This is a genomic window from Candidatus Pelagibacter sp. HIMB1587, assembly GCF_052047775.1.
Classification (GTDB): domain Bacteria; phylum Pseudomonadota; class Alphaproteobacteria; order Pelagibacterales; family Pelagibacteraceae; genus Pelagibacter.
In genome coordinates, this window is record NZ_JBNAJJ010000001.1 from 228,032 (window position 1) to 285,702 (window position 57,671).

General features: G+C 28.2%; 61 protein-coding genes and 3 tRNA genes (2 of these 64 running past the window's edge). 45 read left to right on the plus strand and 19 right to left on the minus strand.

Annotated elements, in window-relative coordinates:
• On the plus strand, positions 1-424 hold the 3' portion of the coding sequence (gene lpxI / locus ACTTBE_RS01260) for a UDP-2,3-diacylglucosamine diphosphatase LpxI domain-containing protein (protein WP_440676835.1). The gene continues 362 nt to the left of window position 1, outside the view; only the last 424 of its 786 coding nucleotides appear in the window; the start codon falls outside the window, past its left edge; its stop codon occupies positions 422-424.
• Complete coding sequence (gene lpxB / locus ACTTBE_RS01265) at positions 421-1,554, plus strand: lipid-A-disaccharide synthase (RefSeq protein WP_440676836.1); 1,134 nt, start codon at positions 421-423, stop codon at positions 1,552-1,554. Before lpxI ends, lpxB begins: the two co-directional genes overlap by 4 nt.
• Here lpxB and gltX read toward each other — a convergent pair.
• From gltX to ACTTBE_RS01300, 7 genes are all read right to left on the minus strand, one after another.
• Positions 1,534-2,931, minus strand: coding sequence for a glutamate--tRNA ligase (gene gltX, locus ACTTBE_RS01270; protein WP_440676837.1), 1,398 nt, complete (start codon positions 2,929-2,931; stop codon positions 1,534-1,536). The two genes, lpxB and gltX, sit on opposite strands and share 21 nt — an antisense overlap.
• A gap of 22 nt (positions 2,932-2,953) precedes the next feature.
• Positions 2,954-3,631 carry a transcriptional repressor LexA gene (gene lexA / locus ACTTBE_RS01275; RefSeq protein ID WP_440676839.1) on the minus strand — a complete coding sequence of 226 codons (678 nt, stop codon included), beginning with the start codon at positions 3,629-3,631 and terminating at the stop codon, positions 2,954-2,956.
• Between the two features lie 89 nt (positions 3,632-3,720).
• The gene (locus tag ACTTBE_RS01280; protein WP_440676840.1) at positions 3,721-4,512 is read right to left on the minus strand and encodes an indole-3-glycerol phosphate synthase TrpC; all 792 of its coding nucleotides are present in this window, start codon (positions 4,510-4,512) and stop codon (positions 3,721-3,723) included.
• Positions 4,505-5,497, minus strand: a complete 993-nt coding sequence (gene trpD, locus ACTTBE_RS01285; protein WP_440676841.1) for an anthranilate phosphoribosyltransferase — start codon at positions 5,495-5,497, stop codon at positions 4,505-4,507. Before trpD ends, ACTTBE_RS01280 begins: the two co-directional genes overlap by 8 nt.
• 4 nt (positions 5,498-5,501) lie before the next feature.
• Positions 5,502-6,068, minus strand: a complete 567-nt coding sequence (locus ACTTBE_RS01290; protein WP_440676842.1) for an anthranilate synthase component II — start codon at positions 6,066-6,068, stop codon at positions 5,502-5,504.
• On the minus strand, positions 6,068-7,525 hold the full coding sequence (gene trpE, locus ACTTBE_RS01295) for an anthranilate synthase component I (protein ID WP_440677336.1): 1,458 nt from the start codon (positions 7,523-7,525) through the stop codon (positions 6,068-6,070). Before trpE ends, ACTTBE_RS01290 begins: the two co-directional genes overlap by 1 nt.
• A complete protein-coding gene (locus ACTTBE_RS01300; RefSeq protein WP_440676843.1) occupies positions 7,525-8,946 on the minus strand; it encodes a SurA N-terminal domain-containing protein in 1,422 nt (473 codons plus the stop codon). Before ACTTBE_RS01300 ends, trpE begins: the two co-directional genes overlap by 1 nt.
• Positions 8,947-9,002: 56 nt before the next feature.
• Here ACTTBE_RS01300 and tpiA point away from each other — a divergent pair, with 56 nt between their 5' ends.
• Genes tpiA through ACTTBE_RS01340 form a run of 8 tightly spaced genes read left to right on the plus strand, consistent with a single transcriptional unit; the run spans position 9,003 to position 15,430 of the window.
• Positions 9,003-9,743: a triose-phosphate isomerase gene (gene tpiA, locus ACTTBE_RS01305; RefSeq protein ID WP_440676844.1), complete on the plus strand. Its 741-nt coding sequence runs from the start codon at positions 9,003-9,005 to the stop codon at positions 9,741-9,743.
• A 6-nt stretch (positions 9,744-9,749) separates the two neighbouring features.
• Positions 9,750-10,049 carry a preprotein translocase subunit SecG gene (gene secG / locus ACTTBE_RS01310; RefSeq protein ID WP_440676845.1) on the plus strand — a complete coding sequence of 100 codons (300 nt, stop codon included), beginning with the start codon at positions 9,750-9,752 and terminating at the stop codon, positions 10,047-10,049.
• A gap of 44 nt (positions 10,050-10,093) precedes the next feature.
• The gene (locus tag ACTTBE_RS01315; protein WP_262589268.1) at positions 10,094-11,710 is read left to right on the plus strand and encodes a CTP synthase; all 1,617 of its coding nucleotides are present in this window, start codon (positions 10,094-10,096) and stop codon (positions 11,708-11,710) included.
• On the plus strand, positions 11,707-12,528 hold the full coding sequence (kdsA, locus tag ACTTBE_RS01320; RefSeq protein WP_440676846.1) for a 3-deoxy-8-phosphooctulonate synthase: 822 nt from the start codon (positions 11,707-11,709) through the stop codon (positions 12,526-12,528). The genes ACTTBE_RS01315 and kdsA overlap by 4 nt, the downstream gene beginning before the upstream one ends.
• A complete protein-coding gene (gene eno, locus ACTTBE_RS01325; RefSeq protein WP_440676847.1) occupies positions 12,525-13,781 on the plus strand; it encodes a phosphopyruvate hydratase in 1,257 nt (418 codons plus the stop codon). Before kdsA ends, eno begins: the two co-directional genes overlap by 4 nt.
• Entirely contained in the window at positions 13,781-14,083 is a 303-nt protein-coding gene (locus ACTTBE_RS01330; protein WP_440676848.1) for an FtsB family cell division protein, read from the plus strand. The genes eno and ACTTBE_RS01330 overlap by 1 nt, the downstream gene beginning before the upstream one ends.
• The gene (gene lipA / locus ACTTBE_RS01335; protein WP_440676849.1) at positions 14,073-14,993 is read left to right on the plus strand and encodes a lipoyl synthase; all 921 of its coding nucleotides are present in this window, start codon (positions 14,073-14,075) and stop codon (positions 14,991-14,993) included. Before ACTTBE_RS01330 ends, lipA begins: the two co-directional genes overlap by 11 nt.
• Positions 14,993-15,430 (plus strand): type II toxin-antitoxin system RatA family toxin, encoded by a 438-nt coding sequence (locus tag ACTTBE_RS01340; RefSeq protein ID WP_440676850.1) that lies wholly within the window; start codon positions 14,993-14,995, stop codon positions 15,428-15,430. Before lipA ends, ACTTBE_RS01340 begins: the two co-directional genes overlap by 1 nt.
• Here ACTTBE_RS01340 and ACTTBE_RS01345 read toward each other — a convergent pair.
• Genes ACTTBE_RS01345 through ispF form a run of 3 tightly spaced genes read right to left on the minus strand, consistent with a single transcriptional unit; the run spans position 15,427 to position 17,482 of the window.
• A complete protein-coding gene (locus ACTTBE_RS01345; protein ID WP_440676851.1) occupies positions 15,427-15,894 on the minus strand; it encodes a CinA family protein in 468 nt (155 codons plus the stop codon). The two genes, ACTTBE_RS01340 and ACTTBE_RS01345, sit on opposite strands and share 4 nt — an antisense overlap.
• Positions 15,894-16,385 carry a phosphatidylglycerophosphatase A family protein gene (locus ACTTBE_RS01350; RefSeq protein WP_440676852.1) on the minus strand — a complete coding sequence of 164 codons (492 nt, stop codon included), beginning with the start codon at positions 16,383-16,385 and terminating at the stop codon, positions 15,894-15,896. Before ACTTBE_RS01350 ends, ACTTBE_RS01345 begins: the two co-directional genes overlap by 1 nt.
• The gene (ispF, locus tag ACTTBE_RS01355) at positions 16,382-17,482 is read right to left on the minus strand and encodes a 2-C-methyl-D-erythritol 2,4-cyclodiphosphate synthase (RefSeq protein ID WP_440676853.1); all 1,101 of its coding nucleotides are present in this window, start codon (positions 17,480-17,482) and stop codon (positions 16,382-16,384) included. The genes ACTTBE_RS01350 and ispF overlap by 4 nt, the downstream gene beginning before the upstream one ends.
• 23 nt (positions 17,483-17,505) lie before the next feature.
• Between ispF and ACTTBE_RS01360 the strand changes: the two genes are divergently transcribed.
• From ACTTBE_RS01360 to ACTTBE_RS01405, 10 genes are all read left to right on the plus strand, one after another.
• The gene (locus ACTTBE_RS01360; protein ID WP_440676854.1) at positions 17,506-19,287 is read left to right on the plus strand and encodes an ATP-binding protein; all 1,782 of its coding nucleotides are present in this window, start codon (positions 17,506-17,508) and stop codon (positions 19,285-19,287) included.
• Between the two features lies 1 nt (position 19,288).
• Positions 19,289-20,644: a sigma-54-dependent transcriptional regulator gene (locus tag ACTTBE_RS01365; RefSeq protein WP_440676855.1), complete on the plus strand. Its 1,356-nt coding sequence runs from the start codon at positions 19,289-19,291 to the stop codon at positions 20,642-20,644.
• Positions 20,645-22,036 (plus strand): Trk system potassium transporter TrkA, encoded by a 1,392-nt coding sequence (gene trkA / locus ACTTBE_RS01370; protein ID WP_440676856.1) that lies wholly within the window; start codon positions 20,645-20,647, stop codon positions 22,034-22,036. It abuts the gene before it with no gap.
• A gap of 238 nt (positions 22,037-22,274) precedes the next feature.
• Positions 22,275-23,444: a TrkH family potassium uptake protein gene (locus tag ACTTBE_RS01375; RefSeq protein ID WP_440676857.1), complete on the plus strand. Its 1,170-nt coding sequence runs from the start codon at positions 22,275-22,277 to the stop codon at positions 23,442-23,444.
• Between the two features lie 29 nt (positions 23,445-23,473).
• A tRNA-Arg gene (locus tag ACTTBE_RS01380) sits at positions 23,474-23,550 on the plus strand.
• A gap of 124 nt (positions 23,551-23,674) precedes the next feature.
• Complete coding sequence (locus tag ACTTBE_RS01385; RefSeq protein ID WP_075506690.1) at positions 23,675-24,715, plus strand: amino acid ABC transporter substrate-binding protein; 1,041 nt, start codon at positions 23,675-23,677, stop codon at positions 24,713-24,715.
• A 63-nt stretch (positions 24,716-24,778) separates the two neighbouring features.
• Positions 24,779-25,930 (plus strand): amino acid ABC transporter permease, encoded by a 1,152-nt coding sequence (locus ACTTBE_RS01390; protein ID WP_440676858.1) that lies wholly within the window; start codon positions 24,779-24,781, stop codon positions 25,928-25,930.
• A complete protein-coding gene (locus ACTTBE_RS01395; protein ID WP_440676859.1) occupies positions 25,931-27,373 on the plus strand; it encodes an amino acid ABC transporter permease in 1,443 nt (480 codons plus the stop codon).
• Positions 27,374-27,375: 2 nt separating this feature from the next.
• Positions 27,376-28,110 carry an amino acid ABC transporter ATP-binding protein gene (locus tag ACTTBE_RS01400; protein WP_440676860.1) on the plus strand — a complete coding sequence of 245 codons (735 nt, stop codon included), beginning with the start codon at positions 27,376-27,378 and terminating at the stop codon, positions 28,108-28,110.
• Between the two features lie 146 nt (positions 28,111-28,256).
• Positions 28,257-28,628: a helix-turn-helix domain-containing protein gene (locus tag ACTTBE_RS01405; RefSeq protein WP_262589252.1), complete on the plus strand. Its 372-nt coding sequence runs from the start codon at positions 28,257-28,259 to the stop codon at positions 28,626-28,628.
• Between the two features lie 66 nt (positions 28,629-28,694).
• On the opposite strand, the gene ACTTBE_RS01410 is transcribed toward ACTTBE_RS01405, so the two are convergent.
• Positions 28,695-28,770: transfer RNA gene (locus ACTTBE_RS01410), tRNA-Asn, on the minus strand.
• A 50-nt stretch (positions 28,771-28,820) separates the two neighbouring features.
• Positions 28,821-28,894: transfer RNA gene (locus ACTTBE_RS01415), tRNA-Cys, on the minus strand.
• Positions 28,895-29,016: 122 nt separating this feature from the next.
• Between ACTTBE_RS01415 and ACTTBE_RS01420 the strand changes: the two genes are divergently transcribed.
• The 10 genes from ACTTBE_RS01420 to phoB all read left to right on the plus strand — a co-directional run bounded on the left by ACTTBE_RS01420 (position 29,017) and on the right by phoB (position 41,768).
• Positions 29,017-31,644: a valine--tRNA ligase gene (locus ACTTBE_RS01420; RefSeq protein ID WP_440676861.1), complete on the plus strand. Its 2,628-nt coding sequence runs from the start codon at positions 29,017-29,019 to the stop codon at positions 31,642-31,644.
• Positions 31,644-33,362, plus strand: coding sequence for a dihydroxy-acid dehydratase (gene ilvD / locus ACTTBE_RS01425; RefSeq protein ID WP_440676862.1), 1,719 nt, complete (start codon positions 31,644-31,646; stop codon positions 33,360-33,362). Before ACTTBE_RS01420 ends, ilvD begins: the two co-directional genes overlap by 1 nt.
• Positions 33,362-34,567 carry a sugar phosphate nucleotidyltransferase gene (locus ACTTBE_RS01430; protein ID WP_440676863.1) on the plus strand — a complete coding sequence of 402 codons (1,206 nt, stop codon included), beginning with the start codon at positions 33,362-33,364 and terminating at the stop codon, positions 34,565-34,567. Before ilvD ends, ACTTBE_RS01430 begins: the two co-directional genes overlap by 1 nt.
• Positions 34,567-35,724 (plus strand): ATP-binding protein, encoded by a 1,158-nt coding sequence (locus tag ACTTBE_RS01435; RefSeq protein WP_440676864.1) that lies wholly within the window; start codon positions 34,567-34,569, stop codon positions 35,722-35,724. The genes ACTTBE_RS01430 and ACTTBE_RS01435 overlap by 1 nt, the downstream gene beginning before the upstream one ends.
• A 106-nt stretch (positions 35,725-35,830) precedes the next feature.
• The gene (locus tag ACTTBE_RS01440; protein ID WP_440648454.1) at positions 35,831-36,859 is read left to right on the plus strand and encodes a substrate-binding domain-containing protein; all 1,029 of its coding nucleotides are present in this window, start codon (positions 35,831-35,833) and stop codon (positions 36,857-36,859) included.
• 110 nt (positions 36,860-36,969) lie between these two features.
• Positions 36,970-38,373, plus strand: coding sequence for a phosphate ABC transporter permease subunit PstC (pstC, locus tag ACTTBE_RS01445; RefSeq protein WP_440648452.1), 1,404 nt, complete (start codon positions 36,970-36,972; stop codon positions 38,371-38,373).
• Positions 38,366-39,628 carry a phosphate ABC transporter permease PstA gene (gene pstA / locus ACTTBE_RS01450; protein WP_440676865.1) on the plus strand — a complete coding sequence of 421 codons (1,263 nt, stop codon included), beginning with the start codon at positions 38,366-38,368 and terminating at the stop codon, positions 39,626-39,628. Before pstC ends, pstA begins: the two co-directional genes overlap by 8 nt.
• Positions 39,628-40,389, plus strand: coding sequence for a phosphate ABC transporter ATP-binding protein PstB (gene pstB, locus ACTTBE_RS01455; protein WP_440614405.1), 762 nt, complete (start codon positions 39,628-39,630; stop codon positions 40,387-40,389). Before pstA ends, pstB begins: the two co-directional genes overlap by 1 nt.
• A 3-nt stretch (positions 40,390-40,392) precedes the next feature.
• Positions 40,393-41,085, plus strand: a complete 693-nt coding sequence (phoU, locus tag ACTTBE_RS01460) for a phosphate signaling complex protein PhoU (RefSeq protein ID WP_262589241.1) — start codon at positions 40,393-40,395, stop codon at positions 41,083-41,085.
• A 2-nt stretch (positions 41,086-41,087) separates the two neighbouring features.
• Positions 41,088-41,768 carry a phosphate regulon transcriptional regulator PhoB gene (phoB, locus tag ACTTBE_RS01465; RefSeq protein WP_440676866.1) on the plus strand — a complete coding sequence of 227 codons (681 nt, stop codon included), beginning with the start codon at positions 41,088-41,090 and terminating at the stop codon, positions 41,766-41,768.
• Here phoB and ACTTBE_RS01470 read toward each other — a convergent pair.
• The 5 genes from ACTTBE_RS01470 to ACTTBE_RS01490 form a co-directional block, all read right to left on the minus strand.
• Positions 41,757-42,413 (minus strand): aquaporin, encoded by a 657-nt coding sequence (locus tag ACTTBE_RS01470; RefSeq protein ID WP_440676867.1) that lies wholly within the window; start codon positions 42,411-42,413, stop codon positions 41,757-41,759. The two genes, phoB and ACTTBE_RS01470, sit on opposite strands and share 12 nt — an antisense overlap.
• Positions 42,403-42,834 carry an arsenate reductase ArsC gene (locus ACTTBE_RS01475; protein WP_440676868.1) on the minus strand — a complete coding sequence of 144 codons (432 nt, stop codon included), beginning with the start codon at positions 42,832-42,834 and terminating at the stop codon, positions 42,403-42,405. Before ACTTBE_RS01475 ends, ACTTBE_RS01470 begins: the two co-directional genes overlap by 11 nt.
• On the minus strand, positions 42,834-43,058 hold the full coding sequence (locus ACTTBE_RS01480) for a DUF6552 family protein (protein WP_440618451.1): 225 nt from the start codon (positions 43,056-43,058) through the stop codon (positions 42,834-42,836). Before ACTTBE_RS01480 ends, ACTTBE_RS01475 begins: the two co-directional genes overlap by 1 nt.
• A 51-nt stretch (positions 43,059-43,109) precedes the next feature.
• Positions 43,110-43,991, minus strand: coding sequence for a phytanoyl-CoA dioxygenase family protein (locus ACTTBE_RS01485; RefSeq protein WP_440676869.1), 882 nt, complete (start codon positions 43,989-43,991; stop codon positions 43,110-43,112).
• A 132-nt stretch (positions 43,992-44,123) separates the two neighbouring features.
• Positions 44,124-45,182 carry a zinc ABC transporter substrate-binding protein gene (locus tag ACTTBE_RS01490; RefSeq protein WP_440676870.1) on the minus strand — a complete coding sequence of 353 codons (1,059 nt, stop codon included), beginning with the start codon at positions 45,180-45,182 and terminating at the stop codon, positions 44,124-44,126.
• Positions 45,183-45,252: 70 nt separating this feature from the next.
• Between ACTTBE_RS01490 and ACTTBE_RS01495 the strand changes: the two genes are divergently transcribed.
• Genes ACTTBE_RS01495 through ACTTBE_RS01510 form a run of 4 tightly spaced genes read left to right on the plus strand, consistent with a single transcriptional unit; the run spans position 45,253 to position 48,225 of the window.
• On the plus strand, positions 45,253-45,999 hold the full coding sequence (locus ACTTBE_RS01495) for an ATP-binding cassette domain-containing protein (protein WP_440676871.1): 747 nt from the start codon (positions 45,253-45,255) through the stop codon (positions 45,997-45,999).
• Position 46,000: 1 nt separating this feature from the next.
• Positions 46,001-46,804 carry a metal ABC transporter permease gene (locus tag ACTTBE_RS01500; RefSeq protein WP_440676872.1) on the plus strand — a complete coding sequence of 268 codons (804 nt, stop codon included), beginning with the start codon at positions 46,001-46,003 and terminating at the stop codon, positions 46,802-46,804.
• A 24-nt stretch (positions 46,805-46,828) separates the two neighbouring features.
• On the plus strand, positions 46,829-47,227 hold the full coding sequence (locus tag ACTTBE_RS01505) for a Fur family transcriptional regulator (protein WP_440614396.1): 399 nt from the start codon (positions 46,829-46,831) through the stop codon (positions 47,225-47,227).
• Positions 47,227-48,225: an Ldh family oxidoreductase gene (locus ACTTBE_RS01510; protein ID WP_440676873.1), complete on the plus strand. Its 999-nt coding sequence runs from the start codon at positions 47,227-47,229 to the stop codon at positions 48,223-48,225. Before ACTTBE_RS01505 ends, ACTTBE_RS01510 begins: the two co-directional genes overlap by 1 nt.
• Here ACTTBE_RS01510 and xth read toward each other — a convergent pair.
• On the minus strand, positions 48,217-48,993 hold the full coding sequence (xth, locus tag ACTTBE_RS01515; protein ID WP_440676874.1) for an exodeoxyribonuclease III: 777 nt from the start codon (positions 48,991-48,993) through the stop codon (positions 48,217-48,219). The two genes, ACTTBE_RS01510 and xth, sit on opposite strands and share 9 nt — an antisense overlap.
• A complete protein-coding gene (locus ACTTBE_RS01520; RefSeq protein ID WP_262589230.1) occupies positions 48,993-49,310 on the minus strand; it encodes a HesB/IscA family protein in 318 nt (105 codons plus the stop codon). The genes xth and ACTTBE_RS01520 overlap by 1 nt, the downstream gene beginning before the upstream one ends.
• A gap of 50 nt (positions 49,311-49,360) precedes the next feature.
• On the opposite strand from ACTTBE_RS01520, the gene ACTTBE_RS01525 reads away from it, so the two are divergent.
• The 11 genes in view from ACTTBE_RS01525 to yajC are tightly spaced (at most 53 nt apart) and all read left to right on the plus strand, a layout consistent with a single transcriptional unit that may run on beyond the window.
• Entirely contained in the window at positions 49,361-50,479 is a 1,119-nt protein-coding gene (locus tag ACTTBE_RS01525; protein ID WP_440676875.1) for a deoxyguanosinetriphosphate triphosphohydrolase, read from the plus strand.
• Positions 50,476-52,209, plus strand: coding sequence for an arginine--tRNA ligase (gene argS / locus ACTTBE_RS01530; RefSeq protein WP_440676876.1), 1,734 nt, complete (start codon positions 50,476-50,478; stop codon positions 52,207-52,209). The genes ACTTBE_RS01525 and argS overlap by 4 nt, the downstream gene beginning before the upstream one ends.
• A complete protein-coding gene (locus ACTTBE_RS01535; RefSeq protein WP_262589227.1) occupies positions 52,209-52,472 on the plus strand; it encodes a hypothetical protein in 264 nt (87 codons plus the stop codon). The genes argS and ACTTBE_RS01535 overlap by 1 nt, the downstream gene beginning before the upstream one ends.
• On the plus strand, positions 52,462-53,412 hold the full coding sequence (locus ACTTBE_RS01540) for a glycoside hydrolase family 3 N-terminal domain-containing protein (protein WP_440676877.1): 951 nt from the start codon (positions 52,462-52,464) through the stop codon (positions 53,410-53,412). The genes ACTTBE_RS01535 and ACTTBE_RS01540 overlap by 11 nt, the downstream gene beginning before the upstream one ends.
• 9 nt (positions 53,413-53,421) lie before the next feature.
• Positions 53,422-54,165: a segregation and condensation protein A gene (locus ACTTBE_RS01545; RefSeq protein WP_262589225.1), complete on the plus strand. Its 744-nt coding sequence runs from the start codon at positions 53,422-53,424 to the stop codon at positions 54,163-54,165.
• A complete protein-coding gene (gene scpB, locus ACTTBE_RS01550) occupies positions 54,158-54,859 on the plus strand; it encodes an SMC-Scp complex subunit ScpB (RefSeq protein WP_440614388.1) in 702 nt (233 codons plus the stop codon). Before ACTTBE_RS01545 ends, scpB begins: the two co-directional genes overlap by 8 nt.
• Before the next feature lie 46 nt (positions 54,860-54,905).
• Positions 54,906-55,106, plus strand: a complete 201-nt coding sequence (gene tatA, locus ACTTBE_RS01555; RefSeq protein ID WP_262589223.1) for a twin-arginine translocase TatA/TatE family subunit — start codon at positions 54,906-54,908, stop codon at positions 55,104-55,106.
• A gap of 5 nt (positions 55,107-55,111) precedes the next feature.
• Positions 55,112-55,330, plus strand: a complete 219-nt coding sequence (tatB, locus tag ACTTBE_RS01560) for a Sec-independent protein translocase protein TatB (RefSeq protein WP_262589222.1) — start codon at positions 55,112-55,114, stop codon at positions 55,328-55,330.
• On the plus strand, positions 55,323-56,093 hold the full coding sequence (gene tatC, locus ACTTBE_RS01565; RefSeq protein WP_440614387.1) for a twin-arginine translocase subunit TatC: 771 nt from the start codon (positions 55,323-55,325) through the stop codon (positions 56,091-56,093). The genes tatB and tatC overlap by 8 nt, the downstream gene beginning before the upstream one ends.
• Positions 56,086-57,345 (plus strand): serine--tRNA ligase, encoded by a 1,260-nt coding sequence (gene serS, locus ACTTBE_RS01570; RefSeq protein WP_440676878.1) that lies wholly within the window; start codon positions 56,086-56,088, stop codon positions 57,343-57,345. The genes tatC and serS overlap by 8 nt, the downstream gene beginning before the upstream one ends.
• Positions 57,346-57,398: 53 nt before the next feature.
• Positions 57,399-57,671, plus strand: the 5' portion of a protein-coding gene (gene yajC / locus ACTTBE_RS01575; protein ID WP_262589219.1) for a preprotein translocase subunit YajC. The gene runs 18 nt beyond the window's last position; 273 of the gene's 291 nt are visible here — the first part of the coding sequence; the start codon lies at positions 57,399-57,401; its stop codon lies off the right edge, out of view.

The window sequence follows — 57,671 nt, forward strand, 5'->3', positions numbered from 1 at the left end:
CTCTGTATACTTTAATCCAGAACTATCTCTTAAAAAAGGAAATTATACAAAAAATAAGCCTAGTATGAATGATAACAACTCAATTAAAAAAGCTAAAAATTATTTCAATAAAATTAATAGTTTGGATCATATACAGGCTTTAGTTGTCAAAGATCAAAAAATAATTGCAAAAGAGGGAAGGCAAGGAACAAAAAAAATGCTTTCAAAAGTAAAGAAAAATTCAAAAGGTATATTAATAAAATTACCTAAAAATAAACAAGATTTAAGAATGGATTTACCAACTGTTGGTTTGCAAACTTTAAAGGATATAAAAAAATATGGATTAAAGGGTCTAGTTTTAAAATCTAAAAAGAATATTTTTCTTGATAAAAAAGAAGTAATAAATTTTGCAAATAAAAATAAAATTTTTATTAAAGTTATATGAAAAAAATTTTTGTATTAACTGGTGAACCATCAGGAGACAAACTTGCATCAACTTTAATTTCAAGATTAAAACTAGAAAATTCTGAAATTGAATATTTATCAGTGGGCGGTACTCACCTAAAAAATTTGGGAATCAAGTCTATTTTTGATTTGAAAGAAATTACATATTTAGGGTTTACAAGTGTATTGCTTAATGTTTTTAAAATTAAATCAAAAATAAATAAAACTGTAGAAGAAATAGTAAAATTTAAACCAGATATATTGCTAAGTGTAGATAGTCCTGATTTTACCTTGCGTGTGGCCGAAAAGGTTAAAAAAATAAACAGCAACATTAAAACAATTCATTATGTAGCACCCCAAGTATGGGTATGGCGAAAAAATAGAGTTAAAAAAATTAAAAAATTTATTGATCACATTCTTTTGTTGTTTGAATTTGAAAAAAAGTACTTTGACGAAGAAAATATAAATAATACTTTTGTTGGTCATCCCCTTATAGAAAGAAATCAAAATAACAAAACTATTATTGATAATATTTTACCTAAAAATAAAAAAATAATATCTTTATTTCCTGGTAGCAGAAATTCCGAAACTAATGTTTTGCTACCTATATTATTGGATTTTATTAAATTAATGAACAAAAAGCATAATGAATATTTTTTCTATATTCATGCAACAGAAGAAAATAAAAGCTTAATTTTAGAACATGTAAAAAAATATAACTTTGACAATATAGATATTGTGTCTGAAGAAAATATTAAATCTGAAATTTTGTCTAAATCTATTTTTGCTGTTTCAAAATCTGGTACTGTTTCATTACAAATTTGTAATTTTAAAGTTCCATCAATTATTATTTATAAACTTAGTTTTATTAATTTTATGATTTTTAAAATGTTAGTTAATGTAAAATTTGCAAATATTATTAATATAATCAATAATCATGAGGTAATTCCCGAATTACTTCAAAAAGAATGTAATTCCGACGAAATATATAGGTCTGTTATTTATTTTCTTAAAAATCCCGAATTAATGAAAAAACAAGTGAGTGAGTGCTCCAAAACTTTAGAGGGCATCAGGTCTAAAACTTCATCTGCTGGTGAGGCAAGTTCTATTTTAATGAAGTATCTTTCTTAATCTTTTATCAACATCTGCTTTACCTAAAGATATAACAATATCATATAAGCCTGGTCCAAATTTAGATCCTGTTAGGGCTACTCTTAACGGTTGACCTACACCTTTGAAATTTGTTTCGTGTTTTTTTATCAAGTTATTGACTATTGGTTCTAAATTATCTCTACTTAAAATTTCTAAGTTTTTAATTTCTTCTTGAAATTCATTAATTATTTTTTTGGATTTATTGTCAATTAGTTTTAAATCATTTTCATTAAAATTGACTTCATCATTAATAATATATTTTGCATTATTAAATATTTCTTCCAGTGTTTTTGCTTTATTTTTTAAAAATCCTAAAGATGATTTTATTTTCGATGCTTTTTCTGTATTAATTTTATCTTTATACTCTTCACAGTATCTCAAAAGATGATCATACAGATCATTTTCATCAATATTTTTGATATAGTGCTCATTTATTGATAAAATACGGCTCATATCTAATTTTGATGGTGATTTTCCAATACCTTCTAAGTTAAAAAATTTTATACTTTCCTCTAGAGTAAATATTTCTTTGTCTTGATACGACCATCCTAGTCTTAGTAAATAATTTCTTAATGCGTCAGGCATAATTCCAATTTTTGAATAGTCATCCAATGTTGAAGCATTATCTCTCTTGGATAATTTTTTACCGTCTATTGTGTGAATTAAAGGAATATGGGCAAACAGTGGAACATCCCATTTCATTGCTTCATAAATTTGTATTTGTTTAAAGGTATTTATTTTATGGTCATCACCCCTAATTATATGCGTCATTCCCATTTCATGATCATCTACAGTTGCTGATAAATTATAAGTTGGGGTTCCATCATTTCTTAATATTACAAAATCTTCTATTGTACTATTTTCGATTTCAACATCTCCCTGAACTAAATCTTTAAGAATTGAACTTCCTTCAATTTTACTTTTAAATCTTATTACAGGTTTAATTTCTTTAGGAGCGTCTTTTTCTTCTGCATCCCTCCATTTTCTGTTGTAAATATAAGGTATTTTCTTTTGTCTAGCTCTTTTTTTTTGCTCTTCTATCTCTTCAGGTGAACAGTAACACTTATAGGCATACCCATTTTTTAATAATTCATTTGCAATTTTTACATGATCATCAATTTTTGTTGACTGAATATATTCTTCACCATCATGTTTTATCCCTAACCAATTTAAGGATTTAATTATTTGAATTTTGTGTTCTTCTTTCGATCTTTCCTTGTCAGTATCTTCAATTCTTAAATGAAAAGTGCCTTTTTGATTTTTTGAATATAACCAATTAAACAAGGCAGTTCTAACACCACCAATATGAAGAGCTCCAGTAGGAGACGGAGCAAAACGAGTTGCTACTTTTGACATCAGAGATGTTTAGACTATTTTTTTAGAAGTTTCTATATAAAGATACCAAAACACCCTGAACTTTAACTCTATCAGGGCCAAATATTTTGGTTTCATAATTTCTATTTGCACTTTCTAACGCAACAACTTTACCTTTTTTACGAATTCTTTTTAACATCGCCTCGTGTTCATCAATTAATGCGACTACAATTTTTCCATTATCTGCTGTATCTGTTCTTTTAATGATAACCGTATCTCCCTCGTGGATTCCTGCTTCAATCATTGAGTCTCCTTGAACTTTCAATCCAAAATAATCTCCATTTTTTTCTAAATTATTTGGTAATGGTATTCTTGAAACTTCGTTTTGTATTGCTTCAACAGGAGTACCTGCTGCAATTTTTCCTAATACTGGCACTTCCATTTCATCTGAATTGTTAGTTTCTTCATCTAAACCACCTTTAATAACACTTGGTGAAAAACTATTGTAAATATCGTTTGCTGAAGCTGTTTCAGGTAATTTCACTACCTCTAAAGCTCTCGCTTTATGAGCTAATCTTTTAATAAATCCTCTTTCTTCTAAGGCGCTAATCAATCTATGAATACCTGACTTTGATTTTAAGTTTAGAGATTGTTTCATCTCTTCGTAAGAAGGAGATACACCAGAACTTCTCAACTTCTTGTTGATAAATAAAAGCAGGTTTTTTTGTTTTTTTGTTAGCATAAGAACAAATATCGTACAAACAATGTTCTATAAAAGTTCTTTTGTTTTAACAATACTAAAAAAAGTGAGTAAAATAGGGCTTAAATTGACTACAAAACTGAAAAAATTGAATTTTCATCCAATTTTTTCAAAAGTGATTCACCAATTAAAAAAGTATTAATTGAAGTCTTACTGTTTAATTCCAATAATTCTTCTTTAGATTTAATACCACTCTCAGAAACTAGAGGTCCTTTATGGTTTTTTACAACATTATAAATATCATAGGTTGTATTTATATCAGTTTTAAGTGTTTTTAAGTTTCTGTTGTTAATACCAATTAGTGCATCTTTAAAATTTAATGCCTTTTGAGCCTCTTCAACAGTATGTACTTCTACTATTACTGACATATCTAATTTCAATGCCTCTTGATATAAATTGTTTGCAAGATCATCTGAGACACCAGCTAAAATAATCAGAATTGCATCTGCACCATAACTTTTGGCAAGTGGCACTTGAAAAGTATCAATAAAAAAATCTTTACATAATATCGGTAAATTAACCTTATCTTTTATTTTGCTTATATGGATTAAATTTCCTAAAAAATAATCTTCTTCAGTTAAAACTGATAAACAAGTAGCATTATTTTTTAAATAAATACTAGCAATTTCTACTGGATTGTAGTCTTCAATTATAACACCTGCAGAAGGACTCGCTTTTTTTATTTCAGCAATAATTGAAGTTTTATTTTCTTTTAAATTGTTTTCAATTTTATCTTTAAAATTTATGTATGATTTATTTTTTTGTATTAATTCATCTAATTTTTTAAGATCTATTGATTTTTTTAGATTATCAATTTTTTCGATTTTTTTTTTAATTATATTTTCTAAAACGTTTTCAGACATTTTGTATTTGTTCCAAATGTGAAAAAGTTTTACCAGAAAGAATAAATTGTCTTGCGTGATTATAGGCTTCTTTAAAATCAACAAACTTTTCTGCAACGATTAAACCAGCTGCAGCATTTAAACAAACTGCTTTCGAAAAATCATTATCTTTACCTTTAAATATTTCAATCATTTTATCTGCATTAAATTTTGCATCATTACCAATTAAATTCTCGAATTTCTCTGCATTCACACCAATTGAATTAGGATCAACCAAGATTTCAGATATTTCTCCATTCTTCAATTGTATTATATTTGTTTTTGCATAAGGAGATATTTCATCCAATCCATCTTCGCTGTTTACTATCCACGCAAATTTTATATTTAAATTTTTTAATCCCTCTGCAAAAATTGTTAATAATTTTTTATCAAATACTCCAACAACCTGTCTTTCTACTAGAGCGGGATTACTTAAAGGACCAATCATATTGAAAATAGTTCTTTTACCGATTTTCTTTCTTACAGGGCCTACAAATCTCATAGCACGATGATAATTTGGAGCAAACATAAAACCAAAATTGTTATTGCTTATTTCTCGTTCTATTTCTCTCGGCTCTAAATCAATTTTAATATTAAGAGCTTCCAAAACATCTCCAGAGCCACATTTTGAGGATACAGCTTTATTGCCGTGTTTTGCAACTTTTATACCCATACTAGCCAAAAGCAATGCTGATGCAGTTGATATATTAACAGTGTTCATACCGTCACCACCTGTACCGCATGTATCTATACAATCTTGAACGTTTACTCTTTTAGATTTTTCTCTAAGGACATAAACACCCCCAGCAATTTCATCTGCAACTTCTCCTTTTTCTGAAAGAAGGGTTAAAAAATTATAGATTTGATCCTCATCAGCTTTACCAGTCATTAAAATCTCAAATGCTGACTTACTTTCTTCAAAGGTTAAATTTTCTTTATTTTTAAGTTTTTCTAAAATCTTTTTCATAAAATTAATAATTAATAAAATTTTTTAAAATTTTCATTCCCATCTTAGTTTTAATACTTTCTGGATGAAATTGTACACCATGAATATTAAATTGCTTATGTTGGATAGCCATAATTACGCCATCACTAGTTTCAGCTGTAATCTCTAAATCTTTCGAGAGGGTTTTTTTATCAATAATTAAGCTATGATATCTTGTAGCTTCAAAGAAACAAGGCAGATTTTTTAAAATCCCAATTTTTTTTGATTTAATTTTGCTAGTTTTCCCATGCATTAATTTTCTTGCTTGAATAATTTTAGATCCAAAAACTTGACCTATAATTTGATGTCCAAGACAAACACCTAAAAAGGGCAATTTTTTATGTAATGATTTTAAAATACTTATGCAATTTCCAGATTGATTTGGATTTCCAGGTCCAGGTGAAATAACAATTTTATCATATTTTTTTCTTAATATTTCTTTAGAGTTAATTTTATCATTTCTTATGACATCAACTTTTACATCTAGTGAAGAAATATAATGATAAAGATTAAATGTAAAACTATCATAATTATCTATTAATAATATTTTCATTATCTTAAAGCATTTATCAAAGCTTTCGCCTTATTCACTGTTTCATCATATTCGTTTGTAGGCTTACTATCAGCCACAATACCCGCTCCAGCTTGTACATAGAATTTTTTATTTTTTGCAACAGCTGTTCTTAATGCAATACAAGTATCAAATTCACCATTAGCAGAAAAGTATCCAATTCCACCAGCATAAACTTTTCTTTTCGATGTTTCTAATTCATCAATAATTTCCATTGCTCTTATTTTAGGAGCACCAGATACAGTACCAGCAGGAAATCCTGCCAACAGTGATTTAAATTTTGAAAACTTTTTATTATACTTTCCAACTACATTGGAAACTATATGCATTACATGAGAGTACCTCTCAATTATGAAACTCTCAGTTACCTTTACAGTATTTATTTTTGATACTTTACCAGCATCATTTCTTCCTAAATCTAAAAGCATTAAATGTTCAGAAAGTTCTTTTTTGTCTTTAAGAAGGTCTTTTTCATAAAAAAGATCTTCTTTTTTGTTTTTTCCTCTTGGTCTAGTACCTGCTATTGGTCTTACTGTAATTTTATTATCTCTTAGTCTTACTAAAATTTCTGGACTTGCCCCAATAATTTGGAAGTCATTAAAGTTGAAGTAAAACATAAAAGGAGAGGGGTTAGTTACTCTAAGTTTTTTATAAATTTCTAAGGGTTTTTTTGTTAATTTTGCCTCAAATCTTTGACTTAAAACAACTTGAAAAATATCACCAAGTTTAATGTATTTCTTAGCTTTATTAACCATTGCAAGAAATTTATTTTTAGATGTGTTTGATTTAACTTTAATTTTTTTTTCTTTTAATACTCTTTTTGTATCAATATTTTTGATCGATGATTGAATTAATAGTTTAAATAGATCAGTTTTTATAGAGTCATACCTTTTTTGATAATTTTTAATTTTTTCATCATTAAAAACATTACTTATATAAAATATTTCTTTTTTTAAATTATCATGAATAACCAAGGTTCTTGGTCTCATCAATCTTACATCAGGTAAATTAAGATCATTTTTACATGAGTTAGGAATTTTTTCTATGTATCTTATAGAGTCGTATGAAAAATAACCTGAAATTAGCGAACAAATCTTTGGTAAATTCTTAGGTGTATCAAATTTAAAATTTTCAATAATTTTTTCTATTAATTCTTCTGGTTTATCTTTAAGAATGATTTTTTTATTTTCAGTGATTAAATATGACTTTTGGTTGTTGAACTCCCATATTTTATCAGGATCTTTACCAAAAATTGTGTATCTACCTTTAATTTTTCCTTTTTCAACTGATTCAAATATAAAACTATTTTTTTCCTCTAAAAAATTATCAATTAAATTTATTACTTCATCATCAGAATTTACTTTTTTAGAAGTGTATATAATCTGATTTTTTTTGCTTCTATGTCGAAACTTAAAATCTTTGAAGCTTCGATTAATTATCATTTGAAATAGTTTTTAATTCTATCAATAGTTTTTTGATTCAATTGAACCTGATATTTATTATTCAACAGGGTATCGTAAGATTGTAAAATATTTTTTCTATTGTTTGTATTTTGTGAACTTACAAATCCTTTATATTCCTCACCTTGTTTATTTATAGTATTTTTATTTATATCTTTTATTCTGACTAAAAATATTTGATTATTAGTATTGTTTACTAAAGCAAAAGAATTTTGAGGTAATGAGTAGAGCATTTTAATTGAATTTACTTCAAACAGCCCATCATCACTAATTGAATTAATTGATCCAGTTTGGATTTTACCTGAACTTAACTCTATAAATTTACTTTCATTAAATCCATCATTCTGTATTTCTTCAATTATTTTTCTATTGTAATCAAATTTACCTTTTTGATAAATAAGCTCGACAATTTCACTTTTTACTATCTCATCATTTAAATCTGGCGAACGATTATATTCATTCTCTATATTATAAAGAATATAACTATCGCCACTTTCAAATATATCTAATTTGCTTGATTTCTTAGAGTAAATTAACTTTTCGTTCGCACTAGTGTTTTCATCTGGAGCAAATTCATTAATATTAATTACTTCCACATTTATGTTTTCGATTATCGAACTAAAACTTTCATTTTGAGAAATTTTATTTTCTATTTCATCAATTTCGTTAAAAAAATCTTGATTAAATTCATCAATTCCAATTAAATTTTTTGGATTTAAAACCACATATTTGAAGTCAATATATTCTCTTTTTAATTGATCTTTATTTTCTTCAATAAATGTATTGATTTCATCTGATGTATAATCTTCTTTAATCTTATATAAATTCTCCATATCAAAGTATTCAATAGATAATGTTTTATTGTTTTCTTCAAATTTACTTTCTATTAGAAATTCAGGGGTGACAGTACCTGCACCAATAAAATCAAATAAGTGTTTCTGTAAACCTTGATTTTTTAATTTCAACTCAAACAAAGGAGCAGACATATTATTTGAAAGTAAAAATTTTTCGTATTTAACTCTTTCAAAAGCACCATTCTCGTCTTTAAAATTTTTATTATCTTTTAAATATTTTAAAATTGTCTTTTCGTTTATAGAAAGTTTAAAATCTTCAATCTCTAGATCAATTAAAGTTGTTGAAATAAGTCCTGATAGTAATTCTTCTATAATGTTGTTATCTAAATTATTTCTTATTGCTTCTTGTGAAATTCCACTTTGATTAACATAGTCCATGAAATCTTGAGTGGTAACGTTAGTTTTATTTATTTTAGCAATATTATTTTGATTGTTAGTACTAAAGCCACCGCCAAATCCACCAAATCCAAAAGCTATTATGATGATTACTATTAAAACTAATCCACCAAATTGTTTCCAACCTAAATTTTTTAATTTTTCAACCATAACGTTATAAATTTATTGATCTGTAAAAAACAAATCTATAGATTAAAAAGTCAATTATGACAAATAAATATATGTATTTTATAGCTAATTGGAAAATGTTTGGAGATTTAAAAACTATAAATTCATTAGATAAAGTTATTAAATTCTCAAAAAGTCATAAAAAAAATAAGTTCAAACTAATTTATTGTCCTCCAAATACTCTAATACGTCCAATTTCAAAAAGACTTAGTAAAACAAATATTGAAGTTGGTGCACAAAATTCTCATCAAAATTTAGATTATGGAGCTTTTACAGGCCAGGTTAATGCAAGAATGCTTAAAAGTGTTGGAGCAAAATATGTGATCTTGGGTCATTCCGAAAACAGAATGGCTGGAGAAAATGACAATTTAATTAATCTTAAAATAAAAAATTCAATCAAATCTGGTTTAAAAATTATTTTTTGTATTGGTGAAACACTGAAACAAAAAAGAGATAAAAAGACTAATCAAGTTTTAAATAGTCAATTAAAGAAAGGATTAAAATCTATCAAAAAAATTAATGATATAATTATTGCGTACGAACCAGTGTGGTCTATTGGAACTGGTTTAATTCCTTCATCAGAGGAACTGTGTAAATCAATTAAATTTATAAAAAGTAAATTTGGAAAAAAATCTCCAAAAGTTTTATATGGAGGCTCTGTTAACAGTAAAAATATTGATCAATTAAAAATAATTACTGACATAAATGGTTTTTTAATAGGTGGAGCATCACAAAATCCAAAGAAATTTATTGATATAATTAAAAAAACCATTAATTAGTCCCCCATGGAAACATTGTTACTTGTAATTAACATCATACTTGCGTTTATTTTAGTTGTGCTTGTGCTACTTCAAAAATCAGAGGGTGGCGCTCTAGGTATTGGTGTTTCACAAGAAAATTTCATGCTATCTAGATCAGCTGGTAGTTTTATTACCAAAGCAACTGCGATAGTTGCAACTTTATTTATCATTTGCAGCTTAGCGCTGACAATAATTTCAAGAGCAGAATTAACGCCCACAGGATCAGTTTTAGACACGATTGAAGAAAAAACTGAAGATACTCCATCAATTCCTGAAAATAATTAATTAATACTTTCTATTTCTTTTTTTATTAGCTATAAGATAATTCCATGGCGCGATATATATTTGTCACTGGCGGCGTGGTTTCATCCCTTGGAAAAGGTCTATCATCAGCATCATTAGCTTATCTATTACAGTCACGTGGTTATAAAGTTAGGCTTAGAAAATTAGATCCTTACTTAAATGTAGATCCTGGAACAATGAGTCCATTCCAGCATGGAGAGGTTTTTGTAACAGATGATGGCGCTGAAACAGATTTAGATTTAGGTCACTATGAAAGATTTTCAGGAGTTACCGCAAAGAAAACAGATAATATTACTACAGGAAAAATTTATAGCGATGTTCTGAGGAAAGAAAGAAAAGGAGAATATCTTGGAAAGACAGTACAAGTTATTCCACATATAACTGATAGAATTAAAGAATTTATTAAATACGATACTTCAAAAGAAGATTTTGTAATTTGCGAAATAGGTGGAATTGTAGGTGATATTGAAAGCTTACCATTTGTTGAGGCTATAAGACAATTTTCAAATGATATTGGGAAAAAAAATTCTTTATTTATTCATTTAACTTTAGTTCCATATTTAAAAGCATCAGATGAAATTAAAACTAAACCAACACAACACTCCGTAAAAGAATTGAGAAGTATTGGTATTCAACCTGATATAATTATTTGTAGATCAGAAAGACCAATACCTTTAGAGCATAGAAAAAAAATATCTCTATTTTGTAATGTTGATATTAAAAATGTAATTGAAACGGTTGATGTAAAAACAATTTATGAAGCACCAATTAGTTTTGCTAAAGAAAAGTTAGATGTTCAAGTTTTAGATTACTTTAAAATAAAATCTAAAAAATCAAATAACCTAAATCCTTGGAAGAAAATTACCAAAATTACACTTAATACAAAAAAACAAGTTAATATTGCGATAATAGGTAAGTATGTAGAATTAAAAGATGCATATAAATCATTAGATGAAGCCTTAACGCATGGAGGAATTACAAACAACTTGAAGGTAAATTTAGTTAGAATTGATTCAGAAAAATTAAAAGTTTCTGAAATTAAAAGCAAACTTAAAAACGTTTCAGGTATTCTAATACCAGGAGGATTTGGAAAAAGAGGAACTGAGGGAAAAATCGAAGCAATTAAATATTCAAGAATTAATAAAATACCATTTTTAGGTATTTGTTACGGTATGCAAATGGCAATAATAGAATTTGCTAGAAATAAATTAAAAATTAAAAAAGCAACTTCTTCTGAGTTTGATAAAGGCGGTGTTCATATAATTGGATTAATGAATGAGTGGGAAAAAAGTGGAAAAAAAGTTAAAGGTACAGATAAAAATTTAGGTGGAACAATGAGACTTGGTTCTTATGATGCAATTTTAAAAGATAAGTCTAAAATTAGAGATATCTATAAATCAAGATTAATTAAAGAAAGACACAGACATAGATATGAAGTGGATATTTCATTTAAGGAAAAATTTGAGAAAAATGGACTGATATTTTCTGGTTTATCACCAGATAATAAACTCCCTGAGATAATTGAACTTAAAAATCATCCTTGGTTTATTGGAGTTCAGTTCCATCCTGAATTTAAATCTAGACCTTTATCTCCTCATCCTTTATTCTCTTCATTTATCAAAGCAGCAAAAAATCATAAATGAGTAGTATTACAGTCAATTGTGGGAACATAGAAATTTCAAACGATAAAAAAATTTGTATCATTGCTGGTCCATGTCAACTTGAAACAGAACAGCATGCAATGGACATGGCTGGAAAAATAAAAGAAATAACTTCCAAATATGGTCTAGGTTTTATTTATAAAACTTCTTTTGATAAAGCTAATCGAACAAGTTTAAAAGGTAAGAGAGGTGCTGGTTTGGAAGCTTCATTACCTGTGTTTGACAAAATTAAAAAAGAATTAAATATTCCAATTTTAACAGATATTCATAATTCAGAGCAATGTTTAGTAGTTGCTAATCATGTTGATGTTTTGCAAATTCCAGCTTTTCTTTGTAGACAAACTGATCTTTTAATCGCTGCTGCTAAAACAAACAAAATTATAAATGTTAAAAAGGGTCAATTTTTAGCTCCTTGGGACATGGTAAATGTTACAAAAAAAATATCTGACTCAGGAAACTCAAATATTCTTGTTACTGAAAGAGGTGCAAGTTTTGGATACAACACTTTGGTTTCTGACATGAGATCTTTACCTATTATGGCTAAGAATGGTTATCCAGTTATTTTTGATGCAACACATTCAGTTCAACAACCTGGAGGACAAGGAGAGTCTTCAGGAGGTCAAAGAGAATTTGTTGAGTATCTTGCAAGAGCAGCTGTTGCAGTTGGGGTTGCTGGTGTATTTATAGAGACACATCAAGATCCAGATAATGCACCATCTGATGGACCTAATATGGTTCCTCTAGATAAACTAGAAAATCTAATAAAACAATTAACCGAAATTGATAAACTTATTAAGTGAGTAAAATAATAAAAGTTAAAGCACGACAAGTTTTTGATAGTCGGGGAAATCCAACTGTAGAAGCCGAGGTTTATACAAATAATATAAGTGCATCTGCCATATGCCCATCAGGTGCATCAACTGGAACTCATGAAGCTTTTGAAAAACGAGATAAAAATAACAAGAAGTATTTAGGCAAAAGTGTTTTAAAAGCTGTTGAATTAGTAAATTTAAAAATTTCAAAAAAATTAAAAGGTCAAAGTGTTCATAATCAAGAGAGAATCGATGCTTTATTAATTAATTTAGATGGTACGAGACAAAAAACCAATTTAGGTGCAAATGCTATGCTTGCAGTATCAATGGCTGTAAAAAAACTTTCTGCAAAAGTAAAAAAACTACCTTTGTATAAAACATTTTTTTTAAAAAATAATTTTCAATTACCTTATCCATTAATGAATATTATTAATGGTGGAGCTCATGCCAACAATGGTCTTAGAATACAAGAATTTATGATACGACCAGATAGAGCAAAAAGTTTCTCAGAAGCAATGAGGATTTGTTTTGTTGTAATTAAAAACCTAAGTAATTTAATAAAAAACAAAGGTTATTCTACTTCAGTGGGTGATGAAGGTGGTTTTGCACCAATGATTAGTAGCAATAACCAGGCTCTAGATTTGATTGTTTCAGCAATTAAGAAATCTGGATTTGTTAATGGTAAAGATGTTTCAATTTGTTTGGATGTGGCTGCAAATGAACTATTAAAAAAAAATAAATATTCAATCCATTCAAAAAGTTTTGTAAGCGTTGAAAAATCAATAAAAGAATACCAAAAAATTATCAAGAAATATAAAATTAAATCTATAGAAGATCCTTTTGCAGAAAATGATTGGTTAGCTTGGAATAAATTAATGCGTTCAGTAAAAAAAGTTCAGATTGTGGGAGATGATCTTTATGTTACAAATCTTGAGAGGTTAAAAAAAGGATTTTTAAATATTTCATCTAATTCAATATTAATTAAACTTAATCAGATAGGAACTGTTTCTGAAACGCTAGATGTTATTAAATTTGCTCAAACTATCGGCTATAAAACAATAATTTCTCATAGATCTGGAGATAGTGAAGATACATTCATTGCTGATTTGGCAGTTGGAACAAATTCTAATCAAATCAAAACAGGATCTTTAGCACGTTCAGAAAGAGTTGCCAAATACAATCAATTAATTCGGATTGAAGAAGAACTTGGAAATAAGGCAAGAATGAATAAAATCAACTAATGTTGAGATTAATAAAAAGAAATTATTTTTTATTAACATCAATTTTTTTAATATTTTATTTTATATTTAATTTAGTTTCTGGAGAAAGAGGACTTTTTTCATATTTTGAAAAAAAAGAACTTTTGTCTGACTTGAAAAAAGAAGAGGCATTATTAATTAGTAATATAAAGGATATGGATCATAAGAATTCTCTGTTAAGTACAAATCTAGATTTAGATTATATAGAGATCTTAATTAGAGAAAGATTTTTATTTGGTAAAAAAGGTGAAACAATTTATTTAATTAAAAAAGATGAAAAGTAGACATCCTGAAAAAGAAAATAAGCCGATAAATCCAATTAAAAAAAAACCAGATTGGATTAGATCAAAGCTTACAAATAGCAAAGAATTTTTTTTAACAAAAACAATAGTTAATAATAATAACCTAGTAACTGTTTGTCAGGAAGCAAACTGTCCAAATATTACTGAGTGCTGGAGTAAGAGACACGCAACTTTTATGATAATGGGTGACACATGTACAAGAGCATGTGCTTTCTGTGATGTTAAAACCGGTGTTCCAGGAAATTTAGATTTATTAGAACCAATTAAAATTGCAGAAGCTGTAAAAAAGTTAAATTTAAAACATGTTGTAATAACTTCAGTTGATAGAGATGATTTAGATGACGGAGGTACTGAACATTTTTATAATGTGATTAATCAAACAAGAAAATCAAATCCAAATACAACTATAGAAGTTTTAACACCTGATTTTTTAAGAAAAGGGGAGGCTTATAAAAAAGTTATTGAAGCTAAACCAGATGTTTTTAATCATAATATTGAGACTGTACCCAGTCTTTATTTAAAAGTAAGACCAGGATCTAGATATTTTGCATCCCTAGAACTTTTAAAAAATGCAAAGAAAATTGATAAAAATATTTTTACTAAATCTGGAATTATGGTTGGGTTAGGAGAAACAAGAGATGAAATATTGCAAGTTATGGATGATTTAAGAGCAGCTGATGTAGATTTTATAACTATCGGTCAGTACTTGCAGCCATCAACAAAACATTTTCCATTAGATAGATATTATACCCCAAAAGAATTTGATGATTTAGGAACTATAGCAAAAGCTAAGGGTTTTTTATTAGTTTCTTCATCACCTTTAACAAGATCTTCTTATCATGCTGATGAAGATTTTGCTAAGTTACAACAAAACAGAATAAAAAGTAATTAATGCCTAAAGCATCAGTTACACGTCACATCGCACGTGATAAACAAACATTAATTGATTTTGTTTTAGATATTGAAAAGTATCCTGAATTCATTCCATTTTGCATAGACTCAAAAGTTTATGAAACAAACGATGAGGAAGATGTTAAAAAAATAATTGCCGATCTGACTATTGGTAAAAGACCTTTTATAGATACTTATAAAAGCGATGTCAGATATGATAAAAAAAAAGACTCTATTCATGTAACCAATATTGATGGTCCCTTAAAACATCTTGAAAATAATTGGAAATTTGTAGAAAAAAATAATTTAACTGAAGTTCATTTTGATGTTGATTTTGAAATTAAAAATAAGTTTTTAAATTTAATAATGGAAAAATCATTTCAATTTGGTTTAAACAAAATAGCAGATGCTTTTCAAAAAAGAGCTGAAAATCTTTAAGAAATAATTTTTGTAATTTTATTTAATACTTCTATTACTGTATTTTTTTGAATACTTGATCTGTTCCTAGATCCAAATTTATTTTCTAAAATTAATAAATATTTTCCAGTTTTAATCCCAATATAGACAAGACCAACTGGTTTTAATTTTGATCCTCCTCCTGGCCCAGCTATACCAGTAATTGATACATTAATTTTGCTTTTAGAAATTTTAGATAAATTCTTTACCATTTCTTCACAGCATTCTTTGCTTACAGCACCATATTTTTTAATGATATTTCTATCTACTTTTAAGATTTTAGTTTTTGCCTCATTAGAGTAAGTAATTAAACCCATTTGAAAATATTTGGATGAATTTGCTAGTTTAGTAAGATTGCTAGCCAACAAACCTCCTGTACAAGACTCAGCTACAGAAATTGTTAATTTTTTATCTATCAATTTTTTATGTAGTTTTTTTAAATTCATTAAAATATGAAACTGACTAAATAGACTACAACCATTGAGTAAAGACCAGCCATCATATCATCCATAATTATACCAAAATAATTTTTATGATTTTTATCGAAATAGCTTACTGGAAATGGCTTTAAAATATCAAAAAATCTAAAAGATAATAAAGAAATAATATAATAAAACTCAATAGCAATATTAATTTGATTGGTTTGATTTAAATATAGCAAAAGTATCAAAGGCATTGATTGACCCAAAACTTCATCAATTACAATTTGTCTAGGATCTTTATTTTCAAATTCACTCTCTGAGTCTTTGACTGCATAAAAAGAGTAAAAAAACAAAATAATAAAAAAAACTATTGAGAATTTTAAACTTGTATAGTTAAGTATTTCATAAGCTATATAAATAAAGATCGTTGTAACAATTGATGCAACAGTACCAGGAATTTTTGTTAAGTATCCGTACCCAAAGAAAGTTGAGATTAAAACATTAATTTTTTTCATTTTGATATCGAGCAAATTACTTCACAGGCAATTGCTTTTTCTTTCCCTATTAATCCAAGTTTTTCTGTAGTTTTACCTTTTAAATTAATTAAATCTTTATTTAAATCTAACAGATTTGAAAGCGAATTTATAATTTTGTCTCTGTATTTTGATATTTTTGGTTTTTCACATACCAAATTAATATCTAAATTATTGATGTGGTAATTATTTGAATTTAACAATTTTATTATTGGTTTTAGCATTTTTGGAGATCTAATATTTTTAAACTTGTTACTGTTATCTGGAAAAAAAGTTCCAATATCTTTTTTTCTCATAGCTCCTAATATTGCATCAATGACAGAATGAATAATTACATCACCATCAGAGTGTCCTTTTAATCCTGAATGATAAGGTATTTTAATACCTCCCAAATAAAGTTTTTTACCTTTGATTAATCTATGAATATCAAATCCAATACCAAAGTAAGTTAATTTTTCTTTAATATCTTCTTTGAAAGTAATTTTAGTATTTAAATTTTCACCTTGAATGAATTTTACTTTCAAGTTTTTTTCAATAAATAAGGTTGCCTCATCTGTAATCACTTTTTTGTGTTTAATTGATAAATTGTATAAATCTTGAAATTTAAAAGCTTGAGGAGTTTGTGTTAGAATAGAGTTGTCTCTGCTTAAATTGAATATTTGTTTTCTAATTTTATATTTGATTGAGTCTTTAGATTTGATTGCAGGAACTACCGCTTTATATCTTTTTAGTGAAGTTATTAATTTATTTAATAGATTTATTGTAAAATTTGGTCTTGCGGCATCATGTATTAGCACATTAGTAGGTTTGTATTTTTTAATAAACTTTAAAGCAATTAATGAAGAATCAGACCTTTCTTTACCACCAATGATAATCGAAACATTTTTTGAAAATTTTCCTTTAATCTCCGTTTTTTTGTTAACAACAATTATTATTTTTTTGAAAAGCTTTGACTTTATAGCTTTATCAAGGGAGTGTTTGAATAAAGGTTTACCTTCATAAATGTTGTATTGTTTTAGTTTTTTTGAATTAAATCTTTTGCTTTGTCCTGAAGCTAGTATTATAAAATAGTTACTCATAATTATAGAAAATTTATACCTAAATGACAGATTTTATTAAGAAAAATATTTATTTGATAATATTATTTATTATCACATTATCGATAGGTTTTTTAACATTTTTAACTTTTATTGATAAAGGATTTATAAAACTAAATGATAAAAATTTACAATATCTTTTAATATTAAATATAATACTCCTAACCTCGCTTTTTGTATTTATTTTTTTTGAAATAAGAAGAGCAATCAAAACAGATATTGATAAAGATGGTTTAAAGTCAAATAAAAAGTACATTACTGTTTTTGCTCTATTTACTTTAATACCTTCAGTTTTAATTTCAATTTTTTCCTTATTTCTTTTTTCTTTTGCTTTAGAAAAATATTTTGACAAAAAAGTTACAACAGTTGTTAATAATTCATATGAGCTTGCAAAAAATTACGTTGAAGAGATAAGAAATAATATTCAATCAGACATAGTATTGATAGCTTTTGATATAAATAAAAGTAAAAAATTCTTAAATGATGATTTTAAGGAATATAGTCGTTTTTTAAATACTCAAAAGTTAATTAGAGATGTTGATGAAGTACATGTCATTGATATAAATAAAAAATTAATATTTACCACATTAAAAGACAATCAACCTTATGTGCCACCACTGGATGGAGCTTTATCACTTGTCATAGATGATGATCGTCCTTTAAAAATTTTAAATGCACCAGATAACATATCTGCAGCTATTATGAGGTTACAAAACTTTGAAAATAGATTTTTGTATGTAGTTAAATTTTTAGATAAAAATATCTCAAAATACTTAACAGAGTCCGAAGAAGCAATTAATTTTTATTATACTGTAGAAGAAAAAAGTACAGGAATCAAAATTTCTTTTGCTATTATATACATAATTGTTGTTAGTGTTTTGCTATTTGTATCTATTTCTATCGCTATAAGATTTTCATCAAGATTTTTTAGATCCATAAACAATTTAATTAATGCCTCTGTATCTATTGGAGAAGGTAAATTTGATACTAAAGTTCCAGAAGTAAAAACTGATAAAGATTTAGAAATTTTGAACAAAAATTTTAACTTAATGATCGATAAACTCAGAAATCAACAAGAAAAGTTAATAATTAATGAAAGACATGAAGCATGGAGCAATCTCGCAAGAAAATTAGCACATGAAATTAAAAATCCATTAACTCCAATTCAATTAACAATTGATAGAATGAAAACAAAATATTCTAACCAAATTAATGAAAATGAAAAAGAGAATTTTGATGAAAATTTAAAAATAATAAATAATCAAATTAAGCAAATAGGAAATTTAGTTAATGAATTTTCAGACTTTGCTCGAATGCCCAAACCTATTTTAAAAGAAAACAATTTAATTGAAATTATTCAGGAAAACATAAAATTACTAAATGAATTAGATAGCACCATAAATATTTCTATGAATGTAAATAAAAAGGAAGTTTTTTTAAACAGTGACAAAGAACAGCTTGCAAGAGTTTTTTTTAATTTAATTAAAAATTCCATAGAAAGTATTCAGCAAAGATCAGAAAATGATAGTAATTTAGTCAAAAAAATCACTATTGAAGTTAATGAAGAAAATAGCCACATAAATGTCAATCTTATTGATAACGGTATTGGGTTTGGGATATTTTCTGCAAATATTAAGGATATTTTAAATCCATATTTTACGACTAAAAAAAATGGAACTGGGTTGGGTCTTTCAATTGTAAGTAAAATAATAAATGACCATAATGGAAAAATTGAATTTATACCTTTGGATGATGGGGCCAAAATTAAAATAGTTTTTATCAAATAATATGAACTCAGAAATATTAATCGTAGATGATAATGTTGATATAAGAAACATTATTAATGATTTAATTTTAGATGCTGGTTATAAAACAAGACTTGCTGCAAATTATAATCAAGCATTATCTGAAATTGATAAAAAACTTCCAGATGTCGCAATACTTGATGTCAAACTAGATAAAGGTGATAATGACGGGATAAAGTTGTTATCACATATTAAATCAAAAGACAAAGACGTTCCTGTAATCATAATTTCAGGTCATGCTAACATTGAAATGGCTGTAAAATCTCTTCACGAAGGGGCTTTTGAATTTATTGAAAAACCTTTTGATCAAGAGAGATTACTAAATTTTGTAAAAAGAGCAGTTGAAAATTACAGTCTCAAAAAGCAAAATAAAGAATATGAAACAAAATTATTTTCATCCTATGAATTAATAGGAAATAGTAAAAATATTTTAAATATAAACGATCAAATAAATAAAATTTCATTAACAGAAAGTAGAGTTTTTATTAATGGTCCCTCAGGATCTGGAAAAGAATTAATAGCAAGAAAAATTCATAAATTATCAAAAAGAAATAAAAATCCATTTATTGTTTTAAATGGAGCTTTGTTAGATTCAAATAAATATGAATTGGAATTATTTGGAGAAGAGAAAGACAACGGTTCTATATCTTATGGAGCGTTAGAAAAAGCTAACAAAGGAACTTTATTGATTGATCAAGTTTCTGAAATACCTTTAGATATACAGTCAAAAATTTTACGAGTTCTAACAGATCAAAAATTTAAAAGAGTTAATGGTTCAAATGATGTGAGTGTAAATGTTAGATTGATATGTTCTTCAAGCAAGGATTTGACGAAAGAAATTGAAATAGGAAACTTTAGAGAAGATCTATTTCATAGACTTAATGTTTTTGAAATTAATGTTGAACCATTAAATCAACGTATTTCAGATATTCCGCTTTTAATAAAATACTTTTCAAAAAAAATATCTGAAAATTACAATATTAATGAATTAGATATTGATGAAAATAATACTTATATTTTAAATCATGATTGGCATGGTAATGTTAGAGAATTAAGAAATTTAATTGAACGGATTGCAATTTTACAACCTGAGACGAAGGAAAAAATATCAAATATAATTAAGGAGTCTCTAAAAAATATCAATTTTAATGAACAACTGGCTGAAAACAGCCTATCTGTGCCGTTAAAAGAAGCTAGAGAAAAATTTGAAAAGGAGTATTTAACTATTCAATTGAAAAAATTTAATGGAAATATTTCAAAAACAGCTAATTTTGTTGGAATGGAAAGAACTGCCTTACATAGAAAATTAAAGGGCTTAGGGATTAAAGAATTTAATTAGATGAACATTATCATTTGTGGTGCTGGTAGAGTAGGCTTTACTATAGCTAAACAGCTTAGTGAACAAGGTCATTCTATTACTGTAATAGATCCGTCTAGCGAAGATATTCAAAAAATTGATGATGCTCTTGATGTTAAAGCTATAGTTGGAAAAGGTAGCTATCCATCAATACTCGAAAAAGCAAATGCTCAAGAAGCAGATATGATTATTGCTGTAACTCGAAATGATGAAATTAACATGGTAATATGTCAAATTGCTTTTTCGATATTTAAAATTCCAAAAAAAATTGCGAGAATAAGATCTCAGGATTATTTAAATCCAAAGTTTACAACAGTTTACAACAAAGAAAACCTACCTATAGATGTTATTATTTCACCAGAAATTGAAATTGCTAAATCTATTCAAAGAAAATTAGAAGCTCCTGGTGCTTTAGATAGCGTACCCTTTGCTGAAAATAAAATAAGATTACTTGAAATATTGATTAATGAAAATTGTAGTTTGATGAATATTAAATTACAAGATCTTACAAACAAATACCCCAACCTTAAAGCAAACGTTATTGGCGTAATAAGAGAAGAAAGATTTTTTATTCCAAAAAAAACTGATGATATAAAGATAAATGATAAAATTTATGTAATTATAAATTCAACTCAAATGTCTGAGACATTGGAAGCATTTGGACATACTGAAAAAGTTTCTAAAAAAATTCTTATAGTTGGTGGAGGTAACATTGGTTTTAATTTAGCGAAAAATATTGATGAAAATTTAGATGCTGCAAGAGTAAAAATTATTGAAAAAAATAAAGATAGGGCTGAATTCCTTGCAAGTGAATTAAACAATACAATAGTTATTAATGGAGACGCATTAGATGAGGAAGTTTTAGTTGAGGCAAATTTAGAAGAAGCAGAGACCGTTTTAGCTCTTACCAACGACGATGAAGACAATTTAATGGTAAGTGTTTTAGTCGAAAAATTTGCAAAAGATGAAAAAGAAATCGATGACAAGAGAACAATGGCTTTAATTAATAAACCAAATTATTCATTATTACAGAATTCACTCAAAATTGATGATTTGATTGATCCTAGAATGAATACAGTATCTAGTATTTTAAAACATATACATAAAGGTACAATTGAAACTGCTTATACAATAATGAACGGTGAATATGAGGTGATAGAAGCTGAGATTATTGAAACATCTGAATTAATTAATAAAGAATTAAAAAATTCAAATTTACCCGAGGAAATTAGAATAGGTGCTGTGCTTAGAGATGATAAGGTAATTATACCCAGATCAGACTTTATATTTCAAAAAGATGATAAAGTTGTTTTTTTAGCCAAAAAAGATTCTATCTCAGTTGTAGAAAACATTTTTAGAATTAGCTCAATTTAATTAAATGCCAATACTTCGGGTAAAATATTTAAGTTTCTTCTTTCTATTGATTTCTTTTTTTTCATTTTTTAATATTATTTATTCTTATTATTTCAATTTATACTTAAACTTAAATACATATTACTTTAGTTTAGTAACTTCTGGTTTAATTAGTTTTTTGTTTTATAAAATTGATAAATCGAAAAAAAAACCCACAATATTTGAAAAAATATTAACAGTGCTTTTGGGATATCTTATTATGCCATTAGTATTATCTGTTCCATTTTATTTTAGTATTTATAACTTAACTTTTTTAAATGCTTTATTTGAAGCAGTTTCAGGTTTTACCTCAACTGGTTTTACAATATTTCAGAACATAAAACATATTGATCAAGGATTAATAATATGGAGATCATCGATACAATGGATAGGTGGGTTATACTTTTTATTTTCTATAATTTTTTTGATTGATATTTATGATGAAAACTTAAAAAAATCTCTTACAAATTTTTTATCATTTAATACAACTGAAATTTTAAAACAAACAATTAAAATATTTATTTTATATTCAAGCTTAACATTAGCTATTTTTTTAATTCTTAATATATTTGGAATTAGATCATTTAATTCATTAAATCTAGCAATGACAATTATTTCATCAGGTGGTTTTTTACCTGTGAACGATCTCTCAACAATACTTATACAAAATACACAGATAATTATTTTTTCACTATTAATGCTAGTCTCTTTTTTTAGTATTTTCTTTGTATATAATTTAATTTTTTTAAGAAAAAACATTAATTTTTTTCATGAGGATATTCACTTATTTTTATACTTTGTAATAACTGTTGGAATTTTTTTTATATTTTTTAGTTACGATAATACTTTTTTTAATAGTTTTTTATCTTTAGTAAGTAGTATTTCAAATATTGGAATTTCATTGAATGTAGAACAAACTAATCTTCAATTTTTGTATTTACTTTTAGTTATAATTGGAGGCTCATTTATTTCAACAAGTTCAGGGTTAAGATTTTTGAAAATTTACTCTCTAACAAAATATTCTTTAAATCAAATACTTTCTTTTAGTAGACCAAAAAATGTATTTATGAATAAATTAGTATTTTCCAAAATTAATTTTGCTACTCAAGATATAAATAAATATTTCCTTACAATTGTGATTTTTATAATTTCACTTTTTTTATTAACAATTTTTTTGTCTTTGAGCGATATCAATTTTGAGTATTCATTTAAACTTGCTGTATTAACATTAATGAATACAGCTAACTCCTCAGCATATGGAATAAGTGATTTTGATTTCCAAAATTTACACTTTATTACTAAATATATTCTTATTTTCTTTATGATTATTGGTCGAATTGAATTGTTATCTTTATTATTGATAGCTAAAAAATTTCTGTTTAAATATTAAATTTGTAATATATATGTAATTCAAATATTGCGCCCTTAGCTCAGCTGGATAGAGCATCGGTTTTCTAAACCGAGGGTCGTAGGTTCGAATCCTTCAGGGCGCGCCATTCCTTAATATTTTGACCATAATTTCTTCTTGAAGTAGTTTTTTTAAAATGTTTTAATCCTGCGAATTCAAAACTATGTTTTGAATTATTTGTTAACAAATAATAATAACTAAAAGGAAGAATAATGTTTAAATACTTAAAACAATTAACTTCTTTAGTAGCAATGGTTGCAGTGTTGTTTACTTTTACAACAGAAACTATGGCTGCTAAAAAATCTAAAACACTTAAAAACACTCAAAAGAAGGGTTTTGTAAGATGTGGAGTATCTCAAGGTCTTCCAGGATTTTCTAATGCTGATGCAGCTGGAAATTGGACTGGTATCGATGTTGATGTATGTAGAGCGGTAGCTGCTGCAGTACTAGGTGATGCAAACAAAGTTAAGTTTACACCATTAAGTGCTAAAGAAAGATTTACAGCTTTAACTTCTGGTGAGATTGATATCTTATCAAGAAACACAACTTGGACTCTTTCTAGAGATGCTGATATCGGACTAACTTTCGTTGGAGTTAACTTCTACGATGGTCAAGGTTTCATGGTTAGAAAAAGTTCTGGTATTACTTCAACAAGCCAATTCAAAGATGGTATCTCAGCTTGTACAAACATTGGTACAACAACTGAGTTAAATATGAGAGACTTCTTTAACTCTAAAGGAATTTCTTATGAGCCAGTTGCTTTCGAAAAAGCTGACGAAGTTGTAGCTGCTTATGATGCAGGTAGATGTGATACTTACACTACTGATAAATCAGGTCTTGCTGCACAAAGAACTAAAATGACTAACCCAGATGATCACATTGTATTACCTGAAACTGTTTCTAAAGAGCCTTTAGGACCAGTTGTTAGACAAGGTGACTCAGTATGGGAAGATATCGTTAGATGGTCTTTAAATGCTATGATCGAAGCTGAGGAGTATGGAATTACTTCAGCTAATGCAGATTCCATGAAAACTTCAGACAATCCAGCTGTAAAAAGATTAGTTGGTGCTGAAGGTGAATTAGGTGCTGCTTTTGGTCTAGACAATGAGTGGAGCTTAAGAATTATCAAGCAAGTTGGTAACTATGGTGAAAGCTACAAAAGAAACATAGCTGATACTGGAATTTTACCAGACAGAGGTCCAAATGAATTATGGACTAAAGGTGGAATTCTTTACGTACCACCTGCAAGATAATTGCATATTTAACTAATTAAAAAGGGCTAGATTTTTCTAGCCCTTTTTTTTATAAGCTCTTAAATGAACTTCAAATTACAAAAAATAGTTCCTCAATTAATTACAGTTTTAGCAGTAGTTCTAGTTTTTGGTTTCTTTAGTTATAACGCCCAAGTCAATATGGAAAATAGAGGTATTGATTTTGGATATGGTTTTTTATCTCAAGAATCTTCATTTGATGTTCAATTTTCTTTAATTGAATACGACGGATCACATTCTTATTTTAGAGCTTATCTTGTTGGTTTGTTAAACACTATTTTAGTTTCTGTGATTGGAATTATCATTGCAACTATACTTGGAATAATTGTTGGTGTAGCAAGACTTTCGCCAAATTATTTAATTAATAAATTTGCAGCTTTTTACGTAGAATTTTTTAGAAATATTCCATTACTTTTACAAATATTTTTTTGGTATTTTGCAGCTTTAAGAGCTTTACCTTTACCTCAAGATGCTGATGCAATGTTTGGTGTTTTCTTTTTAACAATCAAAGGTCTTTATGTCCCAGCTTTTGTTTGGGAAAATTTTAATGTTTTCTTTTATTCATTAGTTGGAGCAATAATTGCAATAGTTGTTATCAGAGTTCATTCGAGAAAAGTTCAAGAAACTCAAGGTAAACAATTACCAGTTTTATGGATATCTTTAGGATTAATTTTTATATTACCTTTATTAAGTTTTTTAATTGGGGGTGTAAACCTTTCTTTTGAGATACCTAAATTAAAACAATTAGCTGAAACTTCTTATAGATATGAAGGTGGATTAAATTTACCACCTGAATTAATTGCATTAACTTTATCTTTAGCTTTATATACAGCAACTTTTATTGCTGAGTGTGTAAGAGCTGGAATTCAAGGTGTTGGAAAAGGACAAAAAGAAGCCGCTGCATCGATTGGTTTAAATCCAAATCAAGTTTTAAAATTAGTAGTAATGCCTCAAGCTTTAAGAATTATTATCCCGCCAACTACTAACCAATATTTAAATTTAACTAAAAATTCATCATTGGCAGCAGCTATTGCTTATCCAGATTTAGTTTTAGTGTTTGCTGGTACAGCTTTAATGCAAACAGGAAAAGCTATTGAGATCGTTTCTATTACTATGCTTACTTACTTAAGTTTAAGTATATCAATTTCTATATTGATGAATTGGTACAATAAAAAAATTGCTATTAAGGAAAAATAAATGTCAAAAATTAATTTTTTAAGACCTGATAAAGAAAATTTAAATACATTTCTGTATTTAGGTTCTTTGTTATTTTTTATTAGTGTTTTAGATGTATTTTTGAATTCTTTTTTTAATGTTAACATCATGGGTTTCCTACCAACTTTGTTAAGTTTTGTGATACCTTTAGTGATTGGATTTATAGGTCTTCATTTTATTAGGATTGAACATAGCGGTTATAAATTTTTAGATAGTTTAAACAAAAATATTAATACCAATGGTTTTAATGCTGTTCTTTCATTATTAATTATTTTTGTGATAATTAAAGCAACTCCACCAATTCTAAGTTGGTTCTTTGTTGATGCTAGCTTTGCTGGAGATAGTAAAGATGTTTGTTCTGGAACTGGTGCTTGTTGGACTTACATCAAAGTTTGGTTTAACAGATTTATGTATGGAATGTACCCAAATGCAGAACAATGGAGAATAAATTTATCATTTATTTCTTTAGCATTACTTGGATCAGTTGGATATTTTGCTACAGAAAAATTTAAAAAGTATTTAACTTTATACTATGTTGTTATTTATCCTTTTATAGCATTTCTATTTATTTTCTTTTTTATTTCAGGTGGACCAGTATTTTTTGATTTTTCTTACGGTATAATTGCTGCTGTTATTTCAATTATTCTTGGATTTTTTATTCCAAGTAGATTTAAATTTTATTATTTTTTAATTGTTCCATTAACAATTTACATAGTTCTTAAATACTTTGTATTTTATGAGGAATTAATAGAACTTGGTAAACTTGACGGTTTAAACTGGGTTGAAACTGGTGCATGGGGAGGATTATCTCTAACATTCATTATCTCTTTCTTCTGTTTGATTTTCTGCTTTCCTATAGGGATGGCTTTTGCTTTAGGAAGAAGATCGGACTTACCTTTAATTAGATATATATCAGTTGGTTTCATTGAATTTTGGAGAGGTGTACCGCTTATAACAGTTCTATTTATGTCTGCTGTAATGTTTCCAATGTTTTTACCGGAAGATTTTTTTATAGATAAATTAGTAAGAGCAATTATTGCAATTTCTTTATTTGAAGCCGCATATGTTGCAGAAGTTATAAGAGGAGGCCTACAAGCTTTACCAAGAGGCCAATACGAGGCAGCAAAATCATTAGGTATGGGATATTGGAAGATGCATATATTTGTAATATTACCTCAAGCACTTAAATTAGTAATTCCAGGTATTGCTAATACTTTCTTAGCATTGGTTAAAGATACACCTTTAATATTTGTAGTTGGATTATTGGAGATAGTTGGAATGTTAAATTTAGCAAAAACTAATCCAGAATGGTTAGGATTTGCAATGGAAGGCTATGTATTTGCAGCAATAATTTTCTGGATTATTTGTTATGCAATGAGTAAGTATAGCTATAATCTAGAACAAAAATATAAAACAGAGCGATAACTATGTCTGACAGCATTATTCAAATTAAAAATGTAAATAAATGGTTTGGGGATTTCCAAGTATTAAAAGACATAAATTTAGAAGTTAAACCAAAAGAAAAAATTGTAGTTTGCGGACCGTCTGGTTCTGGTAAATCAACTTTAATTAGATGTATAAACAGATTAGAAGAGCATCAACAAGGAGATATCATTGTTGATGACAATACTTTAACAGAAGATACAAAAAATATTGAACAAATTAGAGCTGAAGTTGGAATGGTATTTCAACAATTCAATTTGTTCCCTCATTTATCTATAGTAGATAATTGCACGCTTGCTCCTATTTGGGTAAAAAAAATGCCCAAAAAAGAAGCAGAAGAATTAGCACTAAAACATTTAGAAAGAGTTCAAATTCTTGACCAAGCTCAAAAATTTCCAGGTCAATTATCTGGTGGTCAGCAACAAAGGGTCGCAATCGCTAGAGCACTATGCATGGAACCAAAAATTATGTTATTTGATGAACCAACATCTGCACTTGATCCCGAAATGATTAAGGAAGTTCTTGATGTAATGGTTGATTTGGCTAATCAGGGTATGACAATGATCGTGGTTACACACGAGATGGGCTTTGCTAAAGAAGTTGCAGATAAAATGATCTTTATGGATGAGGGTATGATAGTAGAGAAAGCCGATACAAAGGAGTTTTTTGCTAATCCAAAGAGTGATCGTACTAAGCTTTTCTTGAGCCAAATCTTGTAAAATTTATATACATTCTAATCTTAACAATTGCTTGACAGGTTTTTAGTTTTTAAGGGTTTTTTTGAAAAATAAATAAATTTTTCTATTGCAGTAGTTGAAATAAATTTGTTCAATAGACTTTTAAAATTTAATTAAGAGGGGTCTTAATGGAAGATAATTTCAACAAACACTTAGGGAACAAACTTAAGTTAAGAAGATTAGCTTTAGGTTTAACCCAAACAAAAGTAGCAAAAGCAATTAACGTAACATTTCAACAAATTCAAAAATATGAAAAAGGAACTAATGGAGTAAGTTCAATTAGGTTACTTCAACTTTCAAATTATTTAAAAGTGCCGATCAATTATTTCTTCGAAGATTTTTCAGAATATTTAGTTAACTTAGAAAAATCCCAAGAAGGACATATGAATGTTAATTATAATTTTCTAGCAAAAGTTTATTCAGAACTTAATGCTGATCAAAAATTAAAATTTAACAAAACATTACAAATTTCAGGATCAAATATTTCTAAAGCAGTTTAATCATAACCAAAATGGGACCCCTTTGGTTAATTGTGTATTATTCAATATTTATAGATTAATTTTTTTTGGCTCCTCGGGCAGGACTCGAACCTGCGACCAATTGATTAACAGTCAACTGCTCTACCAACTGAGCTACCGAGGAATGTAAAAATCACAACTTACTTTTTTTTAAAACTAAAACAAGATTTTTTTTGGAGGCAACGCCCGGAATCGAACCGGGATACAAGGATTTGCAATCCTCTGCGTAACCATTCCGCCACGTTGCCTTCTTATTTTAGACGAATAGCTTCAGGCCTTTTTATATTAAATTTTTTATATTAGTCTATTAAATAACGATCCAAATTGATTATTGTTAAATAAGATTATTAAATTATAAACTTTAAAATCAATGAGTAACGATAAATATATCCATTCCGAAGTTGAAAATAAGATTTATTCATATTGGGAAAAAAATGAATTATTTAAACCAAAAGAAAATTCTAAAAAATTTTCAATAGTAATTCCTCCACCAAATGTAACTGGTAGCCTTCATATGGGGCATGCATTAAATAATTCTATTCAAGATTTATTAGTTCGTTATCACCGGATGAATAATTATGAAACTTTATGGCAACCAGGAACTGATCATGCTGGTATCGCAACGCAAGCATTGGTAGAGAAAAAACTCACTTCAGAAAAAATAGATAAGAATGAGATTGGGAGAGATAAATTTATTGAAAAAGTTTGGGAGTGGAAAGAGCAATACGGTGACATAATAATTAACCAATTAAAAAAGCTTGGTTGTTCTTGTGATTGGTCAAGAAATGCATTCACAATGGATGAAAACTTATCCAAATCAGTTATCAAAGTTTTTGTAGAACTTTATAATAAAGGTTTAATTTATAAAGATAAGAAATTAGTAAACTGGGATACTGTTCTTAAGACAGCTATTTCAGATTTAGAAGTAGATCAAAGAGAGGTAAATTCAAAAATTTACTACATTAAATATCCTATAGATGGAACCAGTGAATTTATAACTATAGCAACTACAAGACCTGAAACAATGTTAGGTGATACTGCTATAGCTGTTAATCCTAAAGATGATAGATTTAAATCATTTGTTGGTAAAACAGTAACTATACCAATTGTCGGTAGAAAAATTAAAATTATAGAAGATGATTATGCTGATCCTGAACAGGGTACAGGTGCATTAAAAATAACCCCTGCACATGACTTTAATGATTATGATGTAGGTCAAAGAAATAATCTTGAAATTATAAATATTTTTACTGAAGAAGGTAAGATAAACGAATACGCTCCTGAGCATTACATAGGTCTTGATAGATTTGAAGCTAGAAAAAGAATTTTAAATGAACTTAAAGAAAAAGAATTTTTTGTAAAAGAAGAAAATATAAAAAATAAAGTTCCATATGGAGATAGATCTAATTCTATTATTGAACCTTTTCTTACCGAACAATGGTTTGCTGATGCTGGCAAATTATCTGTTAAAGCAAAAGAAGTTGTTAATTCTAAAAAAACAAATTTTTTTCCTGAAAATTGGTCAAAGACATATTTTCAATGGATGAACAATATTGAACCTTGGTGTATTTCTAGGCAATTGTGGTGGGGGCATCAAATACCAGCATGGTATGGACCAGATAATAAAATTTTTGTTGCTATAAATGGACAAGAAGCAAAGTCTCAAGCAAAAAAATTTTATAAAAAAGAAGTAGAACTAAATAGAGATCCCGATGTTTTAGATACTTGGTTTTCATCTGGTTTATGGCCTTTTGCTACTTTAGGGTGGCCAGAAGATGATGATTATTTAAAAAAATTTTATCCAACTTCAGTATTGGTAACTGGTTTTGATATTATCTTTTTCTGGGTTGCTAGAATGATAATGTTTGGAACAGAATTTTTAGATAAAGAACCGTTTAAAGACATATATGTTCATGCACTTGTAAGAGATGAAAAAGGGCAGAAAATGTCTAAATCAAAAGGAAACGTAATTGACCCTTTAGATTTAATAGAAAAATACAGTGCTGATGCATTGAGATTTACTTTACTTTCAATGGCTTCACCTGGAACAGATGTAAAGTTATCGGAAGATAGAGTTAAGGGTTATAGAAATTTTCTAAATAAATTGTGGAATGCCAATAACTTTTTAATAACAAATGAATGTGATTTTAAAGATATTGATCAGCTACCAAATTTAAATGTAAATATTAATAAGTGGATATATTCAGAGTTAATAGAGGCAAAGAATAAAATTCAAAAAAATCTTGAAGATTATAGATTTGATGAAGCTGCAAAAAATGCATACCAATTTGCTTGGCATTCATATTGCGATTGGTATCTAGAGTTATCTAAAACTATCTTATTTTCAGATGATAATGATGCAAAAGCAGAAGTTAAAAAAGTATCATCTTATGTATTCAAACAAATATTAATCTTACTTCATCCATTTATTCCGTTTGTAACAGAGGAAATATGGCTCAAAGACCAATTTGATAAGAATGGTAGTGATTATTTGATGCATAAAAATTGGATAACTGGAGAAGTGAATAAAGATAATAGCACTGATCAGGTAGAAAATATCATTAATATTATTTCTGAGCTTAGATCCTTCAAAAATGAGCTTAATGTTAGCCCAGGATCATTTATTGATGTTTCAGTTAAAGGTATTAATGATAATCAAAAAGAATTTATTAATAAGAATGAAGTTATCTTAAAAAAACTTGGAAGAATAAACAGCATACTTGATGATGATTTAGAAAAACCTGCTGCAACAATGGTTGTTTCAGGTGACTTATTCAAAATTTATTTTGATAAAGATGTAGATTTAAAATTAATCAAAGAAAACTTAACAAATAAACAAAGTAGATTAGAACAAGAAATGAATAAAATATCTCAAAGACTAGAGAATAAAAGTTTTGTAGACCGTGCTCCAAAAGAGATTGTTGAACAAGAAAAAACTAATTATAATAATTTAAAGAATGATATTGAGAAAATATCAGTAACAATAAAGGGTATATAATGGCAAAATTTAATAAAAAGAAACTTCCAAGTAGACATACATCATTAGGACCAGATAGAGCACCACATAGATCTTTTTACTATGCAATGGGTGAAACCGAAAAAGATGTAGCAAAGCCCTTTGTTGGAGTAGTTTCAACTTGGAATGAAGCAGCACCTTGCAACATTGCTTTAATGAGACAAGCACAATCTGTTAAAAAAGGTGTTAGAGCAAATGGTGGAACACCAAGAGAATTTTGTACAATCACTGTTACAGATGGAATTGCTATGGGTCATGAAGGAATGAAATCTTCCTTAATTTCAAGAGAAGTTATTGCGGACTCTGCTGAACTTACTGTTAGAGGACATTGTTATGATGCATTAGTTGGTATAGCTGGTTGTGATAAATCTTTACCAGGTTTAATGATGTCAATGGTTAGACTTAATGTGCCAAGTGTATTTATTTATGGTGGATCTATTCTTCCAGGAACTTACAAAGGAAAAGATGTAACAGTAGTAGATGTATTTGAAGCAGTTGGAAAACATTCATCTGGCCAAATGTCTGCAGCTGAACTTAGAAAGCTAGAATTAGTAGCTTGTCCAAGTGCGGGTGCTTGTGGCGGTCAGTTTACTGCTAATACAATGGCATGTGTGTCTGAAGCAATTGGTTTAGCATTACCTTATTCAGCAGGAACGCCTGCTCCTTATGAGGAAAGAGATAAGTACGCAAAAGAAAGTGGTAAAATGGTTATGAACCTTTTACAGAAAAAAATTAAACCAAGAGATATTGTAACAAGAAAAGCTTTAGAAAATGCTGCAACAATTGTTGCTGCAACAGGTGGATCTACTAATGCAGGTCTTCATTTACCAGCTATTGCTAATGAAGCAGGAATTAAATTTGATTTAATGGATGTTGCTAAAATATTTAAAAGAACACCTTATCTTGCTGATTTAAAACCAGGTGGAAAATATGTAGCAAAGGATATGTGGTTAGCAGGTGGTGTACCAATGCTTTTAAAAACTTTATATGAAGGTGGATATATTCATGGAGATTGTATGACTGTTACAGGTAAAACCATGAAAGAAAATTTAAAAAATATTAAATTTAATCCTAAACAAAAAGTAATGAGATCTTATAAAGATCCGTTATCTCCAACAGGTGGTGTTGTTGGGTTAAAAGGTAACTTAGCTCCAGAAGGAGCAATAGTTAAAGTTGCAGGACTTAAAAAATTACAATTTACTGGAAAAGCAAGATGCTTTGATAATGAAGAAAGCGCTATGAAAGCTGTGCAGAGTAGAAAGTATAATGATGGTGATGTAATTATTATTAGATACGAAGGACCAGTTGGAGGACCTGGCATGAGAGAAATGTTGTCTACAACTGGTGCAATTTATGGTCAGGGAAAAGGGGAGAAAGTAGCCCTTATAACTGATGGAAGGTTCTCTGGTGCTACGAGAGGCTTTTGTGTGGGTCACGTAGGCCCTGAGGCCGCTCTAGGGGGTCCTATAGGCCTTTTAAAGAACGGAGATATTATTGATATTGACGCAAAAAAAGGAACTATCAATGTAAGACTTTCTAAAAAAGAATTAGTATCAAGAAGAAGAAAATGGAAAGCTAAAAAATCTGACTTTGGATCAGGTACTTTGTGGAAATATGCTCAAACAGTAGGACCAGCATATTTAGGCGCTCCAACTCATCCAGGTAAGAAAAAGGAAGTTAAAGACTACTCAGAAATTTAATGAAAATAAGACCAGTTATTTTATGTGGTGGTGCTGGTACCCGCCTTTGGCCAAATTCTAAAAATCATCAAGCAAAACAGTTTATTGATTTTGGTAATTGGACTTTACTTGGAAAAACCTTAGAGAGAACAAAAGCATCCATTTATGATGCACCCATTATAAGCACAAACAAAAAATATCTAAGTAAAGTTAAACAACATTTAAGAAAAAATAAAATTAATAAATATAAAATTGTTGTTGAGCCAGCTAAAAGAAATACGGCTCCAGCTATCTTAAGCGCAGCTTTAATAAAAGATATTCCTGATAATCAGCCACTAATGTTTTTCACAGCTGATCATTTGATTGAGAAAATGAGCATTTTTAACAAAGCTATCAATAAAAATAAGTCTAATCTTAATGAAAGTAATATTTTTGTATTTGGCATCAAACCAAAATCCCCGACAAGCGATTACGGTTATTTCTTAAATAAAAAAATTAAAGGTAACATTAATAAAGTAACTAGATTTATTGAAAAACCTAAAGAAGCAAAAGCAAAAGAAATCATTCGAAAAAATGGATATTGGAACTCAGGAATGTTTTATCTTAGAAAAGATTCAATAGTCAATAACTTTAAAAAATACAACCCAACCATATATAGAAATTGTGTAACAGCTGTTAATAAGGCAAAATATAAATCAAATACTTATCATTTAAATAAATCCTCATTTATAAAAGCAACTGCTAAATCTTTTGATTATGCAATCCTTGAAAAAACAAAGCAAATTAATGCAATTAAATTAGATATACCTTGGTCAGATCTTGGAAGTTGGAAAGAAATTTTGAAAATGTATGACAAAAATAAAAACAAATATATTAAGAAGAAAAATGTTTATTTTAGGCCATGGGGTAGGTACACAAACCTATTTGAAGGTAAAGAGTTTTTAATTAAAGAACTTTATGTAAAACCAAAAGGAACACTAAGTTTACAAAAACACCATCACCGTGCTGAACATTGGTTGGTTACACAAGGAAATGCCAAAATAACACTTAATAAAGATATAATTACTAAAAAACCTGGAGAGCATATATTTATTCCATTAGAAGCCATTCACAGAGTTCAAAATCCTGGACAAAAACCAGTTAAAATTATGGAAGCCCAAGTAGGATCAATATTGAAAGAAACGGATATAGTTAGATATCAAGATATTTATGGCAGAGTAAAGTAGTGGACTTGTTAACAATAATTTTATTAATAATAATTGGATTATTAACTTTCTTTCTCTTAAAAAAAGAAAGAGTGTTTGGAATTAATACTGAAGAAAACTCTGAAAAAGAAACATTTAAAATTGTTGAAAGCAAAGATTACAGAAATAATTTATACGATTTACTAAATTATATTCCAGAAGCAGTAATTATATTAGATAAAAGTAAAAAAATCATTTTTAGCAACAATTCCTCAAATAAACTTTTTCAAATAAAATTAAATGAAAATATAAGTGGATTTTTACGTAATCCAGATCTTTTAAATTCTATTGATAAAACTTTTGAGGGTACAAATGTTACAGATTTAGAAATTGAAATCAGAAATCAAGCAACTCAAAGATTAAATATCACTGCTTATTTAGATCACAATAACATTTTTTTTGATGAACAATCATGCGTGCTACTAATGAGAGATTTAACTGAATTCCATAAATTCCAGCAGCTAAAATCAGATTTTGTAGCTAATGTTTCTCATGAACTTAGAACACCATTACAGTCAATTAAAATGGGCCTTGAGACTTTTGATGACAATTCAGAATTAAAAAAAAATTCAGAAATTAACAATTTGCTACCAGTGATGATATCTCAATCAGAAAGAATGGAAAATTTGATTAGAGATTTATTATCATTATCAAAAATAGAACTGCAAGAGCACATAAGGCCAACTCATGAGATAGATTTAATAGAATTGTTAGATTATGTAATTAAAACATACGAAAAAATAATTAGTAAAAATAATATTAAAATTAAATTTAATAAAATTGAAAATTTTAAAATAATTGGTGACAGAGATAAATTAATTGAAATTTTTACAAACCTTATCGATAACTCAATTAAATATAGTGACAAAAATAAAGAAATTACAATTTCAGCAAAAAAAGATGGTGAACTTAATATTGTTTCAATATCGGACCAGGGAATAGGTATACCAAAAGAATCTTTGCATAGAATCACAGAGAGATTTTTTACAGTTGATCCTAGCAAAAGTCGTAGTGTTGGAGGAACTGGGCTTGGTTTAGCTATTGTTAAACATTTAGTTTCGCAACATAGAGCTGAAATGGATATTAATAGTGTAGAAAATCAAGGGACAACAATAGATATCAAATTCAACTCACTATAATACAACTAAAAAGTTAGTGGTTGTAACAAAAGTTTAACCTTCCTTTAATAAAATATTTAAGAATCAAATTTATTTAGTTCGCATTATGAATCTAAAAAGGAGAATTATGAAAAAAGTAATAAGTGTAATATTTGGATTTCTTTTAGTACTTAGTTTTACAACAACTAGTTACTCAAGAGATCAAATAAAAATTGTAGGATCATCAACTGTATATCCTTATGCAACAGTTGTAGCAGAAAAATTCGGTAAAACTGGGAAGTTTAAAACTCCAGTTATTGAGAGTACAGGTACTGGTGGTGGAATGAAATTGTTCTGTGCTGGTGTAGGTGTTAACCACCCAGATGTGACTAACGCATCAAGAGCAATTAAACCAAAAGAAAAAGCATTATGTGAAAAAAATGGTGTATCTGAAATTATTGAAATTGTAGTAGGCAATGATGGTATTTCTTTTGCACATGCAGTTAGTGCTCCAGACTCTAACTTTACAAAAGAGCAATTATGGAGAGCTTTAGCAGCTAAAGTTGATGTTGATGGTAAACTTGTTGAAAATCCATATAAAAAATGGAGTGATATTGATGCAAGTCTTCCAAACAAAAAAATTGAAATTTTAATTGCACCCCCAACGTCAGGAACGAGAGATGCTTGGAACTCATTAGTGATGGGTAAAGGTTGCTCTAAAACAGCAAAATCTCTTTATGATGCAGCTGGTAAAAAAGCTAAAAAAGAATGTGCAAAAATGAGAGAAGACGGTTATGCAGTTGAAGCTGGTGAAAACGACACTCTTATTGTACAAAAACTAACGTCAAACCCTGATGCTTATGGTTTCTTTGGTTACAGTTACCTTGTGGCAAATAAAGATAAGGTAAAAGCAGCTTCTATTGAAGGTGTACAACCATCTCTAGAAGGTATTCAAGATTACTCATACCCAATTGCAAGACCATTATTCTTTTACGTTAAAAAAGCACATATTGGTGTTGTCCCTGGTATTGAGGAATACTTAAAAGAGTTTACTTCTAAAAAAGCTATGGGTAACAGAGGATACTTAGGAAAAATTGGATTAGTTCCTTTAGCATCTGACAAGTACAAAGTTACTCGAACTGCCGCTTTAGATTTAAACACAATAAGTATTAATTAATTAAAATCTTATTTTCAAAAAAAGGCCAGTTTATCTGGCCTTTTTTTTATTCAATCTAGAATTTAATTTGTAACAAAACTGTAACATTTAGAAGATAGACATCATTTCGAATGAACTTCGTCTTAATATTCTTAATATCAATATTTTCATTATCTTTATTTTTTTACGGTAAATCAAAAACTAAAAGTATCTCAATAAACAAAAATATTAAATTAAACGCACTTCCAAAATTTTATGGATACTACCTGGTATTATGGTGTTCCATACCTTCTTTAATGTTCCTGGTTATCTGGACATTGTTTGAACCAGTAATTATTAAATCAATAATTATTGAAACTGCTGCAAATAAGGGAGCTATTTTTAATGATAAGAATGAAGCAAATTTAGTTTATGAAAAAATTAAAGCTATTTATGCTGGCACATTTTTTGGAGATATAGATATTATTTTAAAAGAAAGTGCAATTTCATATGCAAAATTTATTAATATTTTTACTAATTCAAAAATAGTATTAATTTTTACTATTGTAATTGCTTCAGTAATTTATTCGTTAAAAAAAATTAAAAATAATAATAAAGCAAGAGATGATGTTGAAAAAATTTTAAAAGGATTATTATTTGCTTCATCTCTAATTGCAATTTTAACCACTTTAGGAATAATTTTTTCACTTTTATTTGAAAGTATAAAGTTTTTCTCAGTTATAAATATTTTCGATTATTTATTTGGGACTAATTGGAGTCCTCAAAGAGCTTTTGTTAGTGATGCATCTGCAATAACAGCAGCCGAATATGAAGAACTTAAAGATGCATTTGGGTTCATTCCATTGATCGCAGGTACTTCATTTATTGCTTTAATTGCTATGTTGGTCGCAGTTCCAATTGGATTATTTTCTGGAATTTATATGGCTGAATACGCTTCACTAAAAATACGAAGAATATCAAAACCAATAATTGAAATCTTAGCTGGTATTCCAACAGTTGTTTATGGATTTTTTGCAGCTCTAACCGTTGGTCCTTTTTTTAGACAAATTGGTGAAAATTTAGGATTAACTGTATCATCGGAAAGTGCTCTAGCAGCAGGATTGATTATGGGTATTATGATCATTCCTTATGTGTCATCATTATCTGATGATGTTATTAATTCAGTACCACAATCTTTAAGAGATGGTTCTTATGCAATAGGTGCAACAAAGTCTGAAACAATAAAAAAAGTTGTTATACCTGCTGCATTACCAGGTATCATAGGATCAGTTTTACTCGCTGTATCAAGAGCAATTGGTGAAACAATGATTGTTGTTATGGCAGCTGGTCTTGCAGCAAATTTAACTATTAACCCATTAGAATCTACAACAACTATAACCACTCAGATTGTAATGATTTTAGTTGGTGACCAAGAGTTTGATAGTCCGAAAACTCAATCTGCTTTTGCTTTGGGATTAACTTTGTTTATCGCAACCCTTGTTCTTAACTATATTGCTCAAAGAGCAGTTAAAAAATACCGAGAGAAATATGACTAAAGAACAAAGATTAAAAAAAAGACATAATGCTGAAAAAAGATTTAGATTTTATGGTCTGGCATCAATTTTTGTAGCATTGTTGTTTGTTATTATTTTAGTTCACAATATTTTTTCAAAAGGAAGTTCTGCATTCATGAAAACTGCTATAAATGTTGAAGTTTTTTATGATCAAGAACTTTTAGAAATACAAAATGGAGCTACAGAAAATGAGATTTTAGATGCTGATTTCTATGATGTTACTATTGAAAGTTTGTTAAAAGTTTACCCTGCTAAGGATTTAGATCAAGAAAATCAATTGATTGACTTATTCACAACAGATGCTGAGATTGAAATTAAAAGAGCTTTTTTAGAAAATAATAATTTAATTGGAAAAACATTCAATGTAGAGATTACAGCATCAGATGATATTGATCAGTTACATAAAGAAAATTATCCAAGAGATTTACCAGAAGATAGAAGAAGAATATCTGATTTTCAATTAGTTATTTATGATACGTTAGTTGAAAACAAAAAAATTATTAAGAATTTTAATAATTATTTTTTTAAAAATGGAGATTCTCGTGATCCTGAACTTGCTGGTATTGGTGGTGCTTTAGTTGGATCTTTTTACAGTATAATTATCTGTTTATTATTAGCTTTTCCTGTTGCAGTGTTAGCTTCAATTTATTTAGAGGAATTTGCTCCAAAAAATAAGATTACTGATTTTATAGAAATTAATATCAATAATTTAGCTGCTGTTCCCTCAATAGTTTATGGTTTATTAGCTTTACAAATATTATTGGCCACAATCCAATTGCCAAGATCCACACCATTAGTTGCTGGAATAACTTTAGCTTTAATGACACTTCCTAGGATAATTATACCTTGTAGAGCTTCATTGAAGGCAGTACCTCCATCAATACGAGAAGGGGCTCTGGCGGTTGGTGCTTCCAAATTTCAATCTGTATTCCATCATGTTGTTCCTTTAGCGTTGCCTGGAACTTTGTCTGGAACAATTATAGGATTAGCACAAGCTTTAGGAGAAACAGCTCCATTAATATTAATTGGTATGGTTGCATTTGTAGTTGATATTCCTTCAACACCAATAGATCCTTCAGCCTCTCTACCTGTTCAAGTATATTTGTGGTCTGAGTCTGCCGAAAGGGGATTTGTAGAGAAAACATCTGCTACTATCATGATGTTATTAAGTTTTTTAATTGTAATGAATTTCTTAGCGGTATATTTAAGACAGAAATTTGAGAAAAGATGGAACTAATGAACGAAGTAAAAATTAAATCAACTAACTTAAATGTTTATTACGGTGAGAAGCAAGCATTGTTTGATGTTAATTTGGATTTAAATGAAAAAGAGGTTACAGCTTTAATTGGTCCATCTGGTTGTGGAAAATCTACTTTTATTCGATGTTTGAACAGAATGAACGATGTTATTGATATCTGTAAAGTTACTGGAAATATAGAAATTGACGGTATTGAAATTAATGACAAAAATTTAGATGTTGTATCTTTAAGAGAGAGAGTAGGAATGGTCTTTCAAAAACCAAATCCATTTCCAAAAAGTATTTATGATAACATTTCATATGGTCCAAAAATTCATGGAAAAGGTGAAACTAAAAGTGAATTAGATGAAATCGTTGAGAGTAGCTTAAGAAAAGCTGCTCTATGGGAAGAGGTGAAGGATCGACTTGACGAACCAGGTACAGGACTTTCTGGGGGTCAACAACAACGACTTTGTATAGCGAGAGCAATCTCTGTAAATCCTGAAGTTATATTAATGGACGAACCTTGTTCAGCATTAGATCCTATAGCAACAGCAAAAATTGAAGAATTAATCGATGAACTTAAAAAAACATATACAATTGTGATTGTAACACACTCAATGGCTCAAGCAGTTAGAGTTTCACAAAAAACAGGCTTTTTCCATCTAGGTAAGTTAATTGAGGTAGGCAAAACTGAGAAAATTTTTAAAAATCCTGACAATAAAATGACACAAGACTATATTACAGGTAGATTTGGATAAATTATGAGCAATGAGCACACAGTAAAATCTTACGAAGAAGAATTAAGATACTTAATTGACTCAGTGATTAAAATGGGAAGTTTAACCGAGTCTCAAATGGTTGACTCTATGGATGCAGTAATCAAAGTTGATAAAGACTCTATTGATAAAATTATTAAAAGTGATGAAGAAATAAATAAATTTAGATCTAAAATTGATACTCAGATTATGACATTACTAGTCAAAAGAGCACCTATGGCTATTGATTTGAGAGAAACAATCAGTTCTTTAAAAATATCTCAAGATTTAGAAAGAATAGGCGATTTATCAAAAAGTAACGCAAAAAAAGTAAAACCTTTACCATTAGATTTACCTGAGGAACTATTAGGAAATTTAAAGAGATTAGGAGATTTAGTAATTAAACAATTAAATGATGTTCTAGATAGTTATGTAAATAAAAATTATGACAAAGCTAAAGAGGTATGGGAAAAAGATGAACAAGTTGATGATTTGACCTATATAGCTATGGAAAGTGTTATTGATTTTCTTTCAAAAGATAAAAAGAATTTAGATTTCTCTACTCATTTGATTTTTGCAACAAAAAATCTTGAAAGAGCTGGAGATCATATAACTAATATTGCTGAAACAATTTGTTTTTTAATTAAAGGTGAATACTTAAAAGGTAGCAGACCTAAAGGAAAAGTTATTCAACAATAAAAATGAATGGTAGGATATTTATTATTGAAGACGAACCTTCAATAATTCAATTAGTTCAACATAATTTAGAAAAAAACGGCTTTATAGTATCATCCTCATTTAATGGTAATGATGGTTTAAAAGAATTAAAAAAATTTCAACCTGATCTAATATTATTAGATTGGATGTTGCCTGACCTTTCAGGGATAGAAATTTGTAAAATTATAAGAAAAGATAATAGTTTTAAAAGTTTACCTGTGATTATGCTAACCGCTAAAGGTGAAGAGGAAGACAAAATAAAAGGTCTAGATAGTGGCGTAGATGACTATTTAACTAAACCGTTCAGCTTTAATGAATTAATGGCAAGAATTAAAGCTGTGTTAAGAAGATCTAATCCAAATATAATATCTGATAGTTTAGAGTATGAAGATCTAAGCTTAGATAGAATTGAAAAAAGAGTTTTTAGAGATCAACAAGAAATTAAGCTTGGACCAACAGAATTTAGATTGTTGGAATTTTTTTTAACTAATCCTAAGAGAGTTTATTCAAGAGATCAAATTTTAGAAAATGTTTGGCCAAATAATGTAAATGTTGAGAGCAGAACTATTGATGTCCATATCAGAAGATTAAGACAATCTGTGAATTTAAAAAATAAAAAGGAATTAATTAGAACTGTAAGATCTTCTGGTTATTCACTTATTTAAAAAAACTTTTTTAACTAGATAAACAGCTATTATCATTCCAATCAATTCAGCCATTATATAAAACGGTGTATTCAAATAATTTATACCAGTAAATGATTCTGTAAAAGTTCTAGCTATTGCAACTGCAGGATTTGCAAATGATGTTGATGAAGTAAACCAGTAACCAGCTGTAATATATAAACCAACTGAAGCAGCTACAGTAATTTTACCTGATTTCATTGAACCAAAAATTATCATTATAAGACCTAATGTAGCTACTATCTCTGATACAAATATATAAATGCCATCTCTTGATTTTGTTGATAGTTCAAATATTTGATGTTCAAAAAAGAAGTTAGCTAAAGCAACCCCCAACATACACCCTAAGATTTGAGCAGAAATATAAAAGGGAAGTAATCTTTTTTTTAATTTTCCAGTAATTGTCATTGCTATACTAACAAATGGATTGAAATGAGCACCAGATACATCAGCAAATACTGTAATTAATACAAATAAACCAGCACCTGTTGCTACAGTATTGGCTATTAGCATTACAGCTATATCATTAGTCAGATTTTCTGCCATTAAGCCTGATCCAACTATAATCATTACCAGAAAGCAACTTCCAATAAATTCTGAAAGAAAATATCTACTTTTATTTTTCATTTATCCAATCTTTAATTTTACTACTTATAATATTAAATGTGTTTCTAATGATTATTTGCTTTTCTTCATTATTTGCAGTTTGAAGTTTGGATACAGGATCTTCAATATCCCAATGTATTATTTGTTCCTTTTGAGGCCAGATAGGGCACACCTCATTATTTGCGTTATTGCATACAGTGAATACATGATCCATTTTTATTTCATTATTTATAAATTCTTCAAAGTTTTTAGAACTATAGTTGCTTAGATCGTAATTTTTGTTTTTTACTAAAAAATTTTTTACATCTTCATTGATTTTTCCAGAAGGGTTGCTTCCAGCACTAAAAGCTTTAAATTTATTTGGGTATTCGTTATTAATAATACTTTCAGCTATAATACTTCTTGCAGAATTACCAGTGCATACAAATAAAACATTTTTCATTAAAAAATAATTTTGTAAATACCGATTACAAAAAGTGGAATTTGTAATCCAAAATTAGTTAAAATAGCCTTATCCTTTAATAAGAAACCTGAAATTGTCCATCCAACAACACCAAGTCCATGAAAATATATATTTAGTGGATAAATATTAAGATTAGTAAGCAAAATACCAGTTAAAACAAAAAATGTGCTGATCCATTTAAGATATTTTTTTAAAAATAACATTCAAAATTTATATAAATGTTATATTAAAGATTTATTACAAAGAACTTTAATTTAATTTTTTTGAAGTTCGTAGATAGAAACATAATGTTTCTTTTTAGGTAGTGGGATTATTGTTGGAACTTTAGTTAATCTTGGTTTTATTGATTTATTTCCCACAATAATATTTTTATCATAATTTTCTAAATTTACTTCAGGATGAGGGTTTCCATCATTGATTAATGGCCAAGCATCACAAGCTCTATAACCAAATAAAATTAAGGGTCTTGAGTTATTCATTTGGTTGTGTCCTGATCCATGAACTGATCTACAATGAAAAAAAACAACTGTTCCAGCAGTTCCTGTTATAGAAACACTATCTTTTGTTCCTATTTTATTTTTTTTTGTATCTATTTTTCCAACAAAATAATTTTCTTTGCTGTGGTGGCTGTATAATTTCTTTTTGTGTGAATTTTTTATTATTTTAAGAGGCCCATTTTTCTCATAGCAATCATCTAAATATATACCAACTGTGATTAAATCATCATTAGTATGAGGGTAAAAAGCCCAATCTTGGTGCCATCCAATTTCACTTCCTTTTTTCTTGTTTGGAAGCTTAAAATTTAATTTACCAAGATGAAATCTAACTGTTCCACCTAACAATTTTTTAGCTATTGATATAATCTTTTTATCTCTAGATAATTCATAGAAAACTTTATGCCTGTTCTGAGGATTATTTAGTCTTAAAATTTCTTTATTTTTGGATGAGCCTGAATTGTAAACAAAATGGTAATTATTATAGGATTGAGTTCCATTTACACCATTATGATATTTTTTATTTTTCTCTTTTGAAATAACTTCATTAACAATTTTATTTATTTTGTTTATCTTTGTTTGAGAAATTAAATTGTCTTTAACAAGAAAACCATTTTTTTTAAATAAATTTAAATCGTTCATAAAATCAAATTATAAAGAAAATAAATCCTCTTAGAAAAAATTACAATGCTTATTGTATTATAAAAATATCAGTGAATGTTATATGTTAATCCGAGAATTTAAAAAAATTCCCGGATTAAACCTAATTTTTAATTAACAACCTTTGAAAGATGCAGACATATTTCTAATTAAATTGAAATATAGATCTTTACCTGGATCTAATGTTGCACCTAGAGGATCCAGAACACCAGTTTTAATCTTCATATCTTTTGCTACAGCATTGATAATAGCAGGATTAAACTGAGGCTCTGAGAACACACAAGCTACTTTATCATGCTCAATAATTTCTCTTATTTCAGCAAGTTGTTCTGCACCAGGCATTACATCAGTATTAACAGTAAATGCTCCTAATATTTTAACGTTAAATCTTTCCTCGAAATATTGATAAGCATCATGAAATACAATTGAAGATACGCTGTTACTTAAATCAGTCATTACATCAATTGTAAGTTTATCAATTTCTTGCAAAGCCTTAGCTAAATTACTTTTGTATTTAGCTTCATTTTTTGAATCATTTTCAATTAAATGTTCTGCCATTTCATTTAAGATAGCTTTTGCATTAATTGGGTCCAACCAAATGTGTGGATCAAATTCACCATGTGCATGTCCATTATGATTATCATGTCCATGGTCGTCGTGATCATCTTCTTTTTTACCATGATCTTCGTGATCGTGGTCGTGATCATCTTCTTTTTTACCATGATCTTCGTGATCGTGGTCGTGATCATCTTCTTTTTTACCATGATCATCATCATGTCCATGGTCGTCATTATCATGTTTGTCAAAAATATTTCTTTCTCTAAATTTTAATACTTGTAATGCTTTGATTTCTATTAGTTCAATTTTTTCAGCTTTTTTTGCGATAGAACTTAACGGTTTTTCTAAAAAATTTTCTAAATTTTCTCCTATCCAAAACACAAGATCAGCATTTTGAAGCATTTTTGCATGAGAAGGCTTCATTGCAAATCCATGAGGTGAGCTATAACCATCCACTATTAGATCTGGTTTACCTACACCATCCATTAAATAACTTGCTAATGAATGTATTGGTTTAATAGAAGCAACTACTTTAATTTCAGCATTTGCTGATGAAAATATAGTTAAAAAGGATATTAATGAAAAGATTATTGGTAATTTTTTTAGATTTATCATAAGTAATTATTTAAAAGTTGTTATATTATAACATTATGTAATAATATAACATTTACAAGTCAAGGAATAAATGAACTCTGAGAATAAAATTTTGGTTCAACTAAATAATGCAGGCTTTCGACAAAATGGAAAGTGGTTGGTAGAAGGTGTTTCGTTAAAAGTTGAAAAAGGAAAAATTGTAACTTTAATTGGTCCTAACGGGTCAGGAAAAAGTACAACCGCAAAAATTGCTTTAGGAATTTATAAAAATATAGAAGGAAATGTTGAGAAATATACTAACAAGATTGGATATGTTCCTCAAAAAATATCTATAGATTGGACATTACCTCTTCGTGTTTATGATTTTATGCTGTTAACAGAAAATATTGATGAGGAAGCGATAGATGAAGCTTTAAATTTAACTGGTGTCGTTCACTTAAAAAATAAAAATTTAGGAAATTTATCTGGGGGTGAGTTTCAAAGAGTTTTGATAGCAAGGGCCATTTCAAAAAAACCAGAATTATTAGTTCTTGATGAACCAGTTCAAGGTGTAGATTACACAGGTGAAATTGCTCTTTATGAATTGATTAAAAAAATTTCAGACACTCTTAATTGTGGAATTTTATTAATTTCACATGATTTACATACTGTAATGACAGCTACTGATCATGTTGTTTGTTTAAACGGCCACGTTTGTTGCTCTGGTACACCAATGGATGTAGCAAAAAACAACGAATATAAAACTTTATTTGGTGAAAAAGCATCTCAAATTCTTTCTGTATATGAACATAAACATGACCATGTTCATTCAGAGGAAGGACAAATAAAGAAAAATTAATATGTTTGACGATTTTTTTATTAGAGCTTTAGTTGCTGGAATAGGTGTGGCTTTAGTTACTGGCCCCTTAGGTTGTTTTGTAATTTGGAGAAGATTATCTTATTTTGGTGATACACTCTCTCACTCAGCTTTATTAGGAGTGACTATGGCTTATTCTTTAGAGTTAAATATAGCCTTATCTGTTTTTGTAATTTCATCTGTAGTTGCTTTAATTCTTATTCAACTTCAAAAAAAAACTAATCTACCAGGTGATGCTTTGCTAGGTTTGTTAGCCCATTCTTCTCTAGCAGTAGGCTTGGTTGTGATAGGTTTTTTAACATTCATTAGATTTGATATAATGGGTCTGTTGTTTGGTGACATATTAGCTGTAACTACAAATGACATACTAATAATTTGGATAGGTGGTGCTATCATTTTGCTGATTTTAAAATTGATATGGAATCCTTTATTTGCATCGACTGTTAATTACGAATTAGCGGAGGCTGAAGGATTAAATCCTGAGCGCGCCAAAGCTGTATTCACAATTTTAATGGCAGCGATCATCGCAATTTCAATAAAAATGGTAGGATTGTTGTTAATAACTGGAATGCTAATCATTCCAGCTGCTATGGCTAGAAATATCTCAGACAGTCCTCAGAAAATGATATTTTTCTCAATTATAGGTGGTTTATTATCTGTAATCCTAGGATTGTTTTCTTCACTTGAGTTTAACACAGCTTCAGGACCCTCAATTATTGCTGCTTCATTGTTTTTATTCATTTTATCTTTGTTTAAAATAAAGCAATCCATTCAATTGAAAAACTAATGACTAATTGATAAGAATTTATAGATGCAAAAAGAACACAATCTTTCTAAAAACCAAAAAATAATTTTTGATCTCATTGATAAATCTGGTGAACCTATGAAGGCTTATTCAATTCTTTTTAATGTTCAAAAAAAAGGGATTAAAGCACCATTACAAGTTTATAGAGCTTTAGATAAATTAGTTGAAATTGGAAAAATCCATAAGATCGAAAGTAGAAATGCTTTTATTGCATGTCAAAATTCTAGTTGCCAAATTTCTAAAGCAACAGCTTTTTCTATTTGTGAAAGCTGTGAAAAAGTTTCAGAGATAAATAATTCAAAACTTTCAAAATATTTATCAAATTTTGAGGATGACTCAGGAATGAGATACAACAAATATAACTTAGAATTTTTTGGTTTATGTAAAAAGTGTAAATCGAAGTAATGAGCACAGTACCTTTAACCTTAGATGAAATATTTGAATTAGCCAAAAAAACGCTTTTGGCAAATGGTTGTGATGATGAGACAGCTTCAATTTTATCAGATTTAATCAGAAATGCTGAAAGAGATGGTTCTGTATCACACGGTCTATTTAGATTACAAGCATACGTCACCGGTCTTAAAAGTGGAAAGATAAATGGCAAAGGGAAACCTCAAGTAAAAAAAATATCACCTTCTGTAATTAAAGTTGAGGGAAATAATTGTTTAGCACCTGTTGTATTAAATAAAGGTTTACCTGAATTAGCCAAAGCTGCAAAAGAAAATGGTGTTGCCGTATTAGCAATAAATAATTCACATCATATGGCTGCTATGTGGCCTGAAACAGAAAAGTTAGCAGAAGAAGGTTTAGTTGCATTTGCTTGCACATCATACAAACCTGCTGTTGCACCTGCAGGAGCAATAAAACCATTATTTGGAACGAACCCAATTTCATTTGCTTGGCCAAGACCTGGAAAAACTCCAGTTGTTTATGATATGGCAACTGCATCGATGGCAATGGGTGAAGTTCAGGTTGCTAAAAGAGAAGGGCACAAAGTTCCACTTGGAACTGGTTTGACTAAAGATGGAAAAGAAACAACTGATCCGGGTGAAATTGCTGATGGTGGAGTATTATTACCGTTCGGTGGTTACAAAGGTTCTGCAATTGCAATGATGGTTGAATTATTAGCGGGAGCTTTAGTTGGTGATAATTTTAGTTATGAAACAGCTGCTAAAGATAATAACGATGGTGGACCTCCAAGCGGTGGTGAATTTATATTAGCAATAAATCCAGATAAAACTTCAGGAACTGATTGGCAGAAACATGCAGAAGAATTTTTTAAGAAGATGAAATCAATGGGTGAAGTAAGATTACCTGGTGAAAGACGTCATAAAAATAGATTGGACACTGATCCAAGAAATATAAACGAAGAGTTAGTTAATAAAATTAAATCTTTAAGCTAAAGTAATTTCAATAGGAGTGTGGTCAGAGGGTTTTTCTCTTCCACGAGGATCTTTGTTGATATTTATATCTTTAATTTGATCAATTAGTGAATTTGAAACTAAAAAATGATCAATTCTCATGCCATTATTTTTTTGCCAAGCACCTCTCATATAATCCCAAAATGTATATCCTTCTTTCTCTTCATTAAAATATCTATAAACATCGTTAAAACCTAGATTTATCATCTCTCTAAATTTTTTTCTGATTTCCAACCTATATAAAGCGTCATCCTCAAAACTTTTTACATTATAAACATCTTCTGCTGAAGGAATGATATTAAAATCACCTGCAAGAATTAAATTTGGATTTTTCTTAGATAAAATTTTTAGTTGTTTGATTAATTGATCTAGCCAATTTTTTTTGTAGTCATATTTTTCAGTATCAACAGGGTTTCCATTTGGAGTGTATATATTTATTATTTGAATAGTTTTTTTCTTATGTTCAAATTCAGCAGAAATTATTCTTGATTGTTTTAATTTATCTTTAATCAAATCAGTTCTGATATTTTTTAATTTATTTTTAGAAATAATTGCTACACCATTATAACTTTTTTGACCAAATACGTGGCTTTCATAATCCATTGAAGAAAAATCATCATAAGGAAAATTGATATCTTCGGTTTTGATTTCCTGCATCATTAAAATATCTGGTTTATATTTTAATAAATAACTTTTGATATTTTCAATTCGTGCTCTTACAGAATTGACATTCCAGGATGAAATCAGCATTAAAGTGAGAAAGAAACACCACAACCACAAGAGGATTTTGTTTGTGGGTTAGATATTTTAAATTGTTCACCTATTAACTCAGAAACATAATCAACTTCAGATCCTTTAAGTAAATCTGCAGAGGTTTTATCAATTAAAATATTTTGATAATTTAAATCGTCGTCTTGTTTTGATTTATCGAAAGTGAATTCATATTGAAATCCTGAACAACCACCACCTTTAATAGCGATTCTAAAAAATGAACCTTTGTCTTTTTTTGCTAACAAACTTTCTATTTGTTTTAACGCATTATCTGTAAATTTAATTTCTTTAATCATGTCTCAACACTGATATTACTAATATAATACTTAATTATTTTAATTAAAGGATGAAAAAAGACGCTTTGTTAGGGGTATACAAAAGTAAAGGCAGACTAATTAAGGAATCTAATTCAAAATATCGATCTCCTTTTCAAAGAGATAGAGATCGTATTATTCATAGTGCATCATTTAGAAGGTTAAAACATAAAACCCAAGTATTTGTTAATACTGAGGGTGATCATTTTAGAACAAGGATTACTCACTCAATAGAGGTTGCTCAGATTGCAAGATCAATAGCTAAATATTTGAAATTAAATGAGGATTTAGCCGAAACTTTAAGTTTAGCACATGATTTAGGCCACACTCCGTTCGGTCATGCTGGAGAAGATGCCTTGCATGAATGCATGGAGAATTATGGTGGTTTTGATCACAACCTTCAAACTTTAAGAATAGTTATGTTTTTAGAAAATAAGTATTTTAAGTTTAAGGGATTAAACTTGACCATAGAAACGTTAGAAGGTCTTCTTAAACATAACGGACCTGTTGAGGATATTGGTTTAGTTAATAAGTTAATAGGGTTAAAAGCTTTTAAAGGTAAAATTAAATATAATTCATTTCCATCTCTTGAAGCTCAAATTTCAGCAATTTCAGATGATATTGCATATAACAATCACGATATTCAAGACGGAATAAAAGCCAACCTTTTTAAAATGGAGGAATTAGTTGAATTAGATTTTTTTAAAAATATTCATAAAAAATATAAAAATAAAATTACTAATAAAAATTATAAAATTGCAATTTATCAAATTATAAGAGACTCAATTGACCTCATGGTTAGAGATTTATTGAGCAATACCCAGAAAAATATTCAAAAGCTTAAGATAAAATCCTCAAGAGATGTAGCTAAATCTAATGAATTAATTGTTTGCTTTTCTAACCAAATTAAGAATGCAGAAAAAGAAATTAAATCTTTCTTAAGACACAAAATGTATGACAATAAATCAGTATTGAAAAAAAATCATAAAGGTAAATTAATAATTAAGAAATTGTTTAAAATAATTAAATCAAATCCAAGAAAATTTTTGTCCAAAGATCAATTGACTAAAGATAAATATAGAGCTATTTCAGATTTTATATCTGGTATGACTGATAGATATGCTATTAACCTTTATAACGATAATAAATGAATATTTTTGAATTATATTTAGACAAAATTAAATCAGTTATTGTTGATTTGAATAAAAATAATCAGCTAGAAATTCCAGAGAACTTTAATGGTATTAATGCAGAAATACCTCCACCAAAATTTGATTGTGATATTTCAACAAATGTTGCGATGGTTTTATCAAAAATTAATAAAACTTCACCATTACAGCTTGCAGAAAAACTTGTTCCCGAAATTAAAAATAATGACAGCGAAATTGAAACAATATCTATAGCCAAACCAGGATTTATTAATATTAAATTTAAACCATCTTATTGGTCAAATTTTATTAAAAATATCACAGAAAATGCAGATAGTTTTGGAATAAATGAAAAAGAGAAAAAAAATAATTATTTAGTAGAGTTTGTTTCAGCAAACCCGACAGGTCCTTTACATGTAGGACATTGTAGAGGTGCTATTCTAGGTGATGTTATCTCTAATGTTTTAATTTTTAATAAACACAAAGTTACAAAAGAATATTATGTGAATGATTATGGTAACCAAATTATAAATTTTACTAAATCCGTATATTTTAGAATTAGAGAAGTTCGTTTTAAAGAAACATTTCCTGAAGATAATCCTGATTTGTATCCTGGGGATTATCTAATTGATTTTGCAAAAAATATAATTTCAAATAATTCAAATCTTAACTTTGATAATTTTGACGAAATTAGTGATAAATTAACTGCCTTATCAATAGAGCAGGCACTTCTGCTTATCAAAAATAATCTTAAAAGCTTGGGTATTAAACATGATAATTTTGTTAGTGAAAAAAGTATTGTATTAAACAATGAAGTTGAAAGTGTAATAGATTTTTTAGAAAAAAATAACTTTATTTATAAAGGAAAAATCAAAGCCCCAGCTGGTGAAGATAACAAAGATTGGGTTGAAAGAGAGCAATTATTATTTAAATCAACAGAATTTGGTGACGATAAAGATCGTGCACTTCAAAAATCTGATGGCACATGGACTTATTTTGCAAGTGACGTTGCTTATCATAAAAATAAAGTTGATCGAAATTTTGATTACTTAATCAATATTCTTGGAGCAGATCATGCAGGTTATATAAAACGGATTACCTCCTCGGTTGAAGCACTGTCAGGAAAAAAAGATACATTAATTTGTAAAATTAGTCAGTTGGTAAAGTTAATTAAAGATAACAAGCCTTTCAAAATGTCAAAAAGAAAAGGAGATTATATTACCGTAGATGACTTGATTGAAGAAGTTGGAAGAGATGCAACAAGATTTATTATGCTTAACAGAAGTAGTGATGTTGAATTAGATTTTGATTTCGATGCAGTCAAAGAAAAATCTAAGGACAATCCATTATATTATGTTCAATATTGTTACGCTAGAATTTCATCTGTATTTAGACATATAGATAAAGACTTAAATTCAAAAATTGAATTAAATGATTTTAATTTTGAATATTCTAATGATGAAATTAAAATTTTAAAAAAATTATCTGAATGGCCAAAATGTATTGACGCAGCTAGTACAAAATTAGAACCACATAGAATACCTGTTTACTTATACGATCTTGCATCTGAATTTCACTCGTATTGGAATTTAGGAAAACAATTTCCAGAAAAAAGGTTCATTAATGATCAAAAAACAGTCTCACCAGATAAATTGATCTTTTTGAAGGCTATTTCTAATGTAATAAAAACAGGAATGGATATTGTTGGTGTCGATACACCAAATCAAATGTAATGCTTAAAGAAATAAAGTACTTAATATTTGTTTTAGTAATACTTTTATTTATATTTTTTACAGGAAAATATTATTTTTCAGATGAACACAAAAAAAAATCATACAGATCTCATCAAAATATTGATGAGAAAATAAAATTATATTCAAAAAATTTACCAGTTTTAGAGAATGATACTCAAAATGTAATTGAGTATGTTAAGCAAACAAACAAAAAGAAAAAGAAAAAATTTAATTTTTGGAAATTATTAGACAATGATAAGTAAAAGAAAATCTTTTATAGTTGGTTTAAAATCAACAAAATTATCTAAAAATGAAATTTTATTTCTAAAAAAATATAAACCCTGGGGAATTATCCTATTTACTAGAAATATTAAATCTTTTGATCAAGTTAAAAAATTAACCTCTAGCATTAGAAAAATTTTTAAGGATAAGAAATATCCAATTATGATTGATCAAGAAGGAGGAAGAGTAAACAGATTAAGAAATTTAATTTCCTTTGATAATATGACATCTGAATATTTTGGAGACTTGTTTAATAAAGATAAAAAAAAATTTGAAATCGTTTATAAGTTATTTGTAGATAAGACTTCTTATTTATTGAATTTAATTGGTGTGAATATTAATACTGTTCCAGTTTTAGACCTTAGAGTTAATGGCGCTAGCAAGGTAATTAGTGATCGATCTTATTCAAAAAATAAAAAAATTGTCTCTAAATTAGGGGATATTTGTATTGAATTATTTCAAAATAACTCAATAGGAACTGTAATGAAGCATATACCTGGTCATGGTTTAGCAAAAGTCGACAGTCATTATTCAACACCGATTATTAACAAAACATATGGATATCTTCTAAAAAACGATTTTTGGACATTTAAAAAGAAGAAATGTTTATTTGCAATGACAGGTCATGTTGTTTATTCAAAAATTGATAAAAATAACACTGCCACTCACTCTAAAAAAATAATTAATATTATTAGGAAAAATATAGGATTTAAGAATATTTTAATTTCAGATGACTTATCAATGAAGAGTTTAAGTGATGATTTAAAACTTAATACTATTAATTTATTCAGCGCAGGTTGTAATATAGCACTTCATTGCAATGGAAATATGAAAGAAATGAAGATAGTCGCAGAAAATTCACCTCAAGTGAATAGTTTTATTCTTAAAAAAACATCTCAATTTTATAAAATTTTAAGTTAATATCTTTCCATGTCCACAAATGATTCTGAATTATTTAATGTCGATATAAATAATTATAATGGACCATTAGATGTACTTTTAGATTTAGCAAAAGCTCAAAAAGTTGATTTAGAAGAAATATCTATAACTAAGTTAGCAGATCAATTTCATGAGTATATTACCAATGAAAAAAACTTAAATTTAGAAATTGCTTCTGAATATCTTTTAATGGCTACTTGGTTAGCTTATTTAAAATCAAAATTACTTTTACCTGGTACCCCTGAAGAAGAATTTAAAGTTCAAGAAGTTGCAGAAAAGTTAAAATTACAGCTAAAAAAATTAGAATTAATTCGATTATTATCTGAACAAATGCTTAAGAGAAAAAGATTAGGTAGAGAGATAAGAACTAGAGGCATGAAAGGTAGTATTAGATCAATTTATAGCACTGAATATAATTTAAGCTTATTTGAACTAATGAAAGCTTACTCAACAATAATAATGACTAAAGATTTTCAAAAAATGAATATTCCAAAACTTCCTGTGTTCACAACAGAAGATGGGATTAAAACAATTAGAGAATTTTTTGGCAAACTATTTGAATGGAAAAAACTTGATGAGTTAATTCCAAGTAATTTTAAAAGTGGTTCAAAATACAAGAAAACTGGTAAGGCCGGAATTTTTGCTGGATCATTAGAATTAGTTAAAGAAGGAAATTTATCAATCAAACAAGATAAATTGTTTGATGAAATATATGTAAAGGAAATAAATGATTAAAAAAGCAAAATCTTCAAAAGATAATGTTTTAAAGTTTCCATCAAAATTATCAGATTTAGACAAAGAGATAGAAGCAATTATTTTTGCGGCAGCTGAGCCTTTAGATGTAGACACTATAGAAAGTAAAGTTTCTAAAAAAGGTAACGTTCCAGAGTCTTTAGAAAAATTAAAACAAGAATATTCCAACAGGGGAATTAATTTAATTTGTATAAAAGATAAGTGGTCTTTTAGAACGTCACCAAATTTATCAAGTTTGATGTCGCAAGAAAAAACTGTTGAAAAGAAACTATCAAGAGCTGCAGTAGAGACATTGGCTATAATTGTTTATCACCAACCGGTTACGAGAGCTGAAATTGAAGAAATAAGGGGTGTTGCTTTTGGTACTAATACTTTAGAGATATTAATGGAATTAAATTGGGTAAAACCAGGTGGTCGAAAAGATGTTCCAGGTAGACCAATTCAGTACATAACTACTGATGATTTTTTAAGTCATTTTAACATACAAAAATTATCTGATCTTCCAACAATTGATGAATTAGGAGCTGCTGGTTTAATTGATAGTTCAAGTGTTGATAATGCTATTTTTGGGACTGGAAAATTTTACAAAGAAAAGCAAGAAGAGAAAAAAGAAGATATTTATTCTAATATAGATGAAATGCTTAATAGCACTCTAGATCCTGAAGAGAAAGAATAGTAAAAAGTAACTTTCAAAATAACCTTAAAAAGGTTATAAGTTTTTCATGAGTATAGGAATTTGGCAAATAGCTATTGTAGTTATATTGGTTGTTTTATTGTTTGGAAGAGGAAAAATTTCAAGCTTAATGGGTGATGTAGCTAAAGGAATTAAAAGTTTCAAAAAAGGAATGGCGTCAGACGTGACTGACGATACAGAGCCAAAAAATATATCTGACGATAACAAAGACTCGGATAACAAAAATTAATTTAAATGCCTACTATCGGTTGGTTTGAAATTTTAATTGTTGTTGCTATTGCAATAATAGTTCTTGGACCAAAGGATTTTCCAGTGATGTTAAAGAAAGCAGGCTCCTGGATTGGATCAGCAAAAAGGTACGTTAATAATATTCAAAATGAAGTTTCAAATCTAGAGATAGATGAAGAAAAAATTGATAACGAAATAAAAAAAGAAATTAAAAAAGATGAGTAATGAAGATCAGGAAGGTGGATTTGTAAGTCACCTAACAGAATTAAGAAAAAGGTTAATAAATAGCTTTATCTTTTTATTTATCTTTTTTGTAATTTGTTACTTATTTGCAGAACATATCTATGGTTTTCTTGTTGATCCATTTGCAAGAGCTGTAAAAGAAGACGGCTCTGATAGAAGATTGATATTTACAGCTTTACAAGAGACCTTTTTAACATATCTTAAAGTATCATTCTTCACTGCTTTTTTTGTTACATGTCCATTTATCTTGATGCAAATTTGGAAATTTATTGCACCTGGATTGTACAAACATGAAAAAATAGCAATTCTGCCTTACCTTATATTAACACCAATATTATTTTTTTTAGGAGGCATGCTGGTTTATTATTTGATAATGCCTCTTGCGATTAAATTTTTTCTTTCATTTGAAAGCACAGGTCTTTCAACAAATTTACCAATACAATTAGAGGCTAAAGTTAATGAATATTTATCACTAGTTATGAAATTAATTTTTGCTTTTGGTATCAGTTTTCAGTTACCAGTTGTTTTAAGTCTATTAGCTAGAATCGGAATAGTTGATAGTCAATTTTTAAAAGAGAGAAGAAAATATGTAGTTGTTATAATATTTGCAGCAGCTGCATTGTTAACACCACCAGATCCAATTACTCAAATAGGTTTAGCAATACCTTTATTAATTCTGTATGAATTATCAATATTTTCAGTAAAATTTATAGAAAATAAAAATTTACAAAAAGAAGATGCATAACATTAAAGAAATACGAAAAGATTTTTCCAAATTTCAAAAATCTCTTGAAAAAAGAAATTTAGAAGTAGATTTTGAAAAAATTCAAAAATTAGATGAACAAAATAGAAATTTAATTCAAAAAAAAGAAAGTTTAGAAAAAGAAAAAAAAGATATTTCTAAATCAAAAGATGAGAGTTTGTTTAAGAAATCTAAAGAAATTAGCAAGGAACTCGAGAAAATTGTAGAAGATCAAAAACAAATTAAGTTTGATTTAGATAGTATACTGTCTAGCATACCCAATATACCACATGAAGATGTTCCAAATGGTAAAGACGAAAATGATAACAAAGAAATATTAAAATCAGGAGAGATACCCAATTTAGAATTTAAACCTAAAACACATTACGAATTAGGTGAAAAACTAAATATGCTTGATTTTGATTTAGCTACAAAAACTACTGGTTCAAGATTTGTATTTGTAAAAGATAAATTGGCTCTTTTAGAAAGGGCAATATCAAATTTTATGCTTGATACGCATATTCATCAAAATGGTTATCAGGAAATATCACCTCCATTAATGGCATCAGAAAGCACTATGTACGGCACTGGACAGTTGCCAAAATTTGAAAATGATCAGTTTGAAATTAAATTTGACGAAGGTTCAGATAGAAAATTTTTGATACCAACAGCAGAAGTGATTTTAACCAATATTGTTAAAGATAAAATGATTGATCTTAATAATTTACCAATGAGATTTGTTGCTTCAACTCCTTGTTTTAGAAAAGAAGCTGGAAGTTATGGAAAGGATACAAGGGGCATGATTAGGCAGCATCAATTTTACAAAGTTGAAATGGTAAGCATTGTTGAGAATGAAAAATGTTTAGATGAATTAGAGAGAATGACAAATTGTGCCACTGACATACTAGATAAATTAGAATTACCTTATCGAAAAGTAATTTTATGTTCAGGTGATATGGGTTTTAGCGCAGAGAAGACCTATGATATTGAGGTATGGTTACCATCAGAAAATAAATATAGAGAAATATCTTCATGTTCATCTTGTTCGACGTTTCAAGCACAGCGTATGAAGGCAAGATATAAAAATAATAATAAGGAAAATGTTTTTGCAGGTACGTTAAATGGAAGCGGTTTAGCTGTTGGAAGAACTCTGATTGCAATTATGGAAAACTATCAGCAAAAAGATGGTTCTATTATAATTCCTAAAGTTCTAAGACCTTATATGAACAATATGGAATTGATTTCTAACAATTAAAGTTGTTTTAATTAGTTAGATGGTATAAGAATGCCATAATTTAAAGGAGATTTATGGAAGGTTCAGGAATAGGTCAATTTATACCGCTAATTTTAATTTTTGTTATTTTTTATTTTTTCTTAATCAGACCACAGCAAAAAAAAGTTAAAGAGCATAAAGCAATGGTCGAAGGTTTAAAGAGAGGTGATAAAGTAGTCACATCAGGTGGTATAACAGGAAGAGTAGAAAGATTAATTGATAACGACAAAGTAGAAGTTGAAATAGCTGAAAATGTTAAAGTAGAAATTGTTAAAGCTACAGGTATTCAAAGTCTCTTAAACAATACT

Excerpts from the sequence above, each read along its gene's own strand:
- lpxB (WP_440676836.1), top strand. The coding sequence starts at position 421 with ATGAAAAAAATTTTTGTATTAACTGGTGAACCATCAGGAGACAAACTT.
- gltX (WP_440676837.1), bottom strand. The coding sequence starts at position 2,931 with ATGTCAAAAGTAGCAACTCGTTTTGCTCCGTCTCCTACTGGAGCTCTT.
- lexA (WP_440676839.1), bottom strand. The coding sequence starts at position 3,631 with ATGCTAACAAAAAAACAAAAAAACCTGCTTTTATTTATCAACAAGAAG.
- ACTTBE_RS01280 (WP_440676840.1), bottom strand. The coding sequence starts at position 4,512 with ATGTCTGAAAACGTTTTAGAAAATATAATTAAAAAAAAAATCGAAAAA.
- trpD (WP_440676841.1), bottom strand. The coding sequence starts at position 5,497 with ATGAAAAAGATTTTAGAAAAACTTAAAAATAAAGAAAATTTAACCTTT.
- ACTTBE_RS01290 (WP_440676842.1), bottom strand. The coding sequence starts at position 6,068 with ATGAAAATATTATTAATAGATAATTATGATAGTTTTACATTTAATCTT.
- ACTTBE_RS01300 (WP_440676843.1), bottom strand. The coding sequence starts at position 8,946 with ATGGTTGAAAAATTAAAAAATTTAGGTTGGAAACAATTTGGTGGATTA.
- tpiA (WP_440676844.1), top strand. The coding sequence starts at position 9,003 with ATGACAAATAAATATATGTATTTTATAGCTAATTGGAAAATGTTTGGA.
- secG (WP_440676845.1), top strand. The coding sequence starts at position 9,750 with ATGGAAACATTGTTACTTGTAATTAACATCATACTTGCGTTTATTTTA.
- ACTTBE_RS01315 (WP_262589268.1), top strand. The coding sequence starts at position 10,094 with ATGGCGCGATATATATTTGTCACTGGCGGCGTGGTTTCATCCCTTGGA.
- kdsA (WP_440676846.1), top strand. The coding sequence starts at position 11,707 with ATGAGTAGTATTACAGTCAATTGTGGGAACATAGAAATTTCAAACGAT.
- ACTTBE_RS01330 (WP_440676848.1), top strand. The coding sequence starts at position 13,781 with ATGTTGAGATTAATAAAAAGAAATTATTTTTTATTAACATCAATTTTT.
- lipA (WP_440676849.1), top strand. The coding sequence starts at position 14,073 with ATGAAAAGTAGACATCCTGAAAAAGAAAATAAGCCGATAAATCCAATT.
- ACTTBE_RS01340 (WP_440676850.1), top strand. The coding sequence starts at position 14,993 with ATGCCTAAAGCATCAGTTACACGTCACATCGCACGTGATAAACAAACA.
- ACTTBE_RS01345 (WP_440676851.1), bottom strand. The coding sequence starts at position 15,894 with ATGAATTTAAAAAAACTACATAAAAAATTGATAGATAAAAAATTAACA.
- ACTTBE_RS01350 (WP_440676852.1), bottom strand. The coding sequence starts at position 16,385 with ATGAAAAAAATTAATGTTTTAATCTCAACTTTCTTTGGGTACGGATAC.
- ispF (WP_440676853.1), bottom strand. The coding sequence starts at position 17,482 with ATGAGTAACTATTTTATAATACTAGCTTCAGGACAAAGCAAAAGATTT.
- ACTTBE_RS01360 (WP_440676854.1), top strand. The coding sequence starts at position 17,506 with ATGACAGATTTTATTAAGAAAAATATTTATTTGATAATATTATTTATT.
- ACTTBE_RS01365 (WP_440676855.1), top strand. The coding sequence starts at position 19,289 with ATGAACTCAGAAATATTAATCGTAGATGATAATGTTGATATAAGAAAC.
- trkA (WP_440676856.1), top strand. The coding sequence starts at position 20,645 with ATGAACATTATCATTTGTGGTGCTGGTAGAGTAGGCTTTACTATAGCT.
- ACTTBE_RS01375 (WP_440676857.1), top strand. The coding sequence starts at position 22,275 with ATGCCATTAGTATTATCTGTTCCATTTTATTTTAGTATTTATAACTTA.
- ACTTBE_RS01385 (WP_075506690.1), top strand. The coding sequence starts at position 23,675 with ATGTTTAAATACTTAAAACAATTAACTTCTTTAGTAGCAATGGTTGCA.
- ACTTBE_RS01390 (WP_440676858.1), top strand. The coding sequence starts at position 24,779 with ATGAACTTCAAATTACAAAAAATAGTTCCTCAATTAATTACAGTTTTA.
- ACTTBE_RS01395 (WP_440676859.1), top strand. The coding sequence starts at position 25,931 with ATGTCAAAAATTAATTTTTTAAGACCTGATAAAGAAAATTTAAATACA.
- ACTTBE_RS01400 (WP_440676860.1), top strand. The coding sequence starts at position 27,376 with ATGTCTGACAGCATTATTCAAATTAAAAATGTAAATAAATGGTTTGGG.
- ACTTBE_RS01405 (WP_262589252.1), top strand. The coding sequence starts at position 28,257 with ATGGAAGATAATTTCAACAAACACTTAGGGAACAAACTTAAGTTAAGA.
- ACTTBE_RS01420 (WP_440676861.1), top strand. The coding sequence starts at position 29,017 with ATGAGTAACGATAAATATATCCATTCCGAAGTTGAAAATAAGATTTAT.
- ilvD (WP_440676862.1), top strand. The coding sequence starts at position 31,644 with ATGGCAAAATTTAATAAAAAGAAACTTCCAAGTAGACATACATCATTA.
- ACTTBE_RS01430 (WP_440676863.1), top strand. The coding sequence starts at position 33,362 with ATGAAAATAAGACCAGTTATTTTATGTGGTGGTGCTGGTACCCGCCTT.
- ACTTBE_RS01440 (WP_440648454.1), top strand. The coding sequence starts at position 35,831 with ATGAAAAAAGTAATAAGTGTAATATTTGGATTTCTTTTAGTACTTAGT.
- pstC (WP_440648452.1), top strand. The coding sequence starts at position 36,970 with ATGAACTTCGTCTTAATATTCTTAATATCAATATTTTCATTATCTTTA.
- pstA (WP_440676865.1), top strand. The coding sequence starts at position 38,366 with ATGACTAAAGAACAAAGATTAAAAAAAAGACATAATGCTGAAAAAAGA.
- pstB (WP_440614405.1), top strand. The coding sequence starts at position 39,628 with ATGAACGAAGTAAAAATTAAATCAACTAACTTAAATGTTTATTACGGT.
- phoU (WP_262589241.1), top strand. The coding sequence starts at position 40,393 with ATGAGCAATGAGCACACAGTAAAATCTTACGAAGAAGAATTAAGATAC.
- phoB (WP_440676866.1), top strand. The coding sequence starts at position 41,088 with ATGAATGGTAGGATATTTATTATTGAAGACGAACCTTCAATAATTCAA.
- ACTTBE_RS01470 (WP_440676867.1), bottom strand. The coding sequence starts at position 42,413 with ATGAAAAATAAAAGTAGATATTTTCTTTCAGAATTTATTGGAAGTTGC.
- ACTTBE_RS01475 (WP_440676868.1), bottom strand. The coding sequence starts at position 42,834 with ATGAAAAATGTTTTATTTGTATGCACTGGTAATTCTGCAAGAAGTATT.
- ACTTBE_RS01480 (WP_440618451.1), bottom strand. The coding sequence starts at position 43,058 with ATGTTATTTTTAAAAAAATATCTTAAATGGATCAGCACATTTTTTGTT.
- ACTTBE_RS01485 (WP_440676869.1), bottom strand. The coding sequence starts at position 43,991 with ATGAACGATTTAAATTTATTTAAAAAAAATGGTTTTCTTGTTAAAGAC.
- ACTTBE_RS01490 (WP_440676870.1), bottom strand. The coding sequence starts at position 45,182 with ATGATAAATCTAAAAAAATTACCAATAATCTTTTCATTAATATCCTTT.
- ACTTBE_RS01495 (WP_440676871.1), top strand. The coding sequence starts at position 45,253 with ATGAACTCTGAGAATAAAATTTTGGTTCAACTAAATAATGCAGGCTTT.
- ACTTBE_RS01500 (WP_440676872.1), top strand. The coding sequence starts at position 46,001 with ATGTTTGACGATTTTTTTATTAGAGCTTTAGTTGCTGGAATAGGTGTG.
- ACTTBE_RS01505 (WP_440614396.1), top strand. The coding sequence starts at position 46,829 with ATGCAAAAAGAACACAATCTTTCTAAAAACCAAAAAATAATTTTTGAT.
- ACTTBE_RS01510 (WP_440676873.1), top strand. The coding sequence starts at position 47,227 with ATGAGCACAGTACCTTTAACCTTAGATGAAATATTTGAATTAGCCAAA.
- xth (WP_440676874.1), bottom strand. The coding sequence starts at position 48,993 with ATGCTGATTTCATCCTGGAATGTCAATTCTGTAAGAGCACGAATTGAA.
- ACTTBE_RS01520 (WP_262589230.1), bottom strand. The coding sequence starts at position 49,310 with ATGATTAAAGAAATTAAATTTACAGATAATGCGTTAAAACAAATAGAA.
- ACTTBE_RS01525 (WP_440676875.1), top strand. The coding sequence starts at position 49,361 with ATGAAAAAAGACGCTTTGTTAGGGGTATACAAAAGTAAAGGCAGACTA.
- argS (WP_440676876.1), top strand. The coding sequence starts at position 50,476 with ATGAATATTTTTGAATTATATTTAGACAAAATTAAATCAGTTATTGTT.
- ACTTBE_RS01535 (WP_262589227.1), top strand. The coding sequence starts at position 52,209 with ATGCTTAAAGAAATAAAGTACTTAATATTTGTTTTAGTAATACTTTTA.
- ACTTBE_RS01540 (WP_440676877.1), top strand. The coding sequence starts at position 52,462 with ATGATAAGTAAAAGAAAATCTTTTATAGTTGGTTTAAAATCAACAAAA.
- ACTTBE_RS01545 (WP_262589225.1), top strand. The coding sequence starts at position 53,422 with ATGTCCACAAATGATTCTGAATTATTTAATGTCGATATAAATAATTAT.
- scpB (WP_440614388.1), top strand. The coding sequence starts at position 54,158 with ATGATTAAAAAAGCAAAATCTTCAAAAGATAATGTTTTAAAGTTTCCA.
- tatA (WP_262589223.1), top strand. The coding sequence starts at position 54,906 with ATGAGTATAGGAATTTGGCAAATAGCTATTGTAGTTATATTGGTTGTT.
- tatB (WP_262589222.1), top strand. The coding sequence starts at position 55,112 with ATGCCTACTATCGGTTGGTTTGAAATTTTAATTGTTGTTGCTATTGCA.
- tatC (WP_440614387.1), top strand. The coding sequence starts at position 55,323 with ATGAGTAATGAAGATCAGGAAGGTGGATTTGTAAGTCACCTAACAGAA.
- serS (WP_440676878.1), top strand. The coding sequence starts at position 56,086 with ATGCATAACATTAAAGAAATACGAAAAGATTTTTCCAAATTTCAAAAA.